40 protein-coding genes, 2 tRNA genes and 4 pseudogenes are annotated in these 42,217 nt (G+C 68.6%); 20 read left to right on the forward strand and 26 right to left on the reverse strand.

The features are described from left to right. Nucleotides 1–12: 12 nt before the first annotated feature. The 7 genes from P3L51_RS15140 to P3L51_RS15170 all read right to left on the reverse strand — a co-directional run bounded on the left by P3L51_RS15140 (nucleotide 13) and on the right by P3L51_RS15170 (nucleotide 7,537). Nucleotides 13–1,248, reverse strand: coding sequence for an ATP-grasp domain-containing protein (locus tag P3L51_RS15140; protein WP_354605726.1), 1,236 nt, complete (start codon nucleotides 1,246–1,248; stop codon nucleotides 13–15). Then, entirely contained in the window at nucleotides 1,229–2,617 is a 1,389-nt protein-coding gene (locus P3L51_RS15145) for an FAD-binding oxidoreductase (RefSeq protein ID WP_354605727.1), read from the reverse strand. The genes P3L51_RS15140 and P3L51_RS15145 overlap by 20 nt, the downstream gene beginning before the upstream one ends. Nucleotides 2,618–2,681: 64 nt before the next feature. Beyond that, nucleotides 2,682–3,680 carry an AurF N-oxygenase family protein gene (locus P3L51_RS15150; protein ID WP_354605728.1) on the reverse strand — a complete coding sequence of 333 codons (999 nt, stop codon included), beginning with the start codon at nucleotides 3,678–3,680 and terminating at the stop codon, nucleotides 2,682–2,684. A gap of 13 nt (nucleotides 3,681–3,693) precedes the next feature. Next, on the reverse strand, nucleotides 3,694–4,452 hold the full coding sequence (locus tag P3L51_RS15155) for a 2OG-Fe dioxygenase family protein (protein WP_354605729.1): 759 nt from the start codon (nucleotides 4,450–4,452) through the stop codon (nucleotides 3,694–3,696). 104 nt (nucleotides 4,453–4,556) lie between these two features. Further along, entirely contained in the window at nucleotides 4,557–5,546 is a 990-nt protein-coding gene (locus P3L51_RS15160; RefSeq protein WP_354605730.1) for a helix-turn-helix transcriptional regulator, read from the reverse strand. Between the two features lie 390 nt (nucleotides 5,547–5,936). Next, nucleotides 5,937–6,830, reverse strand: a complete 894-nt coding sequence (locus tag P3L51_RS15165) for a DcsG N-terminal domain-containing protein (protein WP_354605731.1) — start codon at nucleotides 6,828–6,830, stop codon at nucleotides 5,937–5,939. 266 nt (nucleotides 6,831–7,096) lie between these two features. Continuing rightward, the gene (locus P3L51_RS15170) at nucleotides 7,097–7,537 is read right to left on the reverse strand and encodes a hypothetical protein (RefSeq protein WP_354605732.1); all 441 of its coding nucleotides are present in this window, start codon (nucleotides 7,535–7,537) and stop codon (nucleotides 7,097–7,099) included. Between the two features lie 162 nt (nucleotides 7,538–7,699). Between P3L51_RS15170 and P3L51_RS15175 the strand changes: the two genes are divergently transcribed. From P3L51_RS15175 to P3L51_RS15185, 3 genes are all read left to right on the forward strand, one after another. Then, nucleotides 7,700–8,305 (forward strand): hypothetical protein, encoded by a 606-nt coding sequence (locus tag P3L51_RS15175; RefSeq protein ID WP_354605733.1) that lies wholly within the window; start codon nucleotides 7,700–7,702, stop codon nucleotides 8,303–8,305. A 29-nt stretch (nucleotides 8,306–8,334) separates the two neighbouring features. Next, complete coding sequence (locus P3L51_RS15180) at nucleotides 8,335–9,075, forward strand: DUF1775 domain-containing protein (protein WP_354605734.1); 741 nt, start codon at nucleotides 8,335–8,337, stop codon at nucleotides 9,073–9,075. Nucleotides 9,076–9,336: 261 nt separating this feature from the next. Next, nucleotides 9,337–10,374 (forward strand): C40 family peptidase, encoded by a 1,038-nt coding sequence (locus P3L51_RS15185; RefSeq protein ID WP_354605735.1) that lies wholly within the window; start codon nucleotides 9,337–9,339, stop codon nucleotides 10,372–10,374. A gap of 9 nt (nucleotides 10,375–10,383) precedes the next feature. Here P3L51_RS15185 and P3L51_RS15190 read toward each other — a convergent pair whose 3' ends face one another. Continuing rightward, on the reverse strand, nucleotides 10,384–11,286 hold the full coding sequence (locus tag P3L51_RS15190; RefSeq protein ID WP_354605736.1) for a M56 family metallopeptidase: 903 nt from the start codon (nucleotides 11,284–11,286) through the stop codon (nucleotides 10,384–10,386). Then, nucleotides 11,283–11,711 (reverse strand): BlaI/MecI/CopY family transcriptional regulator, encoded by a 429-nt coding sequence (locus P3L51_RS15195; RefSeq protein ID WP_354605763.1) that lies wholly within the window; start codon nucleotides 11,709–11,711, stop codon nucleotides 11,283–11,285. The genes P3L51_RS15190 and P3L51_RS15195 overlap by 4 nt, the downstream gene beginning before the upstream one ends. Before the next feature lie 268 nt (nucleotides 11,712–11,979). On the opposite strand from P3L51_RS15195, the gene P3L51_RS15200 reads away from it, so the two are divergent. Then, nucleotides 11,980–12,435 (forward strand): lamin tail domain-containing protein, encoded by a 456-nt coding sequence (locus tag P3L51_RS15200; protein WP_354605737.1) that lies wholly within the window; start codon nucleotides 11,980–11,982, stop codon nucleotides 12,433–12,435. Nucleotides 12,436–12,714: 279 nt separating this feature from the next. After that, a complete protein-coding gene (locus tag P3L51_RS15205) occupies nucleotides 12,715–13,641 on the forward strand; it encodes a COG1361 family protein (RefSeq protein ID WP_354605738.1) in 927 nt (308 codons plus the stop codon). Between the two features lie 150 nt (nucleotides 13,642–13,791). On the opposite strand, the gene P3L51_RS15210 is transcribed toward P3L51_RS15205, so the two are convergent. Continuing rightward, complete coding sequence (locus P3L51_RS15210) at nucleotides 13,792–14,787, reverse strand: bifunctional DNA primase/polymerase (RefSeq protein ID WP_354605739.1); 996 nt, start codon at nucleotides 14,785–14,787, stop codon at nucleotides 13,792–13,794. Between the two features lie 329 nt (nucleotides 14,788–15,116). Here P3L51_RS15210 and P3L51_RS15215 point away from each other — a divergent pair, with 329 nt between their 5' ends. The 3 genes from P3L51_RS15215 (at nucleotide 15,117) to P3L51_RS15225 (ending at nucleotide 18,465) form a co-directional block, all read left to right on the forward strand. Further along, the gene (locus tag P3L51_RS15215; protein ID WP_354605740.1) at nucleotides 15,117–15,422 is read left to right on the forward strand and encodes a hypothetical protein; all 306 of its coding nucleotides are present in this window, start codon (nucleotides 15,117–15,119) and stop codon (nucleotides 15,420–15,422) included. A gap of 544 nt (nucleotides 15,423–15,966) precedes the next feature. Further along, nucleotides 15,967–16,578, forward strand: a complete 612-nt coding sequence (locus P3L51_RS15220) for a SigE family RNA polymerase sigma factor (RefSeq protein WP_354605741.1) — start codon at nucleotides 15,967–15,969, stop codon at nucleotides 16,576–16,578. Between the two features lie 222 nt (nucleotides 16,579–16,800). Then, complete coding sequence (locus tag P3L51_RS15225) at nucleotides 16,801–18,465, forward strand: long-chain fatty acid--CoA ligase (RefSeq protein ID WP_354605742.1); 1,665 nt, start codon at nucleotides 16,801–16,803, stop codon at nucleotides 18,463–18,465. Nucleotides 18,466–18,525: 60 nt separating this feature from the next. On the opposite strand, the gene P3L51_RS15230 is transcribed toward P3L51_RS15225, so the two are convergent. Together P3L51_RS15230 and P3L51_RS15235 are read right to left on the reverse strand one after the other, a co-directional pair. Continuing rightward, nucleotides 18,526–22,566: a PAS domain-containing protein gene (locus P3L51_RS15230; protein ID WP_354605743.1), complete on the reverse strand. Its 4,041-nt coding sequence runs from the start codon at nucleotides 22,564–22,566 to the stop codon at nucleotides 18,526–18,528. A gap of 190 nt (nucleotides 22,567–22,756) precedes the next feature. Next, nucleotides 22,757–23,236, reverse strand: a complete 480-nt coding sequence (locus P3L51_RS15235) for an SSI family serine proteinase inhibitor (RefSeq protein ID WP_354605744.1) — start codon at nucleotides 23,234–23,236, stop codon at nucleotides 22,757–22,759. A 217-nt stretch (nucleotides 23,237–23,453) separates the two neighbouring features. On the opposite strand from P3L51_RS15235, the gene P3L51_RS15240 reads away from it, so the two are divergent. Beyond that, a tRNA-Ser gene (locus tag P3L51_RS15240) sits at nucleotides 23,454–23,545 on the forward strand. Nucleotides 23,546–23,720: 175 nt separating this feature from the next. Beyond that, nucleotides 23,721–23,793: transfer RNA gene (locus tag P3L51_RS15245), tRNA-Arg, on the forward strand. A gap of 80 nt (nucleotides 23,794–23,873) precedes the next feature. On the opposite strand, the gene P3L51_RS15250 is transcribed toward P3L51_RS15245, so the two are convergent. The 4 genes and pseudogenes from P3L51_RS15250 to P3L51_RS15265 form a co-directional block, all read right to left on the reverse strand. Next, complete coding sequence (locus P3L51_RS15250) at nucleotides 23,874–24,092, reverse strand: tyrosine-type recombinase/integrase (protein ID WP_354605745.1); 219 nt, start codon at nucleotides 24,090–24,092, stop codon at nucleotides 23,874–23,876. Between the two features lie 235 nt (nucleotides 24,093–24,327). Then, nucleotides 24,328–24,948, reverse strand: a pseudogene (locus P3L51_RS15255) (tyrosine-type recombinase/integrase); the annotation flags it as partial. After that, nucleotides 24,909–25,400, reverse strand: a pseudogene (locus P3L51_RS15260) (bifunctional DNA primase/polymerase); the annotation flags it as partial. The pseudogenes P3L51_RS15260 and P3L51_RS15255, both read right to left, overlap by 40 nt. Next, a pseudogene (locus P3L51_RS15265) lies at nucleotides 25,397–25,539 on the reverse strand (DNA methylase); the annotation flags it as partial. The pseudogenes P3L51_RS15265 and P3L51_RS15260, both read right to left, overlap by 4 nt. 280 nt (nucleotides 25,540–25,819) lie before the next feature. Here P3L51_RS15265 and P3L51_RS15270 point away from each other — a divergent pair. Continuing rightward, nucleotides 25,820–26,026, forward strand: coding sequence for a hypothetical protein (locus P3L51_RS15270; RefSeq protein WP_354605746.1), 207 nt, complete (start codon nucleotides 25,820–25,822; stop codon nucleotides 26,024–26,026). Nucleotides 26,027–26,072: 46 nt separating this feature from the next. Here P3L51_RS15270 and P3L51_RS15275 read toward each other — a convergent pair whose 3' ends face one another. Then, on the reverse strand, nucleotides 26,073–26,465 hold the full coding sequence (locus P3L51_RS15275; RefSeq protein WP_354605764.1) for a hypothetical protein: 393 nt from the start codon (nucleotides 26,463–26,465) through the stop codon (nucleotides 26,073–26,075). 77 nt (nucleotides 26,466–26,542) lie between these two features. Between P3L51_RS15275 and P3L51_RS15280 the strand changes: the two genes are divergently transcribed. Continuing rightward, nucleotides 26,543–27,001 carry a hypothetical protein gene (locus tag P3L51_RS15280; RefSeq protein WP_354605765.1) on the forward strand — a complete coding sequence of 153 codons (459 nt, stop codon included), beginning with the start codon at nucleotides 26,543–26,545 and terminating at the stop codon, nucleotides 26,999–27,001. 9 nt (nucleotides 27,002–27,010) lie between these two features. On the opposite strand, the gene P3L51_RS15285 is transcribed toward P3L51_RS15280, so the two are convergent. The 5 genes from P3L51_RS15285 to P3L51_RS15305 form a co-directional block, all read right to left on the reverse strand. Next, the gene (locus P3L51_RS15285) at nucleotides 27,011–27,199 is read right to left on the reverse strand and encodes a hypothetical protein (RefSeq protein WP_354605747.1); all 189 of its coding nucleotides are present in this window, start codon (nucleotides 27,197–27,199) and stop codon (nucleotides 27,011–27,013) included. Then, on the reverse strand, nucleotides 27,196–27,384 hold the full coding sequence (locus P3L51_RS15290) for a hypothetical protein (RefSeq protein WP_354605748.1): 189 nt from the start codon (nucleotides 27,382–27,384) through the stop codon (nucleotides 27,196–27,198). The genes P3L51_RS15285 and P3L51_RS15290 overlap by 4 nt, the downstream gene beginning before the upstream one ends. Next, the gene (locus tag P3L51_RS15295) at nucleotides 27,381–27,692 is read right to left on the reverse strand and encodes a hypothetical protein (protein ID WP_354605749.1); all 312 of its coding nucleotides are present in this window, start codon (nucleotides 27,690–27,692) and stop codon (nucleotides 27,381–27,383) included. The genes P3L51_RS15290 and P3L51_RS15295 overlap by 4 nt, the downstream gene beginning before the upstream one ends. Nucleotides 27,693–27,821: 129 nt before the next feature. Next, nucleotides 27,822–29,042: a helix-turn-helix domain-containing protein gene (locus P3L51_RS15300; RefSeq protein ID WP_354605750.1), complete on the reverse strand. Its 1,221-nt coding sequence runs from the start codon at nucleotides 29,040–29,042 to the stop codon at nucleotides 27,822–27,824. A gap of 107 nt (nucleotides 29,043–29,149) precedes the next feature. Then, the gene (locus P3L51_RS15305; RefSeq protein WP_354605751.1) at nucleotides 29,150–30,088 is read right to left on the reverse strand and encodes a DUF3800 domain-containing protein; all 939 of its coding nucleotides are present in this window, start codon (nucleotides 30,086–30,088) and stop codon (nucleotides 29,150–29,152) included. A 338-nt stretch (nucleotides 30,089–30,426) separates the two neighbouring features. On the opposite strand from P3L51_RS15305, the gene P3L51_RS15310 reads away from it, so the two are divergent. The 4 genes from P3L51_RS15310 (at nucleotide 30,427) to P3L51_RS15325 (ending at nucleotide 38,354) form a co-directional block, all read left to right on the forward strand. Next, the gene (locus P3L51_RS15310) at nucleotides 30,427–31,947 is read left to right on the forward strand and encodes a type I restriction-modification system subunit M (RefSeq protein WP_354605752.1); all 1,521 of its coding nucleotides are present in this window, start codon (nucleotides 30,427–30,429) and stop codon (nucleotides 31,945–31,947) included. Beyond that, the gene (locus tag P3L51_RS15315) at nucleotides 31,944–33,164 is read left to right on the forward strand and encodes a restriction endonuclease subunit S (RefSeq protein WP_354605753.1); all 1,221 of its coding nucleotides are present in this window, start codon (nucleotides 31,944–31,946) and stop codon (nucleotides 33,162–33,164) included. The genes P3L51_RS15310 and P3L51_RS15315 overlap by 4 nt, the downstream gene beginning before the upstream one ends. A gap of 172 nt (nucleotides 33,165–33,336) precedes the next feature. Beyond that, nucleotides 33,337–36,921, forward strand: coding sequence for a DEAD/DEAH box helicase family protein (locus tag P3L51_RS15320; protein ID WP_354605754.1), 3,585 nt, complete (start codon nucleotides 33,337–33,339; stop codon nucleotides 36,919–36,921). A 491-nt stretch (nucleotides 36,922–37,412) separates the two neighbouring features. Beyond that, the gene (locus P3L51_RS15325; protein WP_354605755.1) at nucleotides 37,413–38,354 is read left to right on the forward strand and encodes a DPP IV N-terminal domain-containing protein; all 942 of its coding nucleotides are present in this window, start codon (nucleotides 37,413–37,415) and stop codon (nucleotides 38,352–38,354) included. A 531-nt stretch (nucleotides 38,355–38,885) separates the two neighbouring features. On the opposite strand, the pseudogene P3L51_RS15330 reads toward P3L51_RS15325, so the two are convergent. Then, nucleotides 38,886–39,221 (reverse strand): annotated as a pseudogene (locus P3L51_RS15330) (NUDIX domain-containing protein); the annotation flags it as partial. 160 nt (nucleotides 39,222–39,381) lie between these two features. Here P3L51_RS15330 and P3L51_RS15335 point away from each other — a divergent pair. From P3L51_RS15335 to P3L51_RS15345, 3 genes are all read left to right on the forward strand, one after another. After that, nucleotides 39,382–39,840, forward strand: coding sequence for a hypothetical protein (locus P3L51_RS15335; protein ID WP_354605756.1), 459 nt, complete (start codon nucleotides 39,382–39,384; stop codon nucleotides 39,838–39,840). A gap of 56 nt (nucleotides 39,841–39,896) precedes the next feature. Beyond that, a complete protein-coding gene (locus tag P3L51_RS15340; RefSeq protein ID WP_354605757.1) occupies nucleotides 39,897–40,034 on the forward strand; it encodes a hypothetical protein in 138 nt (45 codons plus the stop codon). 94 nt (nucleotides 40,035–40,128) lie between these two features. Beyond that, nucleotides 40,129–40,725, forward strand: coding sequence for a DUF6461 domain-containing protein (locus P3L51_RS15345; protein ID WP_354605758.1), 597 nt, complete (start codon nucleotides 40,129–40,131; stop codon nucleotides 40,723–40,725). A 5-nt stretch (nucleotides 40,726–40,730) separates the two neighbouring features. Here P3L51_RS15345 and P3L51_RS15350 read toward each other — a convergent pair whose 3' ends face one another. Continuing rightward, nucleotides 40,731–40,925: a hypothetical protein gene (locus P3L51_RS15350; protein ID WP_354605759.1), complete on the reverse strand. Its 195-nt coding sequence runs from the start codon at nucleotides 40,923–40,925 to the stop codon at nucleotides 40,731–40,733. Between the two features lie 110 nt (nucleotides 40,926–41,035). Then, nucleotides 41,036–41,218 (reverse strand): hypothetical protein, encoded by a 183-nt coding sequence (locus P3L51_RS15355; protein ID WP_354605760.1) that lies wholly within the window; start codon nucleotides 41,216–41,218, stop codon nucleotides 41,036–41,038. 63 nt (nucleotides 41,219–41,281) lie between these two features. On the opposite strand from P3L51_RS15355, the gene P3L51_RS15360 reads away from it, so the two are divergent. Then, nucleotides 41,282–41,869, forward strand: coding sequence for an isochorismatase family protein (locus tag P3L51_RS15360; protein WP_354605761.1), 588 nt, complete (start codon nucleotides 41,282–41,284; stop codon nucleotides 41,867–41,869). 3 nt (nucleotides 41,870–41,872) lie between these two features. Here the strand turns inward: P3L51_RS15360 and P3L51_RS15365 are convergent. Beyond that, nucleotides 41,873–42,217 (reverse strand): hypothetical protein (locus P3L51_RS15365; protein WP_354605762.1); only part of this gene is annotated, 345 nt, incomplete at its 5' end.

Consider the following 42,217-nt stretch of genomic DNA (forward strand, 5'->3'; position numbering starts at 1 on the left):
TGAAGACACGACCTAGGACAGATAGAGCTCCGTCTCCTCCCAGGCGCGAATGGCGTCGTAGTCGCGTGTGATCGGCCCCCGGCCCTCGGCGGCCAGATAGACGTATCCGGGTACGGTCGCCAGGTCCACGGTCCGCGGCACCAGAGCGCCCGGCACGATCGCGGCGTCGACCGCGACACAGGTCTCCAGAGAGGTCAGCGCCTCCCGCCAGCGTTCACCGGCGCAGCGCCCGCGCCGTTTGTTGATCAGATAGACCTGCCGGATCTCCCGGGACCAGTGGACGTCCTCGTCGGGGAAGCGGGCGAAGGCGTCGGGGTCGGTCAGCGCCAGTGCGAGCAGGTGGACGTGGGACGTCCCGGAGTACCGGGCGTGCAGCCACGGCTGGGTGGAACCCATCAGCCGCGCCCCCGTCTCGATCAGGACGGGTCCCGCCGCGGTGAGCATGACCTCGGTATGTGCCGCGCCGTTGGCTATCCCCAGAGCCGTGATCGCGCGCTTGGCGAAGGCGACGACCGTCTCGCCCCGCGCGTCGCCCCGCCGGACCGGCTCGTGGTAGTCGTACACCGGCTCACCACCGGGTCCGCCGATCTTGACGCAGCGCCAGACGTCCACCACCTTGTGCAGGCCGTCGACCGTCACCGTGTTGATGATGAACTCCTGGCCGGCCAGGTACTCCTGCACCAGGACGGCGTGGTTGGGGTCCCCGAAGCAGTCGTTCCTGCCCAGGACCTCCTCGGTGAACCGCCGGACCTCGTCGGCGCTCCGGCATATGTGCACCCCGTCGGTGGCGGCGCTCGCCAGCGGTTTGACGACCGCCGGGCGGCCCCCCTCGTCCTCGAACCTGGCCACGGCCTCGTCCGCGGAGGTGACCCGTGCCCCAAGGGGGGCGGCCAGACCCGCGTCCCGTACGCATCGCGCCATCTCGGACTTGTCGCGGCGGGCGCGCACCGTCTCGATCCGGTTGTGGGGCAGACCCATGTGGTGGGCGAGCGTGTCGGCGAAGACGACCCCGGACTCGGCTCCGGCGACGACCTTGTCGACGCCCAGCTCACCGAGGGCGGCGGCAGCCTTGTCGAGGTCGCTCACATGCCCCAGGTCCTGGATGTAGGCGGCCGGGTCGAAGCCACGGGTGTAGGAGTCGCGGAAGTCGGGTTTGGTCCTCAGGTGGACGCATTCGGCTTGGAGCCGGTTCAGTTCCTGCACCAGGAGGCAGCCCGCCGAGAAGCCGTCAACCACTGCGATGCGCATGTGCCTGCCTTCGGTCGCCGGCCGGGGCCGGAAGGATGTTCTGGTTGAAGTGGAAGACGTTGTCCGGGTCGTACGCCGCTTTGACGGCGGCGAGCCTCGCGAGCCTGGCCTCTCCGTAGACTTCCGCGACCTTGGTCCGCAACTCGTCCTGGAGGTAGTTCACGTACGCGCCGCCATGGCCGTACGGGGCCAGCCGCTCCGTGGCGCGCCGGGTCCACTCGACATGGACCCGGTCGGTGCCCGGGTCCGTCCACTGGGACGACACGGTGTAGATGTACGGGGCGCTCCTGCCGGGAAAAGCGGAGTCCTCCTCGGGGACCTCGGCCACGGCCCCGCGCAGATACTCCAGTTGGACGGAGGACAGCGGCGAGGGCATGTCGCGGGCGGTCGCCGTGAACTCCTCGACGGCAGGCGGGGAGAGATCGTCCACATAGATGGATCTGGTGTAGTACCGGTTGCCGTGCGGCCGTTCGTGGTCGCCCATCGTCTGGAGCTCCGCATGGGTCGTCGTCCGCCCGGTCGACGCGGCGGGGGGCGCGGCCGTGCGGAGCGGCTCGATCGCGGCCTCCGCTTCGCCGGGCGGTCCGAACCAGACGGCGGTCAGGGAGAGGACGGGCCTTCCTCTCAGCCGGGCGGGCAGCCAGCCGTCCCGTCCCGGATAGGCACCGGCGACCTTGAACCCACCGGAGACATGCAGATCCGCCGAGAGATGAGAGGTGAACTCCCGGTACGCCTGAAGGGCGCCGGGTGCCTCGTCCAGTCCGTACACAGCGGTGCGGTAGTGGACCGGCGTCGCCTGCCGCAGCCGCAGAGTGAAGCGGGTGACGACGCCGAAGTTGCCGCCGCCGCCACGCAGCGCCCACAGCAGATCCGGGTGGCTGTCCTGCGACGCCTCGACCACGGAGCCGTCCGCGAGCACCACCTCGGCGGACAGTACGTGATCACAGGTCAGGCCCCAGCGCCGGCTGAGCCATCCGTAGCCACCGCCGAGCGCGAGTCCGCCGAGGCCCGTCCGCGAGATGATGCCCGTCGGGCAGACCAGTCCGTGCGCGGCGGTCGCGGGGTCGAGATCCGCCAGCAGACAGCCGCCGTCCGCGTACGCGACCCGTCTCCGCGGATCCACCGTCACCCGCCGCATCCCGGACAGGTCGATCATGACCGCGCCCTCGGCGAGCGCGGTCCCCGCGACGTTGTGGCCACCGCCGCGTACGGAGACCTCCAGCCCGGCGGAGTCCGCGAACCGCAGCGCGGCGACGACGTCCGCGGTCTCGTGGCACCGGGCGATACGTGCGGGACGCCTGTCGTGCGTCCCGTTCCAGACCTGGCGCGCGGCGTCGAAGTCCGGATCTTCCGGATCCAGCCATTTCATCGGGGTCGGCCTCCCGCCGCGGCCCGGCCGACCGGACCGTGGCCCGCGGTCGTGCTGCCGGCCGTCATCGGACGGTCACGGACTGCCAGTCGAAGGAGACGTCGTCCAGCACGCCGATCTCCGCGCACAGTTGGTGGAGTCCGCTGTAGTCCTGGACCAGGAGTGCGCGGCCCGGCTCGTTCTCGACGTCGCGCATCATGGCCTCGCCGCCCTCGATGCCCAGCAGTTCGACGATCCGGCGCCAGGTGGTGAAGTCGTTGGCGCCGAACGCGGCGAGTCCGTCACCGAGCGCCTCGACGAAGAACTCCTGGTGCTCCGGGCCGAGACTCCGGTACACCGTCGCGGCGATGTCCTTGGAGATGGACGAATGGCAGTACTCGTCGCGGTTGTGCAGCTCGGCGGTGACCCGGTTGATCGGCTGGACGTCGTCGTCCTGGGCCATGAGGTCGAGGTAGGCGTTGATGGACATCTCCGAGACGGTGGTGAACGCGAGTGTGACCAGGTCCCGTTGCCAGCGGTGGTCCGCCCGCGCCAGGCGTTCCTCGTGCCGTCGTGCCTTCTTGGCCAGCGGCAGCGCGCTCTCGGGCATGCGCCAGCCCCGGCGGCGACGGGTGACCGCGATCGCGTTGAGATGCATCAGGGTGTGGTACTGCTCGTCGACCATGGCCTGGGTGACGGCCTGGGCCACGGACTCGTCGAAGCCCGCGCGGAACGTTCCGGAGGCGATGAGCGCGAAGCCGGGATTGACCACCCGTTGCTCGTTGTCCATGACGTTCTTGTTGAACGCCACCCAGGCCCAGGCGAGCAGCCTGCGCAGGACGGTGTCGTCCAGCGCGAGGTAGGTGGGATGGTCGCGGAACGGCAGGAGATGCTCGGGGTAGTCCGGACGCCCCTCCTCGAAGAGGTCGTCCAGGTCGGGCTCCGCCTTCTTCACCGACGCCCGGCGCGTCCAGTTCGCGGCGAGCCGGCCGATGACCGCGCTCTCCACCGGGTCGTCGGGGTTGTGGGCGGGGAGAGCCTGGGGGAACAGACCCCCCGGAGGGGGCTGTGAAAGGTCGGTCACTGTCCCCGTCCCCTCACCAGGTGCCCTTCAGCACAGCGTTCTCGTACGCCTCTCCGTACCTGCGCTGGGGCCAGGGGTTGAAGGCGAGCAGGAAGAGGTCGCGGTGCCCCTCCTGGCCCGCGGGAGGGCTGATGTCGGTGGCGTAGTGCCGCATGGCCCGGTCGTCCAGCACGATCGCGTCGCCCGCGCCGAGGGTCAGGCTCAGGAACGGTTCGTCACTGTCGAGCGTCATGAGCTGGGTCTCGCCGCCACCGATGTTCCGGCGGTCGACCACCGCGATCATGCTGTAGGTGTGCCCGTCCTGATGAGGCCCCTCCGGCACGGAGACACCGCGTGTGTTGTCGTCCGCGATGACCCGCCACTGGTGGACGTCGACCTGCCAGACGACGGTCTCGTCGAGCGGAATCGCCTCGGCACCCGTGCGTACCAGCAGGGACGGGTCGATCCGCAGCGCTTCGTACTCCCTGAGCAAGCCGCCCGTCACGCCATTGAATTGTGTCGCCTGGCAGAAAGGCCGGTGGGGGAGCAATTCCAGTCGCCATCCGGACTCGTGCCGGATGCGGTACTGCGAGAAACGGCGATGCCGGAACTTCCCCTCGCAGTACTGGTCCAGAGGAAGCGTCCGGAACTCCTCGCGAATGGCTTCGGGCACATTCCCTAGAGTGATAAGTTGATAGTCCTGGTCATTTAGCGCCACGTGCATCACCCCCGGCTCCACACACGAGCCTTCTTCGGATTTGCGGACACGTTTTACCCAGGAGAGATCAAACATTGCGGGAGTGTTGCACGACAAGGGAACGGACGTGTCAGGATCCTGCCTGGCTGATGTAGGACAGATTCGTTCGGGCCCGATGATCAGGGGCCTCCGGGCCGGCCTCAGGGGCCGAGCCAGCCCCGGCGGCGGGCGAGTACCCCGGCCTGGAACCTGCTGCTCGCCCCCAGTTGTGTCATGAGGTCGGCGACGATCCTGCCCACGGTGCGGGTGGAAACCGCGAGTCTGCGCGCGGCCTGCGCGTCCGTGTATCCCTCCTGGAGGAGTTGGAGAAGGGCCCCTTCCATATTGGTGAGTTCACTTCCATGCCCTTGGCCACGAAGGCTGAAAGGCACCGCCGAAAGCCAGACCTGTTCAAATACGGGGGCGATCGACGCCACGACCGATGAGCCGGACAGTACGACTCCGACATCCTTGCCGCTGTCTTCCATCTCCTGTGAGAGGAGAGCTTTCTCACCGTCTACGATGACACCTCTGAGCGACAGGACGGGGACGGTTCTTATCTCCATCCCCTTGTCCAGCAGCCGCTGCATCTGCGACATCCTGGCCCTGTTGTTGCATACGCTGTCGAGTTGGACCGATTGGACGCGGATTCCGCGTGAAAGAATTTCCTCACCGATCCCCCGGTCGGCGACGGCCGTTTCGGGGATCAGCGGACCGCCCGGCGCGAAAGCCATGATCCAGCTCTGTGCCTCACGGACGAGCCTGACCAGTCGGTCGTGAATCTTTCCCGTGCCGTCGACCTGTTCGACATCCAGCGGCGCCGCTCGCGGGCGGCTGGAATATTCCGCGGCCAGTACCCGGGCCGCCACCTTGCATTCCTGGAGTACTTGCGTACGGGTCGCCAGCGCGGCGTGCTCACGCGCGATCAGCATATCGAGCCCGATCTCCGGTTCAACCGGGTGCAGGCCGCCCGAGTCTCCACGCGAAGGCCAGAGCAGTGAGAGCTCAGCCAGCTCGTCGACCTGCTTCATCGTTTCGGCCTCGTGCCAGTCGAGCCGCGCCGCCGCCTCCTCAATACTCATTCCCGGGTGCTTCACCAGCATGAAGTAGAGCTGCTCTGTCTCAGGACTTATCCCAAATGGCTCCAGCAACGAAGACTCCTCCGCGGGATCTCTCCACCGTGCCGCCGACCTGCCAGGGTTGCGACGAAGCCCTCCCTCGCTCGACAGAATCCTTGAGGATCAGCCCGCGCATGCCTGCGTAGCGCTGCGGAACCCGGGGCACGGCCGACGCCGGGGTCAGCATCGCGAATCGCTGATCTTATGTCTGTGATAGCACCACGGAGTCGGACGAGCGGGTGATGCGGGTGATGCTGTCCGTAACTCGCCGTTCACACAGAGGCCTTGGGACGCCCGTAGATAGCCTGGTAGCACGTCATTGTCTTCGGCGGGCGCGAAGTGCGAGGTTGGCTTGTTCTCCGGTCGCCACGTCCCGGACCCGGTGAAGGGGAAAACAAGGTCACGGCCGTTTACGGCACCGCCTCACCGGGCGGTGCGCACCGCCGTCTTGACGATCGCCTCCGCGAAGACGGGAAGCGACGCCGGGTGCAGATAGAGGAACAAGTGCGGCTCGACGAGCTCCAGTTCCATCACACGCGGCTCGCCGTCGTCACCGTCGACGAGGTCGACACGGCCGTAGAGGAGTTCCTCTGAGCCGGGCACAGCGGCCAACGCCCGCACGGCGACCGCCAATTCACCGGCGGTCGGCTCCCAGGGATGCAGCTCCGGGTGCGGGACCTTTTTCTCGTCGTACGGAAACCCCGGCGCGAGAACGGCATTCTTGCGGTCCGCGTGGAGGAAACGCCCGCCGGTGAAATGCAGTGCCCGCTCGCCCTTCGTATCGATGCTCCGCATGTACGGCTGCACCATCGCGGTCATTCCCTCCGCGTGCATCCGGACCAGCTGCCGCACCGCCGTCCCGCGGCCTTCCGGCCGGTACCGGGCGGCGTACCGCGCGCCGGCACCGACCGTCGGCTTGACGACGTATTCGCCCTCCCCGGGCAGGTCGACCGTGCTACCCGGAGCGAGATAGCGGGTCTCGACGACAGGAACTCCCGCGGTGAAGAGATCCGCGAGATAGCGCTTGTCCACATTCCAGCGCAGCACGTCGACGGGATTCGCCAGCGCCGTGACAGCCGCGACTTCCTCCGCCCATCGCAGGAACTCCTCGACCCGCCAGAAGTAGTCCCACGCGGATCGAATCGCCACAAGGTCGAACCCGGCCCAGTTCACCTCCGGGTCGTCCCAGCACACCACCACGGGTTTCGCACCCGCGCATTCCACCGCTTCCAGCAGAATGGGCAGATCCTGATCCCATTCGGGATCCTTCAGCACACCCCGGCAGGTGACGAGCGCGATACGGGGACCGAATGCCACGGCGGACTCCTCTTGTTCGGGCAGTCGACCGGGGGTCGGTCGCCCGCGAAGAACTCATCGTCCGTGCCCAACAGCCGGGAGAACAGGGGCTGTTGTGAGCCAGGATTGGCAGGGAGTGCTTCGTGACCCATGCCAGGGCGTGAGCAGCCTCGGGGGTGGCATCTCCGGTTCCGTACGCGGGACGAGCGTGCCGTCGTCCCGCGGGTCATCCGGAATGACCACGCGTCACCGGCCGGTCCGGAGCCGGTCAAGGGGGAGTGGCAGGGCTACCGCATGCCGCGCAGTTCTTGGAGGTCGCCGCCCACCTTTGTGCGGAGCTGCTTGAGCAGTTGGGGCTTGGCGCCGATGGCCCATCTCGGGCCGACGAGGTAGGTGCCGCCGTACATGCTCGCGGTGTCCAGCCATGTCAGTTTGAGTTTCTCCGTCGGGAAAGTCGTCACGATCCAGTTGCCCTCCGGGGTGACGCACACGGCTTCACGGAGTTCGTCGGCCTCGGTACGCATCTCCGCCGTGCAGCCGGTCATGGACGCGATCTTCTCGATGCTCGCGGGCGCGGCCGAAGGGAGCGGTGTGGCACTTGCCTTGGGGGGTGGCGTGCTCGCCCTGCCGGCCGGATCGGCCGAGCATCCCATCACCAGGGATGCCAGGAAGAGGGGCATGGCGAGCGCCCCCATCGTGCGTGCGGGATGGGCGCGGGGTGCCGTCACCGGTGTTGCCTTCCTGCGGGCGGGGTGTGGGGGGAGGTACGTGCCGATGGGGTCCGCCGTTCAGCGTCGAGGACGAGGCGGGACGTGGATGATGTGCGCAGCATGGCCGACGCCGAAAGATCCACGCCTCGTCGTCCCCCACGGGTAGCACGGGCAGCACGGGTGGGACGTTGGCTTCGCGCTGCCGTCTTCGCGGGGACAAGTGCCGTCCTGGCGGCGGTCGGTCACCATCTGGCGTCGGAAGGCCCGGTGCCCTGGCTCCGGTTGCTGGTCGTGTCGGCGGCCGTGATGGCTGTCGTCTCCATCGGGGCGGGCAAGGCCCGTTCGTGGTGGGCCGTGGCCGGGGCGACGGCGGTCACGCAGGTCGTACTGCATACCGTGCTGTCTTCGTCCGACGGTCCAGGCTCTGCTCCGCACGGCGCGGGAGGCGCGGCGCACCACAGCGCTTCGGTGATGTCGGCCGCGCATCTCCTGGCGGCCGTCTCCGTCGCCGTCCTCATGCATCGGGCCGATCGGCGGCTGTCCGACCTGCCGAACGATGTGGGCAGGTGGGCCGGTTCGCTCATGATGGCGGTCGCCACCGCGGCCGGGTGGCGCGGGCTCGTGCCCCGGTCGTTGCCACTGCCCGCGAGCAGGCCGCCACTGGTCGCGTTCCGGCAGCCCGCGGCGCGAACCGTTCTCTGTCATGTGCTGAGCCGCCGAGGTCCACCGGAAGGCCGCGTACGCGACGTTCCCCTGAACCCGGCGGATCGCGCCTGTCGCGCGTGACTCCGCCCGTACGGAGAGAGCCCTACCTCATGAACGCTTCACGCACATCCGCCGCCGGCCGGCGCCTCGGTGTCCTGGCTGCCGCGACGATTTCGGCGATCGTGGCAGCGGCGGGTCCAGCCGCCGCACACGCCGAAGTGACCGCTTCGGACAGCAGGGCGCTGGCCGAGAACGTCACCCTTTCGTTCGTCTCCGAGGCGGAATCCGACGCTTCCGGCATCAAGGAACTGAGGATCGTGCTGCCGAAGGGCATCGCGCCCGGCACCGTCGAGCTGACGGAGGCCCCGAAGGGGTGGAAGCTGACGGCCACGGCCGACGGCTACACCGTGGGCGGTACGGCGCTGGCCGTGGGCACGGACGCCGAACACAGCGTCAGCGTGCGTCAGTTGCCGGACGCGAAGTCGCTGGCCTTCAAGACCGTCGAGACCTACGGCGACGGCGAGATCTCCCGCTGGATCGAAATACCCGGCGACGGACAGCAGGTGGAGAACCCGGCCCCGGTGCTGGAGCTGAAGCCCGCCGCGCCCGGCGCCGAGCCGGTCGCACCGAGCCCGTCACCGGAACCGAGCACCGGCGCGCCGTCATCAGCCGCGCCCGACCCGGGCGGCGACGCCACGGCGTCGGCCTCCTCCGAGGCCGCCGTGCGGGAGGACGAGGGCTCCGGCAGCGACGGGGTGCTTCTCACCGTGGTCGCCGTGGTCGCGGTCGTCGCCGTGATGGCGGCGGGTGCCGCGATCTGGTGGGTGCGCCGCTCCCGTAACCGCGCCTGACCGTGAGCGTGCCGGTGCGCGACGCATGCCGCCCACCGGCACGCTCCCCGTCGGGCGAACGTCTCCACGCGGGGCCCGAGGGCGCCCGGGCTTGGAACCAGGTAACTAAGATGCTTAGTATGTGTGATCGAGCCTTTGTACGGTCGTTTCCCCATCCGGGTCGGCAGTCAAGGCGCCGCCAAATCCGCTGCGCCCGCGCGGAGTCGGAGGACAGCTGAGCTGTTCCGCCGGCAGCGGCCGAGGAAGAAGGAGCTCGCCTCAGTGGCGTCCCACCGTCGTCCGAAGCAGCCGACCCCCGCGTACACGGGCGTGCTCACCGCGACCGCCGCCGCGGCCGTGGCGCTGTCGACCCAGTCGGCGTCCGCCGACCCGCTTCCCGATCCCAACAAGAAGGGCGTCCAGGCTCAGATCGACCGCCTGTACGAGGAAGCGACCCAGGCCACGGAGAAGTACACCGGGGCGCAGGAGAAGGCCGGCAAGCTCGAAAAGCAGGTCGAGAACCTCCAGGAGGCGGCGGCCCGCCGTCAGGGCGGTCTCAACGAACTCCGCAATCAGCTCGGCTCGGTGGCCACCGCCCAGTACCGCAGCGGCGGTCTCGACCCCTCGCTCCAGTTGATGCTCTCCACCGATCCGGACAGCTATCTGGACAAGGCGTCGGACATGGACCGGCTGAGCGACCGACAGGCCGAGACGCTCAAGCAGTACCTGTCCCAGCAGCGCACCTTGGACGAGCAGCGGGCACGGGCCGGCGAACAGCTCAAGGCGCTCCAGGACACCCGTAAGGAACTGGGGAGCAAGAAGAAGGAGATCCAGGGCAAGCTGGCGAAGGCGCAGACGCTCCTCAACTCGCTGACGGCCGAGGAGCGCGCGGAGCGAACGGCCAAGGAAGAGCGGATCAACCGTGACAGCGACCGTGTCGACCTCGGCAACGAGGCCAGCGGGTCACAGCGCGGCGCGTCGGCGTTCGAGGCGGCCAAGAGCCGGGTCGGCATGCCGTACGTATGGGGAGCGTCCGGCCCGAACTCCTTCGACTGCTCGGGACTGACATCCTGGGCGTTCCAGCAGGCCGGCGTCTCCATACCCCGTACGTCCCAGGCCCAGGCCAATGTCGGCACCCGGATCAACTCCCTGAGCGCGCTCAAGCCGGGCGACCTCATCATCATGCGCACCGACCTGAGCCATGTCGGCTTCTACGCCGGGAACGGGCAGATCCTCCACTCGCCGAAGCCGGGCGCCCAGGTGCGCTTCGAGTCGATCGCCCGCAGCGGCATGCCGTTCATGTGGGGCGTACGCCTCTAGCGCCGGCCTCTAAGCCAGTCCGGGAGGGCAGGCGAGGAGCAGGGGCAGCACCGGCATCAGTACGGCCGACCCGGCCACAACCGCCCGGAACGCGGGGTGCGTTCGCCGTACCGGCGCCAGGATCCGGCGCAGCCGTACGTGCACCGTGCGCCCCCCTGCCGACAGCGCGCCCTTCGGGACCGCGCCCGCCGAGGCCATCTCGAACATGGCGGTGACCAGCGTCCGGTGCGGGTGGACGTGCAGGGCGCCGTCGTCGGCGGCCATCTCCAGCAGAAGGGGAATCTGCTCCCCCGCCTGCCGGGCCAGCGGCACTCCTCCGAACACGATGGCGAACGAGCGCGCCGCCGCGAGAAGGAGATGGTGGCGGCCGGTGACGTGGGCCCGTTCGTGCTCCACGACGGCGGCGATCTCCGCCTCGGACAGCAGCTCCACCGCGCCGCTGCTCACGACGATCCTGGAGCGGTGGCCCGGCAGGCAGTAAGCGGTCGGGGTCGCGTGCTCAAGGACCGTGGCACCCAGCCTCGGCGACGGACGGCCCACCTTGTCGAGGATCTTGCGATGCCGGGTACGAGCCGCGCGGGCGCGCAGCACGTGATAGGTGAAGGCGGCCAACTGGGCCGTCGGTACGGCCACCGAGACGCCGACGCCCAGGCTCCGCACCACGCCGGCGCCGGGCGGGCCGACCCCCAGGGCCACGCCGCACGAGTAGAGGATGCCGTGCAGATGGGCGCCCGGCGTCGCGAGATGCAGCGCGGCGAGGGCGACACACACGGAGAACGAGGCGGCCAGCGCGAACCACACGGTGACGGCCAGCACCGGTGCCCGGTGCGGCCACGCGGCGCGCAGCATCACGCGCGGCGCGAGCACGCCCACGGCAGCGGCGTATCCGAGGAGCGCGGGAGCCGCGTTCACTGCTCGACGTCCCGCTCGACGTCCCGCTCGACGTCCCGCCCGGCATCCCTCTCGACGACCCGGCTGACGTCCCTCTCGACCACCTGCAACGCCTCGCGCAGCGCGGCCACTTCCTCGTCCGACATGCGCTCCACGAAGTACGCCAGAGCGGCCGGGCGGTCCTCGCTGGCTCCCAGCGCGTCCTCCATCAGGGCGGCCGAGTACGCCTCCCGGCTGCGCACCGGCGTGTAGAGCCACGCCTGGCCCTGCTTCTGCCTGATCAGCCACCCCTTGGTGTGGAGAATCGAGGCCACCGTCATGACGGTCGTGTAGGCGGCGGGGCGGCGCGTGTTGATGTCGTCGACCACCTCACGAACGGTGGCGGGCCTTCCCCACTTCCACAGACAGTCCATGATCTCGGCCTCCAGATTCCCCAGCCACCGCACTTCCGGAGTTCCTTCCGCCATCTTCCGCGCCTTCGCCCACGCGGCCATCGTAGGCGCGCTCCGGAAGCCGCTGAACAGCGCGACGCGGGCGCCCTCGCGGTGCCGGACCGTATGGGGCCAAATGAAACTCAGCGTACGGGAGTTGGTGGCTCTACCGGCCGGTATGTCCTTGTTCGCGAAATGGGAACCAGTTGTGGGCGCGTGGTCATACTCTGGGCGCCTGCCGGGCCCTTTGGGGGGTGCCCGGCCTCGAACGCAGAGGACGTACATGCGCTATTCCCGCACGCTCTCCACCGTCGCCGCCATGGCCGCGGCGGTCGCCGGAACGGTTCTCTTGCCGACGCAGGCTCAGGCTGTCGGCTCGGTTCATCTGTACAAGATCTACTACGACAGCCCCGGCACGGACCGCCGCACCAACGCCAGTCTCAACGCCGAGTACGTGCAGATCCGGAACACCACCACCAGGGCCGTCAGCCTGACGGGCTGGTCGGTCGTCGACGCGTCGAGTCACAAGTACACGTTCGGCAGTTACTCCCTCGCCCGGGGCAAGACCGTCACCGTGCGCACCGGTTCGGGTACGAACACCGCGGCCAACCGCTATCAGGGGCGTGCCGCGTACGTCTGGAACAACGACCGGGACAAGGCCACCCTCAAGAAGTCGACGGGGGCCCTGGTGGACACCTGCTCGTACAACTCGACCCGCGTCGACTACAAGGTCTGCTGAACGGCCTGATGTGATGCGCGTCGGCGCCCGCCCCCGGGAGGAGGCGGGCGCCGACGCCGTTACGTCGCGGGCGCGCGAGGCCCCCACGCGGAGCCGCCACCCGAAGCCGCCACGCGAGGCCCCCACCCGAGGCCGCGCGAGCCACCGTGAACCGTCGGCCGGTCATCGTTCCTCCACATCTCCGCGCACAACCAGGCATGGAATTCCGGTGTCTAGCAGGTGACCAGCGGGACGCTCCGTCCCGTTCTGTGCCTTCGAGTACGTTCGAGGAGACCCACCGTGCGCCATCACAAGCGCCTCTCGCGCCTCACCTCAACAACCGTGGCCGCAGCCGCGGTCGCCGCCGCCCTGCCGCTCGCCTTCGCGCCCGGCGCGTACGCGGACGAGCCCATCACGCCGGATCTGACCGTGTCTGAGCTGTCGGGGAATCAGCTCAGGCCCGGTGAGGTCCGCAACGACTCCGTCACCCTCACCAACAACGGCACCGCCGCCACCGACGGTGTCACCTTCCGGCTGCGGCTCACCCGCGGGCTGGCCTTCACCGCGCCCGTCGACGGCTGCACGTACTCGACGGTCGGGGACAGGGTCAAGCAGGCCGTGTGCGAGCTGGATGTCGGCATCGCGCCCGGCGAGAGCTACACGGTGCCGGTGAGGTTCAAGGTGCTGAAGAAGGCGCTGATGGAGGTCGTCGAGTACGGCACCAGCCGCACCGGCGAAGACCCGGGGGAGGGCTACGACCAGGCCAACCGCCGGCTCGCGCTGGACACGGACAGCTCGGCCGATCTCGTCGCGACGGGGGACGAGGCAAAGGGGAAGCCCGGCGGCAGGGTCATCGTCACGCCCTCGATCCGCAACGACGGACCGGGCTGGATCCAGAACAACGAGAGCGACGACCACCCGGCGCTCCTCGTGAACATCCCCAAGGGCACGACGGCCGTCGAAGTCCCCGAGAACTGCAAGCCGTTCGGGATCGACGGGCCGACCGGTCCTTCCGAGCCGGGGCACCGGAAGTACGTCTGCCAGGAGGACGACTACACCCTGGAGGTCGGGGAGATCGAGGCGTTCGCCATCGTCCTGAAGATCGACAAGAGCCGGCGGGCCGACACGTCCGGCGTGGTCAAGGCCACGTCGAACTACGACATCGACCCCGTGTACGACACCAACAAGGCGAACAACAAGGCCACGTTGAGCATCGACGTGCGGTGAGCGGTCAGTAGGGGGAGGGGAGGGGCGTGCGCCGGTGGGGGCCGGTGGACGCGCCTCCCCTCCCGCTGTGCGACCCGCAAGACCTCTGTACGACCCGCACGCGACCCGCGCACGACCCACGGACGACCCATGTACGCCCGGCGTACGACGCTAGGCGGGGCCCGCCGTCAGGCGTGACGCCGAGGCGATCGTCGCGCGCGCCTCGCGTTCGGTCAGGCCCGTCCGTACGGCTGCGTCGACCAGTTTCTCCGCCAGCGACTCGCCGAAGCCGTGCTCGTACGCCCGGCAGGCCGCCCAGAACAGCCGGGTGTTGCGCTGGCCCGCGTGCGCGGCGAGTACGAACTGCACCAGACCGTGGCCCTGCGCCGGGCGAACGCCCCGGTGGCCTCCCGGTCCCGCGTGGCGACCGCGCTCGGGGGGCGTGAGCAGGCGCAGCAGGGCGCGTGGGCAGGGCGCAGGGGTGAGGCCGGCCGAGCCGGGGGCGAGCCGGTACGCGCCCCGGGCGGTGACGGATCCCGGTCCGACGAGATAGCCGCCCGCGCCCCGTACGTCGATGCCTGGCGCCAGGCGGCCGGCCGAGTTGGGGACCGTGATGCCGGCCGGGCCCGACAGCCAGATGTGCCGGCCGCCGCTCGGGGTGAGGACGACCACGGTCTCCGGCAGCGTGAACAGGTGCTGGAAGGCGAGTTGCTGGAGCGCGGCCACCGAGTCCGGCGTGGGTTCCGTCGAAGTCGAGGTCCCGTTCCCGTTCCCGGTCCCGGTGCCGGTCGCGGTCCCGGTCGCGGCCTCCGCCCGCGCCGTCGTTGGCGTGACGTCCAGGTCGACGCCGATCAGGTGGTGCGGCGCCCGTCCGCAGGCGATGCCGTACCCCGTCGCCCAGGGCGCGGCGGCGAACAGTGCTCGTACGGCCGCCGGGTCGGTCGTGGCGTCGTGCACGCCGTGACCGAGGCGGCCGCACTCACCTCGGCAGGGATGGGCGCCTCCACCGGGACTTCCGCCCGGACCTCCGCCGGGTTCGTCCCGATGGGGTGAGCGCAGGGCGGGGAGCTTGCTGGGGGACAGCGGGATGACGGGAAACCCGTTCTCGGCTGCGGAGAGGGCGTATGCGAGGGCCAGGGTGGTCGTGTGCCGGGCGGTGATGGCCATGGGTCTATGTTCGCACTGTTGTTCGAAGAACGGGAGTGGGAAAGATTGGCCGAAAGGGTGCCGAAACGCTTCGCCCCTTGCGGGAGCAGGGGCGTGGTGCGGTCCGTACGCGTACATACCTACCGAACTGACCTGTTGATGTCGTGAAGGGGGTTTATCGACAAGTCCTCACGCTTGCGAGGGAATAACCCGCTCAGGGCTGGTTCGCAGGGGATTCGGTGGGCAATTCTGATTGCACGACGTCGAGCACAACGTCGAGGCGGTCGGCCAACTGCCCCGGCAAATGCCGTACTTCTCGTTCAGAAGATCTCGTTCCTGGAGGAACTGACATGGCAAGCTTCCGTACCGCCCGCGTCTTCGCCGCTGTCGCCGCTCTTCCCCTCGCCGCGGCTCTCTTCACCGGCTCGGCATCGGCCGATGACTTCGCGGACGACGGATCGAACGCCAGCGTGGCCACGATCGTGGGCAGCGGTGTGGGCGACGACAACTCCGGCAACTCCACGACGACACAGCAGGTGGCGACCGGCGCGGGTGCGTCGAATCAGAACAACACCGCGAACGTGAACGGCTCCGGATTCACGGTGATCGACCAGTCCAACGAGAATGTCGCGGTGAATTTCGTCAACCTCTGGTGATACGCGGCCCGACGGGGGGACCGGCTGAGGGGTGAGCGACGGTCTGCGCGACGGCACTTCGGTGCCGTCGCGCAGACCGTCCTCGTTTCGCGGCCGCCGGATGCGCCGGCCGCCGGTAGGCACCTGCCGCCGTCCCCGCGCCCCCGGCTGCGGCGGGTCCCCGCGCCCCCGACCCGTCCGCTCGCCCCGGCCCTCTCTATCCCCGGGTGGACGCCGGGCGCCCGGTAGTACCTGCCGGTGGCCCGCCTTTCCCTCCTCATCAAGGTGTACGGCTCCGACACCCCCGCCCTCGCGTGCGCGGCCCGCACCGCTCCCACCTGCGGAGACGTCCACAGAGCCGCTCCCTCCAGGGTGCACGGCCGCCACACGACGAGAGGTCGAAGATCGACAGCGGCCCTCCGTGTCCGGGGCCGACCCTGACGAGCGTCCTCACCTTCTCCATCTTCAGGAGGTGGACCAGGCACCACTCCTACTCCCTGAGGCGGACGCAGCTTCGGGACCTGGGGGCGATCCCCTGAGATGGGCCCGCTCCTAGCGTGGAGCCATGACCACGCCCCTCTGCGCGAGCACCTCCAAGGCCGTCTCGTACTCGCCGTACCACCCGAACTCGCATCCGCCCGCGCACGTCCACCCGCATCAGCAGTCCCATGCGCACGCGCCGCCGTACAAGTCCTTCTCGTCGTACGTACGGGCGCGGGGGCCCGTGCTGCTGCGGACCGCTCGCTCGCTCACCGCGAATCCGAGCGACGCCGAGGACCTTCTCCAGACCGCGCTCACCAAGACGTATGTCGCCTGGGACCGGATCGAGGACCACCGAGCCCTCGACGGGTACGTCCGCCGGGCTCTCGTCAACACCCGTACCTCGCAGTGGCGCAAGCGCAAGGTCGACGAGTTCGCCTGCGAGGAACTGCCCGAGCCGGCCGGTCTTCCCGCGCCCGACCCTGCCGAGGAGCAGGTGCTCCACGACGCCATGTGGCGCGCGGTGATGAAGCTGCCGGACAGACAGCGCGCGATGGTGGTGCTGCGTTACTACGAGGATCTGAGCGAGGTCCAGACCGCCGAGGTGCTCGGGGTCTCCGTGGGCACGGTGAAGAGCGCGGTGTCGCGCGCGCTCGGGAAGCTCCGCCAGGATCCGGAGCTGGTGCCCGTCCGCTGACGCGTCCGGGGACCCGTAGGCGAACGGCCCGTGAGCGAACAGGCCGTAACCGAACAGGCCGTAACCGAACAGGTGCACCGTCCTGCTCCGCACCCAGTGTTTTCTACTCCCGGGTAGTGACATACCGCGTGGTATGTGCGCAGAATCTCCGCAAACCTTTCTGCCACGCCACGCCATGCTGCGCCGCCTTCGCGTAGCGCCAGCGCCCACCGGGAGGACGCCGTGCTGAGCACCATGCAGGACGTACCGCTGACTGTGACCCGCATCCTGCGCCACGGGATGACCATCCACGCGAAGTCGCAGGTCACCACCTGGACCGGGGAGAGTGAGCCGCAGCGCCGCAGCTTCGCCGAGATCGGCGCGCGCGCGGCACAGCTCGCCGGCGCCCTGCGCGACGAACTCGGCGTCACGCGTGACGAACGGGTCGCCACCCTCATGTGGAACAATTCCGAACATGTAGAGGCATACTTCGCGATCCCCTCCATGGGGGCCGTCCTCCACACGCTCAACCTCCGTCTCCCGCCGCAGCAGTTGATCTGGATCGTCAACCACGCCGCCGACCGCGTTGTCCTCGTGAACGGTTCCCTGCTGCCGCTCATCGCGCCGCTCCTCCCCCATCTGCCGACCGTCGAGCACGTCGTCGTCTCCGGCCCCGGTGACCGGGGGCCGCTCGCCGAAGCCGTCGCCGGGACCGACGGCCGCGTCCAGGTGCACGAGTACGAGGACCTGATCGTCGGCCGCCCCACCACGTACGACTGGCCCGAGCTGGACGAACGCACCGCCGCCGCCATGTGCTACACCTCCGGCACCACCGGCGAGCCCAAGGGCGTCGTCTACTCGCACCGTTCGATCTATCTGCACTCCATGCAGATCAACATGGCCGAGTCGATGGGCCTGACCGACAAGGACACGACCCTCATCGTCGTACCGCAGTTCCATGTGAACGCCTGGGGCCTGCCGCACGCCACCTTCATGACCGGCGTCGGCATGCTGATGCCCGACCGGTTCCTCCAGCCCGCCCCGCTGGCCGACATGATCGAGCGCGAGAAGCCCTCGCACGCCGCCGCCGTGCCGACGATCTGGCAGGGGCTGCTCGCCGAGGTCACCGCCAAGCCGCGCGATCTGACCTCCATGGTCCGTGTCACGATCGGCGGCTCGGCCTGTCCGCCCGCGCTGATGGAGGCGTACGACAAGCTCGGCGTACGGCTCTGTCACGCCTGGGGCATGACGGAGACCTCGCCGCTCGGCACGATGTCCAACCCGCCCGCCGGTCTGACCGCCGAGGAGGAGTGGCCGTACCGCGTCACGCAGGGACGTTTCCCCGCCGGCGTCGAGGCGCGGCTGACCGGGCCCGGCGGCGACACGCTGCCGTGGGACAACGAGTCGGCCGGCGAGCTCGAAGTGCGCGGTCCGTGGATCGCCGCCGCCTACTACGGCGGGGCCGGCGCCGAACCGCTCAAGCCCGAGGACAAGTTCAGCGAGGACGGCTGGCTGAAGACGGGCGACGTCGGTGTCATCAGCCCCGACGGCTATCTCACCCTCACCGACCGCGCGAAGGACGTCATCAAGTCCGGCGGCGAGTGGATCTCCAGCGTGGAGCTGGAGAACGCGCTCATGGCGCACCCGGACGTCGCCGAGGCCGCGGTGGTCGCCGTGCCCGACGACAGGTGGGGCGAACGGCCGCTGGCGACAGTCGTGTTGAAGGACGGCGCGAGCGCCGACTTCCCGTCGCTGAAGACCTTCCTCGCCGGGAAGATCGCCAAGTGGCAGCTGCCGGAACGGTGGTCGCTGGTGGAGTCGGTACCGAAGACGAGCGTCGGCAAGTTCGACAAGAAGGTGATCCGGAAGCAGTACGCGGACGGGGAGCTGGACGTCACCCAGCTGTAGCTGTAGCTGTAGCTGTAGCCCTGCCCGCGTCGCCCCGGCACCAACTGCCCCCTCAGAGGGTCAGTTGGTGCCGATCTTCGCGAGCAGGTCCACGATCCGCGCCTGTACGTCCTCACTCGTGGACCGCTCGGCGAGGAAGAGCACGGTCTCCCCGGAGGAGAGCTGCGGCAGCTCCGCGCGGTCGATACCGGTGGAGGTGTAGACGACCAGCGGCGTACGGTTCAACTGGCCGTTCGCGCGCAGCCAGTCGATGATGCCCGCGCGCCGGCGCCGTACCTGCATCAGGTCCATGACCACCAGGTTCGGCCGCATCTGGCCCGCGAGCGTGACCGCTTCGCTGTCCGTCCCCGCGCGCGCCACCTGCATGCCGCGACGCTCCAGCGTGGCCGTGAGCGCGAGCGCGATCTCCTCGCTCTCCTCGATCAACAGCACGCGCGACGGGTGCTGTTCGCTGTCGCGCGGCGCCAGGGCCTTGAGCAGTACGGCAGGGTCGGCGCCGTATGCCGCCTCGCGCGTCGCCTGCCCGAGCCCGGCCGTCACCAGCACCGGGACCTCGGCGGCGACGGCGGCCTGGCGCAGCGACTGGAGCGCGGTACGGGTGATGGGGCCGGTCAGCGGGTCCACGAACAGCGCCGCGGGGAAGGCGGCGATCTGCGCGTCGACCTCCTCACGGGAGTGCACGATCACCGGGCGGTAGCCGCGGTCGCTCAGGGCCTGCTGGGTGGAGACGTCGGGGGCGGGCCAGACCAGCAGCCGGCGCGGGTTGTCCAGCGGCTCGGGGGGCAGCTCGTCGTCGACGGGCCGGGGCTGGGGGCGGTTGGCGACCTCGACCGCGCCGCCGGGGCCGTCCAGCGGCTGGGGGCCTTCGGCGCCCTCGTCCGGGGCGCCTATGGCGTAGGCGCGGCCTTCGGAGTGGGGGCCGTGGGCGAGCGGGCCGCCCTGGCCGCCGTGGGTGGGGCCGGAGGGGGACCCGGTGCCGTTGCCGGTGCGGGGGCCGGTGTCGTCGGGGTCGTGCGGGGCGGAAAGCCTGCGGCGGCGGCCTGCGCCGAGGGTCTGGTTCTGCTGCTTGGTGATCTGCTGCGAGAAGGGCACGCCCTGGCCGAGGGTACGGACGCTGAACGCCCGCCCCTGCGTGGAGTCCGCCGACATCGGCTCCTCCTCGGGGAGCGGCTGGGCGGGGGGCAGCGGCTGGGCGGCGCGGGGGTCCTGGGCGGTTCTGCCGTCAGCCGTGCCGCGGCCGTCGCTGTCGTCGGTGTCGTCGTCCGTGTGCGCGTGCGCGTGCTCGGTCGCCGGTACGGCGCCGGGGACGGGCCACGAGGGTTGCCGGCCGGGCGTCTCCTGGCCTTCCGCGCCGGGCATCACGCCGACGCCGGAGGCGGTGGGCATCGCCGGTGCCCAGCTGTTGGGATCCACGTCCGGGTCCACGCCGGGGTCCATGGCCGGGGCGGCGTCGTCGCGGGTCTCCGGCCCGGGCGCGTTCGTACGAACGCGCCGTTGGTCCGTCGGAGCCGTCACCGGGTGCGGCTTCAGGGGCGTGTGGTCCGCGCGCGGGTCCGACCTGGCGGTGTCGTGGCGCCCCGGCAGTGACGCGTCGGGCGCCGGCGCGCGGTCGGCCTCGGCCGGCGGGAGCGCGAACTGCGCGCGGGGCGGCGCGGCATCACCGGCGGGCGCGGGCCGCTGCTGCGCGGGCGCCAGCGCGCGCCGGGCACGGCGGACGGCCGGTTGCTGCTCTGCCGTGGCCGGCGCCGTGGCCTGCGCCGTCGCCTGTTGCGGGGCTTGCTGCGGGGTCTGCTGTGGCGCCTGTTGCGAGGCGGGCGACGGGCCGGAGGGCAGGGCCGGGAGGGCGTTCTGGCCGCCGTGCCGGGCACGCCGCCCCGTACCGGCCGCCACGGCTTCCTGCTGTGCGCCGTGCGGTACGCCCTGCGGCGGTACGGCCTGGCCGAGAGCCGCGCGCCCGGTCCGATGGGAGCCCTCGGCGGCCGTCACGACCGATCCCTCGGAAGCGGCGGATGCCACGGCCTGGGGAGCGGAGGGGGCGGAGGGAGCGGGAGGAGCAGGGGGAGCGGGAGGACCGGACACCGCGAGTTCGGCGCCGGGTACGACCCCGGCCGCGTTCTCCGCCTGGCTCGGCCGACCGCGCCTGCGGCCCGTACCTCCACCGGGGACGCCACCGCCGTTGCTCTCGCCCGAGCCCTGCGCCGGGATGAGTTCCTGCTGAGAAGCCGCCTGCGAGTCCGGTCCGGGGGCCGCCTCCGTACGAGCCCTGCGCCGCCCCGTGGGCTCCCCGGGCTCCTCGCTCGGAGCGCCGAGGAACGCGTCCGTGGACGCCCGCCGCGCACGCCGCCGCCCACCGCCGCCCGGCCGGCCGGAGCCACCGGTCGACCCCGGCGTCTCCTCCGGCTGAACCTCCGCCCGGCTCTCCTCGGCCGTGGGCGGATGGAACGTCCCCGACCCGTCCCCGAGCGGCACTTCGAGCACATACGCGCTGCCGCCCATGCCCGGCATCTCGTGCGTCTGCAACACCCCGCCGTGCGCCCGTACGATCCCCCGCACGATCGGCTCGTGCACCGGGTCGCCGCCCGCGAACGGTCCGCGCACCTCGATCCGTACGACATCCCCGCGCTGCGCCGCGGCGACCACGATCGTCGAGTCGACGTAACCGCCGCCGGGCACCACCCGCGTCCGGCCGGTCGAGTCCACGCCCGCCACGTCAGCCGTGAGATGCGCGAGCGCCGTCGCCAGCCGTACGGGGTCGACCTCCGCCTCGATCGGCGGCGCGTGCACCGCGAACTGCGCCCGGCCGGGGCCGATCAGCTCGACCGCGCCCTCGACACCGGCCGCCACGACTCCGTCGAGCAGCACTTTGACCTTGGTCAGCTGCTCCAGACCCTCGTCGAGCCGCTGGTAGCCGAGGACGTTGTCCACCAGCGTCGTCATCCGGGCGTAGCCGGCCGACAGGTGGTGCAGCATCTGGTTGGCCTCGGGCCACAGTTGGCCGGCCGGGTCGGCGGCGAGCGTCGTCAGCTCACCGCGCAGCTCCTCCAGCGGGCCGCGCAGCGCGCCGCCCAGCACGGCCGTCAGCTGGTGATGGCGGCGGGCCGTGTTGTCGTACCGCTCCGCCAGCTCCTCGATCTCGGCCGCGTACCGGTCGCTGCGGTCGGCGAGTTCGGCGGTGTGCCGCTCGACGGCCGCGGCCAGTTCCGTCTCGTGGCGCTCGATCGTCTCCGCGAGCTCCGCCGCGTGCCGCTCGGCGGTCTCCTGGGCCTCGGTCGTGTGCGCCTCGACCAGTTCCTCGTACGGACGCCGGTCGGTGAACGTCATCACCGCGCCGACCAGCTGCTCCCCGTCCCGTACGGGAGCGGTGGTCAGGTCGACCGGCACCTGCTTGCCGTTCTTCGCCCACAGCACCTGCCCGCGCACGCGGTGCTTGCGGCCCGACTTGAGGGTGTCGGCGAGGGGCGAGTCCTCGTACGGGAACGGCTCGCCGTCACCGCGCGAGTGCAGGATCAGCGGGTGCAGCTCCTGGCCGCCCAGATCGCTGGCCCGGAAGCCGAGGATCTGCGCGGCGGCGGGATTGACGAGTACGACGCGGCCGTCGGTGTCCGTACCGACCACGCCCTCGGCGGCGGCCCGCAGGATCATCTCGGTCTGCCGCTGCGAACGCGCCAGCTCCGCCTCGGTGTCGACGGTCCCGGAGAGGTCGCGGACGACGAGCATCAGCAGCTCGTCACCGGTGTAGTTGTGCAGGTCGTTGTAGGCCTGGGCCTGCTGGCCGTCCTCCAGGTTGGCGCTGGTGACCTCGACGGGGAACTCGCTGCCGTCCGTACGCCGCGCCACCATCCGGGTCGGCTTCGTACGGCCCCGCTCGTCGGAGGCCTCCGGCCGGCGCATCGAACCGGGGATCAGGCGCGGGTCGAACTCCGGCAGGAGATCGAGCAGACCACGCCCGACCAGGGCCGTACCCGGGGTTTCGAAGGTTTCGAGGGCGATGGTGTTGGCGTTGACGACGGTGCCGTTGCTGTTGACCAGCACCAACCCGTCGGGAAGTGCGTCAAGTATCGCCGCGAGGCGAGCAGCGCCTCGGGATGGCCTGCTGCTCACGACGACGCTTCCTCCCTGAACCACTGCACCTTGCGGACGGCCGGTCCCATCTTGCCCCTCTGAGTCTCAGCCTGTCACTGGAGGGAGTCTAAGGGCTGGGAGCACGGCAGCGCGGCGGATGAGGGGGAGCTCTCACCAAGGTTGTGTGCACACCCGGTACGCACCCCCCGTGCGCCCCTCTTCCCGCGGCTCAGCCCCTGGCGGCGGGGAGCACGGGGACCATGTTCTGCCAGCGGGAGATCTCGCACCCGTTCTTACGGCTGAACGTCGCGTCCACGCTCCGCCCCTGCCACGTCCCGGTGACCCGGGCGGTGGCGGGCCCGCCCATCTGCATGGTGCACATCTGGCCATCGGGCACCGGCGCGAAGGGGTCCCTCCCCTCCCCGGCGAGCTCGTCCAGCCGCGCACACGCGGACATGCTCTCGGGGTGCGTACCGCCGGCGGGCCCGCAGCGCAGCTCGTATGTGCCGTCGGCGCGCGTGATGTTGGTGTCGGCGACGGTCACGGTGAGCCGGTCCCGCTCCTGCTCCTGGAGCGGTGACGCCAGCGGCAGCGGCGCGTGATCGAGCGGCCCGGCGACGGCGGTGGGCGCGAAGGCGGCCACGGCGGCGAGCGAGGCGGTGAAGGCGGCGGTGGCGGCGGTGGCGGTGAGGGAGAAACGACGCGACACGGGAGCTCCTGACGGCAGACGATTCCGAGGGGCCCGCCGGCGCGGCGCCCGCCATCACTAACGCGCGCGGGCCCCAGTCGTTGCGCACCGGCGAGGGGCGCGAAGAAGCGCTTTGCCCTGCGGGCTTCCCGCCTAGTACCGTGGGCGGCGATTGGTGACACCGCGCTCGGCTGTGTCATCATCTGACACGCACCACCCGCGCCCGCGCGGGTGTGCTGGAGGCGTCGCCTAGTCCGGTCTATGGCGCCGCACTGCTAATGCGGTTTCGGGGTAACCCCCTGATCGAGGGTTCAAATCCCTCCGCCTCCGCGCACCACTCACCGAAGCCCCGTCCACCCGGTCGGGGCTTCGGCCGTTACCGGACACTGTTTCGGGGAGTTTCCGCAGCTCAGACAGGGTCCGGCTAATGGATTTCACGTGACGCCGCAGGTCATGTAATGTTGTTCTCGCAACGCGGACGGGCCCGAAAAGCCCAGCACGCCAAGCACTCGTAGCTTAACGGATAGAGCATCTGACTACGGATCAGAAGGTTGCAGGTTCGAATCCTGCCGAGTGCACAGCAGGTCAAAGGCCCCCCGGACATCGTCCGGGGGGCCTCTGACATCAGCGCCTGACATCACCGCACCCGGTAGACCGATCAGCCGGTGCTCTCGCCCTCCTGGTCCTCATCGGGAACATCCGGTCCGAGCGCGTCGTCCATCCGGTCCGCAGCGGCACGCAGCGTGGTCCCCATCACGTGCGCGTAGGTGTCCAGGGTCATGGTGATGGTGCTGTGGCCCAACGTCTCCATGATGGTTCGGGCGTCGCCTCCCTGCGCGAGCAGCAGCGATGCGCACGTGTGCCGCAGATCGTGCACGCGCACGCACCTTCGCATCACGGCACAGGACCGTCAGCATCCGATTCAGGCTGCGCGGGTCCGTTACCCGTCCGGTCGCCGTGGTGAAGACGACCCCGGCGGGGTGACTCGCCAGGGGCTGCCACTTGGCGCCGGCCACCTTGCACTCTTGCTCCTGCTGATCCCGGTGCGCGGTGAGCGCCAGTACGCAGCGCTTGGGCAACGAGATCGTACGGACGGAGCGCATCGTCTTCGGAGTCCCGAAGAGGAGTTCTCGGCGGATGCGCTGGACGTTCCGCCGCACCCGCAGCGTTCCGGCCGCGAGGTCGATGCCCGACCACGTGAGTCCGAGGACTTCACCGCGTCGCAGACCGGTGGACACCAGCAGCAGCCACAGTGCGTAGAGCCGGTGCGGTTGGGCGGTCTTGAGCAGTAGCCGGACTTCCCCTGCTTCCAAGGGGCGCACCTCCGTGCGGTCGACGGTGGGGGTCTCCACGATCCGCGCGATCATCTCTTCGCGGATTTCCTGTTGGAGTGCGGAGCGCAGGACCGCGTGGACGTACTGGACGGTGCGGGCCGACGGGAGGCGCTTGCAGCAGCGCCCTACGGCGCAGCACGCGCGCTTCTCTTCCGGCCGTGCCGTGTCCGCGCCCCTCAGGCAGCAGAGGCATGCCGCTTTGAACTCGGCGAGGAACTTCCGGACGTCCGCCGGTGAAAGCCGGTTGAGCCGCTTCTTTCCGAGCGCCGGGCGGATGTAGAGGCGGGACAGTCCCTCGTAGCTGTTCAGCGTTGCGGGCTTGAGCCGTGCCGGCGCGATCGTGGCCAGCCAGTAACAGTCGGGAGAGTGGCCGTGGCGCCCGTGCCGGGTCCGAGCCAACGGGCGTACGACATCAGGGACCTGATGTCGTACGCCGGCCTGACCGCGTTCACGGACTGCATGGCACCTTGGTAGATCCAGTGCTCCCCCTCGTCGTCGCCACGGTCCGCGTCGCGGGCAGTGTGGCGCGGGCCCATGCAATGGCCGCCGCGTCGTCCAGGTCGACCACGGTCACCCCTGCCCCGCCGGGGTAGTAGGCGCCCGCAGCGGCCGTACGCCACGCGTTCGCCCACTGCGGGGAGGTGAGGGTGTGCGGGTCGGTGGCGGCGGCGGCCCACGCGTGGCACGGCGCAGGGCCCGGGGGTTTTCATGTTTGGCCGGCCGCCGCACACGTTCCGGGCGCAGGTGCGGCAGTTGCCGAAGGGGCCCTTGCCTGCCCGGAGAGGCAGCGGCGTGACACCCGCCGTCGCAAGGCTCAGAGCGGTCCGCAGGTGATCGGGCAGCGTGGTCATGCCGTCACGTACAGCGCCGTACGGGCGAGGAACGCGCGGCCGATGAACTCGCCGTAGGCGGGCGGGATGGCCTCGGTCAGTTCCTCGCGCGTCCCGTCCACGTGATGCCCATCGCATCCTGTAGCTCCGGCACTTCTGGAAGCATCAACAGGCCCTACTCTGCGCATTTTTGACACTTCATCACCGATATCTAACTGTGACATGAGGTGCCTGTGTGTCGCGGAGAGTCGGGGGTGGGGGCTGGTTAGGGTCGCCCCTCAACGCGCGCGTTGAGGGGCGACCCTAACCAGCCCCCACCCCCGAAAAGCTCTCCGCGGTCTGCGATTTGCCGTTTGCGATTTTGTTTTCTCGGCCGCGATGCTTGAGGAGTGCCGAGGCGCCCGGCGCATCACTGATCACGACGCTCAAGGGGAGATACCGTGCTTGACCAGATTGCTCATTCCGTGCCCATCACGCTGGGATGCCTCTCGCTCATCGCTCTTGCGTCCGACCCGGTCGCACCCTGCGGTCCGGAGGCCAAGCAGCTGGCGGAAACCGTCACGGGCCACCTTCGTGCGATGGCCAACCATGCCCGTGCCATCTCGGTGCTGATCGTCCGGAAGTCCGGCGTGGCCGGAGACGAATGAGTTGGGCCCCGGCGGCTGGCGCCTGCCGCCGGGGCGCCATTTGGTGTCATCCGTGGAAGTTGTTGCGCTTGATCACGGCCTTACGGATGTGGAAGGTGTTGCCGCCGCTGTGGTCGCTCGTGCCGAGGGTCTGCACGGCGATCCAGCCGCCGAAGATCACGGCGGCGAGGGAGATTAGTTGCGTGATGAACGCGGTCAACGCGGCGACGAACGACGTGAGCAGCAGCAGACCGCCGCACACGGCGAGGAACCCGACACCTCCGAGGGCGACGTTCACCGTCGTACGCGAGACGGCCGGCTTGGCCGCGAGAGGTTCGGGCTGCATGGGGCTGATCGCGTAGCCGCTGACGACGCGCCCGTCGGGCAGGACGATGGTTGCCACGGCCGGGACCGTGCCCGGCTGCATAGGCACCATCGGCGCTGCCTGTACGGGGGTGATAGAGGCGGAAGCGGAACCGTCTGTTCGCGTTCGGCGAGGGTGCGGGAGACGTCTTCGTTGCGCACGACCATGCGTCCGTGGGACTTCTTCGCCTCGACGCCGGCGCCGCCCAGGACGCGGGTGAGGTCGCCGAACGACCAGCGGCCGTACGCGTCCGTGTTCAGGACCGGGAGCCGCTTGATGACGTCCCGGGTGAACGCCCGCTTCTCGGCTCCCAGGACGGTGAGGATGTCGGTGAGCGCGTCGCGCTCTTTGCCGCGCTCGATGGCGCGCAGGGTGGTGACGCCGTCGCGCAGGGCCTTGGCCCGGTGGGCGACTTCGACGGCCGGCTCGTCGTCTGGCGACTGATGCAGTGCATGCAGAGCGAACTGTGGGTAGGGACACCCGTACCGGAGGCGAAGGTACCCGCCTACGGATCAGAAGGTTGCAGGTTCGAATCCTGCCGAGTGCTCAGCAGGCCAGAGGCCCCGGATGATGAGTCCGGGGTCTCTGGTGTTGGGCCGTACAGCAGCGAAGCACGGCGACATTGCCCGTGAAACCAGGCATTACGTCCCGGAGCGGGCATCGGGACCCCATCCGATCGCGTCGCGGAAGTCGCGGACGGTCTTGAGAAGCCCGGCGGCGACGGGGCAGTACGCGTAGAAAGTCACGCAGGCGCTGCACGTCCGGGAGTGATCGAGGTAGGCGTTCCACGCCTTCTCTTCCTGGATTTCAAGTTTCTGGACGACGGTCATTCGAGCCCCAGGGCGCGCTTGGCGTCCTTGTGGGTCCACGCGATGTTGGCCCCCGTGCCGCAGGTCACGCCTGGCGTCCGGCACGGAACGCACTTCATCCGGTGGGTTTCCAGATCCCGGGCCGACCGTTCCATGATGTCCTCAAGCGCTGCCCGCTCCGCGGGCCCGATCTCGGGGGCGTTCACGCGTCCACCCCTGCCAACTCCCGAGCACCGCGCCACTCGTTGGCCAGCTCTGCACCGCGCTTGCAGGAGATCCCCACCGCCCGGCACCCGCAGACCTCCAGGTGCGCCGCGTAACGGCCGTGGGCCTCGTTCGCGGCGTACTCCAGGAAGCCAGCCACGCTCATCTCCACGACGACCGTGATCCGGGTGTCCAACGCGCCTTGCGCCATCACCGGCAGGCCCTGCTTCTGGAACCTCTCACGGCGCTCCAGCGCTCTGCCGATCCCTGCTTTCGATTGCGCGCGTGTGGTGCGGTTTGAGTTCCCCATGTCGATTGCTCCCTGGTTGGGCGGTCGGCAGTCCCCGGACTGTGTGGCGCGGTTCGGGGACGCTTACTTGACCAGGCTTTCGACATGCCGGCGGCGGAGACAGGGACGCAACGTCCCACTTTCACGACGCTATTCGGTTACCCCCAGGAACTCCGCCAACGGCCGCAGTCCCGGGGGGTGGTTGGGCAGCGACCAGAGGTCGCGCACGATGGCGACCGCAAGGGTGTGGTGGCGTATCCACTCAGGTGCCACGCGCTTCAGGGACTCCAGGGTCTTCACCGCGCCGGCGGCGTCCCCCATGTCCGTGTGCGCCCGTGCTACGTCGAGCAGGAGCCACGTCCGCCATGACGGTGGTGTGTCCTTGCTCAGACGCATGCCCTTGGCCAGCGCGAGGGCGTCCTCGGGGTGCCCGTACTGAACGGCCAGGCGGACACGCTCGATACGGACCGACGACGGACTGAAAACGCTGACCATGCGGTTGTCATCACCCGCGGGGAGCTTGGAGACGCGAGCGGCTTCCCTCTCCGCCGTCTCCATCATCGATGCCGCGCGGTCGTAGTCCCGGCTCCGAGCGGCCGAGGTGGCGGCGCTCATGATGAGGGCGCCCCACACCTTCAGCCCGTCGGCGGCGTCCGTGTGCCCCGCCGCCTTCATGTCGTCAGCGGCACGGTCGGCGACGTACAGCGCGTCCTCCAGGCGCCCTTGGCGCTGGTACGCCCACGCCGTGGAGTTGACGATCATCGGTAGGAGCAGCGGGTCGGAGGACTGCCCCGCCGCGTCTATTGCCCGTTCCAGGCTCGTCAGGGCGAGGTCAGTCGTGCCCATACGGATAGCGACGTGGCCACCGAGCTGGAGCGCCTTCCCGAGGGCCCCGAACCCGGCCCTGCGGTCGTCGTCGGTGCCGGAGACCGACGCGGAACGTGCCTCCTGGATCAGGTCCGGGAGCGCCTTCATGACGACGTCGAACTCAGCCGCGTGGTACTGCGACCATCCGCCGGCGATCTGCTCTCGCAGGCGCTCCAGCGAGAAGTCCGCTCCGACCGGTGGCGGTGGCGGCCCCCACAGCGGCGGCATGATCGCACGGCGTACCGCGACAAGACGCGGGCCGTTGGCCTCACCGGTCTTGGCGACAGCAGGCGGGTCCCCCAGAAGCGTGGTCAGCTCAACACCAAGCCCGTTTGCGAGGGCATGCAGGGTCGGGAGGCGGGCCGAGTGCTTCCGCCCTTGTTCGAGCTGACGGATCACGTCAACGGAGACGCCGGAGCGCTCCGCAAGGTCCTCTTGCGTGAGGTCTGCCAGGCGTCGCAGTCGCCGGAGTGTCTTTCCGAGGTTCTGTTCGCTCGCTACCACGCTGCCACGCTACGCCGCGAAGGTGCGAGAGAGCCCTTCCTGGGAGAGGTCGGCGGAGGCCGTACTGGAGGTACTGAGCCTCTTAAGGGAAGGCTGACGTCGTCCCGTTACGGGAGAAACGGCAAACCACCGTCTGGCTCGGCCTCGCGCCGCTCGGGGGCCGGAGCCCCCGCCTGTCCCGGGATGGAAGTAGTCGGCACGGGGACCGACTTCTTAGGTCCGAACATCAGGCTGGACGGTTGCTGTGTTCGCCGGTCGGACACGACGATCCCGCCGCGCCACTTTCCCATGGGGTCCTGGTACCTGAACTGCAGCTTCTTCAGTCGCCGCCCGAACTGCTCCCGCAATGGCTGGTAAGCGTCGTCACAGTGCACGTTCCACGTCACGTCGCTCAGGTAAGCGTGGCACGCGATGGGGAACAACAGAGAGGACACCACGAGATCGGCGACCTGGAGAAGCGTGTGGGTGTCGCTGTGGCCGAAGACCGGCGACTCGATGACCCCGCGGAGGCTGTCACCGCCCGCGCGGTACTTGCGGGTGGTCACGCAGTGCACATTGGGAGCGTTCTTCACTTTTGTGCGGCTATCGAGGACCATCATGCCGCGCGAGTGCTCATGGGCGAGCTGTGCCTGGAAGGTCTCGTTCAGCGCGGCGACAGAGGCCGGGTACACCCCGGACTCGTCGAACGCCAGCTCTTCTTCTTTGACCCACACGCGAGCGAGGATGCGGGCTTCGTGGGATTCCAACATGTCAAGCAGCGAAGCCACCAACTCCATGGCCGCACGTTGCCAGCCGTGGTTGCCTGTACGGAGGTTCTTGCGGACGTCCGAGCCCTTGATCTCGTGCTGGATTACCTCGGAGAGCTGGTCCGCGTTCCGCAACTGCGGCCGGTAGTGCTTCTTGACGTCGAGGAAGGCCCAAGTGAGGGACTTGACCTGGGCCCGGGGCACGGTGAATCCGCCGACGACAAGGACCGGAGGGGCGTCAGGCCTCATGGGGTCGAGTGTCTGACCGTTGCCCGCCTCGTCGATGTAGCACAGATGCACAGAGTCTCCCGAAACACATCTGTGGCCGCCCCCGAAAGGACGGCCACAGGGTCTGCGCAGCCATATGCGCGATATTTTGCTTGCTGAGTCCGATCCTGCCGAGAACGGCTACGTTCGGTCAAGTCGAGTGCACATTAGGTGGTACGGGTTTCAGCCAAACTCTACGGGCGAAGCCCAGGAACGCCGCTCTGGCGGCCGACGCGATGGCGGCGCAATCGCAGGATGGTAGGCGGGGCAAGACGGTGCGCGGAGGTCGATCTCTGAGACGGGAGTGTGGTGGAGTCTCGGGCTTGTCAAGTCTGAGTGGCGTGGGGTTCGGGGGCCGTAGGATCCTCTGTGTGATCACGGGCGAATTGAAGAGCAAGGTGGGGCGCGTCTGGGACGCGTTCTGGTCCGGCGGTATCTCCAACCCGCTGGAGGTGATGGAGCAGATCACCTATCTGCTCTTCATCAAGCGGCTGGACGAGATCCAGACCCGCAAGGACCGCAAGGCGACGGCGACGGGCAGGCCCGACCCGGACCCCTTCTTCGCGGACGACCAGCAGGATCTGCGCTGGCAGAACTTCAAGCTCAAGGACCCCGAGATGATGTACGGGCTCGTCGCCGACGGCGTCTTCCCGTATCTGCGTCGCATGGGTGGGGATGAATCGACGTATTCCCACCACATGAAGGACGCCCGGTTCACCATTCCTGGGCCCAACCTGCTGGCGAAGGTCGTCGACCTGCTCGATGGCATGTCCATGGACAGCAGTGATACCAAGGGCGACGTCTACGAGTACCTGCTCGCGAAGATCGCCACGGCCGGCCAGAACGGCCAGTTCCGCACGCCGCGCCACATCATCGACCTGATGGTCGAGATGACCCAGCCGGGGCCCCGCGACGAAATCTGCGACCCGGCGTGCGGCACAGCTGGCTTCCTGGTGCAGGCGGCGTCATACGTGCAGCGGGTGCACCGCGACGCGCTGCTCGGGGTGGAGCAGCGTAAACACTTCAATCAGTCGATGTTCCATGGCTTCGATTTCGACTCCACGATGCTCCGCATCGGCTCGATGAACATATTGCTGCACGGCATCGAGAACCCAGACATCCGTTACCGCGACTCGCTCGCGGAGAACGCAGCCAGCGAGGCCGAGCGCTACTCCCTGATCCTTGCGAACCCGCCCTTCGCGGGGAGCTTGGACTACGAGTCCACGGCGGTGGATCTCCAGCGCATAGTCAAGACGAAGAAGACGGAACTGCTGTTCCTGGCCCTGTTCTTGCGACTTCTGAAGCCTGGTGGCCGGGCGGCCGTCATCGTCCCGGATGGAGTGCTGTTCGGTTCGACCAACGCGCACAAGGAGCTGCGCCGCATCCTCGTGGAGGAGCAGCAGCTCCAGGCGGTGGTCAAGCTCCCCAGCGGAGTGTTCAAGCCGTATGCCGGTGTCTCGACGGCGATTCTGTTCTTCACGAAGACGGACTCGGGCGGCACGGATCACGTCTGGTTCTACGACGTGCAGGCGGACGGCTTGAGCCTGGACGACAAGCGCAACCCGCTGCTTCCGGAGGAGCGCCTGGGCGTCCGCCCGCAGGGCGCCCCGCTCACGCCGCACGAACTTTTGAAAAACAACCTTCCGGACGTCCTGGCCCGCTGGCAGGAACGGGATGGCGTGGAGAGAGATCGGGCGAGGACCGAGCAGAGCTTCTGCGTACCCAAGGCAGACATTGCGGCCCAGGGCTACGATCTCTCTTTGAACCGTTATAAAGAGGCGGTCCACGAGGAGATCGAGACGCGGACACCGCCCGAGATTCTGGCCAACCTGGAGGAGCTCAACGAGGAGATCGCTAAAGGTACGGCAGAGCTGAAGGGCATGCTGGCGTGACGGCTAGGAGTGCACTTCTGGGAGAAGTCGTCGACTTTTACGCGGGCTCCTCTTTGCCAGAAGGAGAGGACTGGCAGGGACAAGAAGGGGGGTACCTGCTGACGCGCGTTTCGGATATGAATCGCAGCGGCAATGAGAAGTACATTCTGTCGACCCGACAGTGGAGTGCGGCGCCGTGGCAGAAATCTGCCACCTGCCCGGGTGGTGCGGTGGTTATTCCTAAGCGAGGTGGTGCCATTGGCACCAATAAGAAGCGCATCGTTCTGCGTGCGGCTGTACTCGACCCCAACCTGATGGCCATGAAGCCGCACCAGGACGTCCTGGATCTCAACTATTTGTATCAGTGGTTCCTTGCGGTAGACCTGGGGAAACTTGCAAGTGGTAGCTCAGTTCCGCAGTTGAACAAGAAGGATCTTGCGCCACTTTCCATCTCACTCCCGTCTCTCGCGCAGCAGGAACGCATCGCCGCCGTCCTCGACCAGGTGGACACCCTCCGCGCTAAGCGCCGCGAGGCCATCACCCTCCTCCACGACCTCGCCCAGTCCATCTTTCTCGGAATGTTCGGCGATCCTGCAGCCAATTCGCGTAATTGGCCGCAGGGGACAGTGTCCGATCTTGTTGCTGGCTTCGAAAGCGGCAAAAGTGTAGCCCCTGGAAGTGACGAGATGTCGCAATCTCGTGTACTTAAAGTAAGTGCGGTAACGTCCGGGGAATTTCGAGGGCAGGAGAGTAAGCCGCTCCCCGGGCACTATGAAGTCCCGCCGAATCACTTTGCTCGAAAAGGGGATCTGCTGTTCAGTCGAGCCAACACCGAAGAGCTGATCGGTGCTGTGGCGCTAGTGGAAGTGGAACCCGGAAGGCTTGCTCTTCCGGACAAGTTGTGGCGCTTCGTGTGGCCTCGCGAAGGGAATGGATTCCCCCTGTATGTGAGGCACTTGTTCCGTCAAGAAGGATTCCGTCGGCAGATTCGTGAACGTTCATCCGGGACTAGCGGGTCGATGAAGAACATCTCGCAGTCAAGCGTTCTGGGAATCCCTTGTGGAATCCCTCCCGAGGAATTGCAACGAAGTTTTTCCGAGTACGTTCAGCGTATCGACAAGATGCGCTCTGTGCATCGCGCCCACCTCGCTGCCCTTGATGAACTCTTCACCTCCCTGCAGCATCGTGCATTCTCCGGCACGCTCTGGGATCATGGAGTGACCACCGATACGGCGTAAGCCGCTTTCGCTGCACTTAGCGTGCAGCACCGACCGCACCACAGGTCAACCATAGGGTCGGGCAGGGGAGCCCGACCCAGGGGCGGGTTTGCCGTAGGAGACGAGCGTCTCGTACGGGTCGGTATACGCCGGGCCGTAGACGGGGTCGTGTAACAGGGGAGGGGAACCCGGAGTGGGTAAAACGCAGCACAGCGACGACCAAGGGCAGAGAAAGCAGGCCCGGGGCCGTGCAGCCGCCGACAACATCAGCCGCGCAGCGACCGGCAACTTCGCTTTCCTTCGCGCTGAGTGGCCCGCCCTCTACGACGAGGCGATCCGCGCCGAGCGGTTGATCCACCATGACCCCCGTGCTGCCTGCTTCTATGCCCGCCGTGCCGTCGAAATCACGGCCCGCTGGATGTACGACAAGGACAGCAGCCTTAGTGAGCCCTACAAGAAGGACCTCGCGGCAATGCTCCACGAGCCGAGCTTCCGGCAGCTCGTCGGGCCGACGGTCAACGCCAAGATGGACCTCATCCGCCGACATGGCAACAACGCCGTGCACAAGGCCGCCCCGGTCCCGAGGACCGTCGCCGAAGCCAGCGTGAAGGAGCTGTTCCACTCCCTTTACTGGTTCGCCCGGACCTACACCCGCCAGGCCGCCGTGCTGCCGCCCGCCGGGCTCGAGTTCGACACCAGCGCCGTACCGCGTCCCCTCTCTCCGCAGGCCCGCTCCTTGAAGCAGGCCGAACTCAAGGCCAAGGAGACGGAGGACGAGGCACGCTTCAAGGAGCAGGCAGACCAGCTGGCTGCCGAGCGGGCCCAGAACGAGGATCTCGCCCGCCAGCTCGAAGAACTCAAGGCACAGGTCGCTGCCGCGAAGGCCGCCAACCAAGCCGTACGGGACACCCACGACTACGACGAGCAGGCGACCCGGGACGCCTTCGTCGACCTGCTCCTCAAGGAAGCGGGCTGGGACCTCCTCACGCCAGGCAAGGACACCGAGTATCCGATCGCCTCTGGGATGCCCACTAAAACGGGCAAGGGGTACGTCGACTACGTGCTCTGGGGTGACGACGGCAAGCCTCTCGCCGTCGTCGAGGCCAAGCGGACCCGGCGCGACGCCCGTGACGGGCAGCAGCAGGCGAAGTTGTACGCGGACGCGCTAGAGAAGCAGTTCAACCGCCGTCCGGTGATCTTCTACACCAACGGATACGAGACCTACCTCTGGGACGACGCCGCGTTGGGCATGGACCGCGGTTACCCACCCCGCCGCGTGCAGGGCTTCTTCACCAAGGGCGAGCTGCACTGGCACATTCGCCAGCGCGCCGGACGCCTCTCCCTCACGGCCACGTCGGTTAACGAGAAGATCGCCGGCCGCCCCTACCAGCTCCGCGCGATCAAGCGGGTGGGTGAGACCTTCGAGCGCGACCGGGGCCGTCAGGCGCTGCTCGTCATGGCCACCGGCACCGGTAAGACTCGTACCACCGTGGCCCTCGTGGACCAGCTGATGAAGGCGGGCTGGGCGCAGCGGGTGCTGTTCCTCGCCGACCGGCAGGCGCTGGTCACCCAGGCGATGAAGGCGTTCAAGGAGAACTTGCCGAACACCCCTGCGGCCAGCCTGCTCGACGACAAGGCCGCCCCGGCCCGCGTCTACCTCTCCACGTACCAGACGATGATGAAGCAGATTGACGTCATCGACGGAGCGGGCCGCCGCCGCTTCGGGCCCGGCCACTTCGACCTGATCGTCATCGACGAGGCGCACCGCTCCGTGTACGCGAAGTACGGCGAGCTGTTTCGCTACTTCGACTCCTTGCTGCTCGGCCTGACCGCCACGCCCAAGGACGAGGTCGACCACAACACGTACAAGCTGTTCGCCATGGAGGACGGGGTCCCGACCGACTCCTACGACCTCCATGAAGCCGCCGCCGAGGGCTACCTCGTCCTCCCCAAGGCGGTGAAGGTGCCGCTGAAGTTCATGGAGCAGGGCATCCGCTACACCGACCTCTCGGAGGAGGAGAAGGCCGACTGGGACGCCAAGGAGTGGACCGAGGACGGTGACATCCCGGACGCTGTGGGCCGCCATGAAATGAACAAGTTCCTTTTCAACGAGGACACCGTGGACAAGATGCTGGAGACGCTGATGACGCGCGGCCACCGCGTTGAGGGCGGCGACCGGCTCGGCAAGACGATCATCTTCGCGAAGAACAACGACCACGCCCGGTACATAGAGGAGCGCTACAACGCGAACTATCCGCAGGGTGCCGGCCACACCGCGCGCGTGATCACGTACAAGGAGACGTACGCCCAGTCCCTCATCGACGACTTCTCCAACCCGAAGAACCCGCCGAACGCCCCCGACATTGCCATCTCCGTCGACATGCTCGACACCGGCATCGACGTGCCCGAGGTGGTGAACCTGGTCTTCGCCAAGCCGGTCTTCTCCAAGACCAAGTTCTGGCAGATGATCGGCCGCGGCACCCGCCTGCGCCCCGCCCTCTACGGCCCCGACCCCGACAACCTCGACCACGGCAAGCAGAACTTCTACGTCTTCGACTTCTGCGGCAACATCGACTTCTTCAACAGCCAGCTCGACCGGTCGGAGGGGCGCAGGGCCGTCACCCTCACCGAAAAGCTCCTCCAGCGCCAGCTCGACCTGGTCCGGGTCCTGGACAAGCGGCAGCAGCCCGACCCGGCACGGGACGCCGGCCCCGACGTGATCGGCACCGAGGCGGAGATCCGCTGGTCGCTGGCCCACCGGCTACACCACATCGTCACCGGTATGAACCCGGACAACTTCCTGGTCCGCCCGCACCGCCGGGAGGTCGAGGTCTTCAGTGACTTCGGCAGCTGGCACCGGGTGGACGACGACGCGGACACCGCGATCCGTGACCACCTGCTCGGACTGCCCAGCGAGTTTCGCCCGGACGACGAGGAGACGGGCGAGGAGGCCAAGCGATTCGACCTGCTGGCGTACGGTATCCAGCTCGCCGCGCTGGAAGGCGGCAAGGAGTTCGCCAAGCTGCGCGCGAAGATCCAGGACATCGCTTCCAACCTGCTTACCAAGACCAACATCCCGGCGGTCGGCGAGCAGGCCGACCTGCTGGAAGCGGTGGCGGGCGACGAGTGGTGGGGCGGCGTCACGCTCCCGCTGCTGGAGGACATGCGGCGCCGTATGCGCCGACTGGCGCGTCTCACCGACCCCAAGGTCAAGCGGAACGTCGTCTACACCGACTTCGCTGACACGTTCGGCGACATCACCGAGGCCGAGATCCAAGGGATGCCCCAGGGCACGGACGAGCAGCGCTTCAAGCAGAAGGCCCGCGCCTATCTCCTGCGCCACGAGGACCAGCCGGTGGTGCGCAAACTGCGTCTCAACGAGCAGATCAACGAACTCGATCTCGCGGACTTGGAGGAGATCTTCCTGTCAGAGGCCATTGCCTCCCCGGAGGACCTCGATGAGGTGCGGTCCTCTGGCGGCCTCGGCCTGTTCGTGCGCGGGCTGTGCGGACTGGATCGGCAGGCCGCACAGAAGGCGTTCGAGGTCTTCTGTATGGGTAAGCAGCTTAGCTCCCGCCAGATCGACTTCTTGACGTTGATCATCGATACGGTGGCAAAGCGCGGAATCTTGGGCTTGGGCGACCTTTACGATGATTCGTTTGTCGATCTTGCCCCGGGCGGCCCCGACGACCTGTTCACCGGTGAGGAACTCGAAGTCCTCAACGTCATCTTCAAGGAACTGGAGCGGACAGCCAGGCCCACCACCTTGGCGGCCTAGGCTCGGCGTCGCGGCGATCGCATACCGGCCAGCCGGTGCCACTGTTCCGAGCTGACGGCAACGACGGCACACAGAGGCCGTCGATCACGGCTGTCAACGATCAGCCCCTCAAGAGCCTGCCCGATCCTACGGATCAGAAGGTTGCAGGTTCGAATCCTGCCGAGTGCACAGCAAGCCAGAGGCCCCGGACATCAAGTCCGGGGCCTTTCGCGTTGAGCCGTACAGCAGCGAAGTACAGCAACCGCGTCAACCGCTGTCAGCCGGTACCGCCCATCGCGTCCGACAGCTTGCCGATCGCGGCGCGTACTTGTTCCTCGCTCGCCTCGGCGTAGACCTTCAGCCGTAGCACCGGCCCTTGATCACCGCAGCTTCCCAAGCGGAGGTGGTAGTCCAGGGGCTGAACGTGCCTGCCGCCGCCCTGTGATGTTTCTTGATCCGGTCGCGCTCTTGTACAGGGGGCCGGAAACTCCGGTTGCCCCAGGAGGGCTCAAGTGCTTTTCAAACGCGTCGTGCTGGCCGTAGGGATCGTCGTCGCTGCTGGTCTGCCGACAGCGGGGACGGCTGCGGCGGAGCAGGGGACGGCGGCCGGTCGGATCACCGCCACTGGCTATTCCTCCGGCTCTCCCGCTCTGGTCTCGCTCGACCCCGTGAGCGGCGACGTCATCCGGACCTTCGCGCAGAACGCCGAGGACGGCGTCCTCTCTCCGAAGGGCTCCGCCGTGGCATACATCCAGCGCGACGAGACCTGCATTCCCCAGACCGAAGGCTGTATGTACGCCCGGAACCTGGTGGTCGCCAACGGCGATGGCAGTGACCAGCACGTTCTGGTCCGGGGTATAGCGCCCGAAACCAATGAGGCCCCGTACGTCGGACACCCCGACTGGTCCCCGGACGGCAAGCGGATCGTCTACGACAGCCCGCGCGGTATGGAGTGGATCAAGAGCGACGGCACGGGACAGGAGGTGCTCACGACAACCGGCGGCGCGGGCACCTTCTCGCCCGACGGCCAGAGCATCGCCTTCGTGAGGACCACCACGTACGAGACTGCCGACGGCTGGGAGTACGGCAGGGACGTCTGGGTCATGGACATCGCCACCCGGCAGGCGCACCAGATCAGCACCGCTCGCAACGCGCGGTCCACGCCCGTCGACTGGTCCCCCGACGGGCAGCGCATCGTCCACGTCACCGAGAACGGCCTGAACGCCGTCCACGTGGCGACAGGCGCCGTCACCGAGCTTCAGAGCAGCTGGACAACCCCCCTCAGCAGCGTCCAAGGCCCCGTCTTCTCGCCCGACGGCACCAAAATCGCCTTCTCCGCCATGGACGACTTCGACTACACCCGCAGCACCTACCTCGTCGACGCCGCCGACGGAAAGAACCCGCAGGTCCTGACGGACCAGGCTGTGACCCCCACCGACTGGCTGAGCAGGTAGCGGGAACGCCGGCCGCGGGCACGGGTGGTGCCCGGGCCGGTCATTCCGTCTGGTCCACCGACGTCGGCGCGCCGATCAACGAACCCGACGAGCACAACGTGTTCGAGCCGCTGACCGGTCTCGGTGCGGGCGGCGGGCTGGTGGTGGTTCCGGCCACCGATCTGCTGGTCGCGTACGGGAAGTGAGGGGGGGCGGTCGGTCCGGCCGCCACCCTCTGGCCCCGCCCACGGTTGGCCACTCCGGGCGAGCCCTGAGCCACTGGAGCGGCGCGCTAGGCATCACCGGGTTCGATCACGTCGAGATCGGCGCGCGCAGAGTTACCGCGCTGGGAGAGATGCGCCGGTTCATCGAGTCCTACCCCCAGCTGGCAGCCACGTGGCGAGCCGAGCCCACGCGCAGCGGCTTGGCCCTTGAGCGAGAGGGGTAGCCGCCGTACGTCATAGAGCAGGTTCGAATCCTGCCGAGTGCACGGCAGGCCGGAGGTGTTGAGGCGTACGGCCCGGCCGGGGATTCGTTGGATCGTGCTGCCAGTCAGGCACACCACGACGTGACGTGGTCACGTAGGTAGTCGGCGAGTTCGATCGGCTGGAGGTCGAGCGCCGCCAGGGCCGCGACGGTCGGTGGGACGCGGATCGGGGAGAAGTCCCCGATGTCGGGGTCGTCCAGCTCAGGGCCGTTGCGGCGGTGCGGATCCAGGCACAGTACGTCGGCGCGGAAGTAGTGGCGTACGACCGTGATCTTCTCGCCGGGTTCTGTCACGGTCAGGAACTCGGTCGCGGGGCCGATCGTGGCGCCGATTTCCTCCATCACTTCGCGGCGCAGGGCCGTTTCGAGATCCGCGTCGTCGGGTTCGACACCTCCGCCGACGGTTTCGTAGTAGGAGGTTCCACCCGGTCAGCCCCGGCGCAGGAACAGCAGGTGGTCGTCATCGAGCAGGACCGCGCGGACGTTGCGCCGTATCTTCACGGGCGTGACCATAGTGCGTCCGGCTTCGGGCCGGGCCTGAACGCGGTGAGGGAGTGATGTCGTGGGCTCGCAACTGCGGCTGGTGGATCTGCCGGTGAGCTTCGCGCGGCCGGTCGAGTTGTTCGCGTACATCATCGGGCACAGTCAGCTGCTGCTCAGAGGGCGGCAGGACAGCGGGCAGGGGTACGCGACAACGCTGGAAGTCGTCTTCAAGGACGTCCGTGCCCTGTCGGTGCTGGACGGCTACCCGGAGTTGACCATCCGTCTGGCGTCCGGTGAGGAGGAGCGGGAACTGTGCGAGGCCGTCCCGGGGCCCTGGCGCGGCGATCGGGCCTTTGTGCTGGGGGAGCGGCTGTTGGGTGGGTTCGTCGTCGCCGGCGCCGTGTATTGGGGGGAGTCGTCCGCTCCGGAGAGTTACCGCAGTTTTCTTGTTCCGGAGTATCAACTGCCGCAGCTCGACATGGACTCGCCCCGTCCCGACAGGCCCCGGACGATCTACAGCCCCTATCCGCCGCACTGACAGCGCGCAGGACGATGCCGAGAGAGTCCGCGTAGCCTCGACGTCTCCCGCTGCTCGTGGGGCCTGCCGGCCGCGAACCGTTCTTCGCGGGCGTGGCCGCCGCCGAGCTGGAACCGGGCGACCAGCGGGCCCTGGACGGGCGGGTGCTGCCGATCGAGTACCGGCCGACCGGGCGGGACATTCCGCGGGCCTGAGCCGCGGGTACGGAGCTCGCGGTGCGAAGCCGTAGAGTGCGCCGCCATGCGCCGTCACTTCGGCGGGAGCGCAGGGACTCAGGGAGACGCCGCGGTGTGGGACGACCTCGTTGCTCGGTACGCGTGGACCGATGCGGACGCGCTGGAGGCGTACACCTTCTCCGTGGTCGCCGGGAGGTCCGAGGACGACGTGATCCGGGCCTTCGGGGGTGATCCGGGGGAGTCACGGCTCATGACGTTCGCCGAGGCCGCCGACGAGCAGGCGGATCACCTCTACGAGGATTACGAGCTGCTGCGCGTCGTCACCGGCAAGGAGCATGTCGTCGCGATCGAGTGGGGGTACCACGGCAGCCTTCCCGAGATCGCCCGGCGGGCTTCGGCGGACGGCGGCGACTTCTTCAGCGTCCATCGGGACGTGAACGGCCGACAGCAGGTCATGCGCGCTCTGGACGGCCGGGTCGACGGTGCGTTCGACCCCTACGAGTTGGAGGACCCCGAGGACTCCGTTCCCACCTGGGCGGACGGTGTCGTCTTCTCCGCGGGCAGCCTCTGCGCGGAATCCTTCGCGCTCATGGAGCGCACCATGGGCGTCGCCGTCGATCCGGCCTGGATCGACACTCCGCTCCGTACGGTGCTGCTTGCCGCGCCCGGCGAACTCTTCGGCGGGCCGGAGAGCACATGGCTCCAGTGAACTTGTCAGTCCTGGATCGGCAGGTCCGGGTGGGTGGCGAGGAAGATCAGGTAGCCGACGGCCGCCGCCGTGCCCACCGTGGCGAGTACCAGGCCCGTACGCGCCTGGGCTCGCAACTCCTTGTCCTGGGAGCGGTGGTGGGAGATTCCGCAGAAAAGGCCCGACACGCCTAGCGGAAGGGCGAGATAGCAGACCACCATCCAGAAAGGGCAGCAGAACCAGATCGCCACAGAAGCGCCGCCGAGCCAGATGGAGCGGGAGACGTGACGCTTGGGCGGCGGGGCTGAGGTTGGCTGTGGGGGTGAGGGCATCAGTAGTTCATGCTCAGCACCGTGAGGACGCCGAGTGCCACCACGAGCACCGGCGCCAGCACCGCGAGGGCGAGCAACGCCGTCATGGTTGTCCAGCAGAAGCGGGTCAGCCGTTCCGCGCGGGCCAGCGCCACCCGGTACTCCGTGTCGTCGTCCCAGTCGCGCTCAGTCGTGTCCGTCATGTCTGCCCCCTGCCGGGAGCTTAAGCGTTTGTCGGGCGGGCGGCAGGCGGCGATCATCGCGGGATGAGTGACGTTGCTGACGTGCAGGCATTGGTTGTCGTCGATGTGCAGACCGCCTTCTTCACGGGGAAGGGCGCCGTGCCCGGAGCCGGGCCGGTGCGGGAAGCCGTCGAGGGGATGCTGCGGCGGGCGCGGGAGCGTGGGGTGCTCGTCGTGCATCTGCAGAACGACGGGTCCGAAGGGGCCGACGACGAGGTCGGGACCGCGGGGTGGGAACTCGCCCTGCCCGTCGTGGAGGGGGAACGCGAGGTGGTCGTGCGCAAGGACCACGACGACGGTTTCGCGGGGACGTCGCTCGGCCGGCTGTTGGTGGGCGCCGGGGTGAAGGGGATCGCCGTGTGCGGGGTGATGTCCGAGATGTGCGTGTCGGCCACCGCGCGGACCGCGCTGGCGCGCGGATACCGCGTCGTACTGCCGCACGACGCCCACGCGACGTACGACGCCCCCGCCGTCGAGGGCATCAGCGATGCCGTCCCGGCCGCGACGGTGTCGCGCGTCGCCGAGTGGGCGCTCGGCGACCGGGCCGAGGTTGTCGCGCGGGCCGTCGACGTGCCGTTCGACAGAGGCAACAGAGGCAACAGGGGCGATTGAGGCTCAGGCCGGGACCACCACGAGCTGGCTCCCGTCCTCGTAGACGACCCTCCCCGGCGCCACCGCCGACCGGAGCCGTACGCACGCGACGTCGTGGGCCGCCAGCAGGTCGAGATACCCGGGCACCCGCGCGAGCAGTTCGTCCGCCGTCGACTTGAACCAGGCCACCGCGCCCGGGTTGAGGTCCTGGTCGTAGACCGTCGGGTCGACCTTTGTGGGGTCGAGGTACGCCGCGTCGTACCAGTCGTTGTTCGTACGCCAGAAACTCCACTGCTCGGCGGTCAGCCTGCCCTCCCGCGCCAGGCCGTTGGCCAGGGCGAAGATGCCCGGGAAGTGGCCGCGCGGGCT

It is taken from the genome of Streptomyces panacea (genome assembly GCF_040560175.1).
Taxonomy (GTDB): Bacteria; Actinomycetota; Actinomycetes; order Streptomycetales; family Streptomycetaceae; genus Streptomyces; species Streptomyces panacea.

Excerpts from the sequence above, each read along its gene's own strand:
- P3L51_RS15140 (WP_354605726.1), bottom strand. The coding sequence starts at position 1,248 with ATGCGCATCGCAGTGGTTGACGGCTTCTCGGCGGGCTGCCTCCTGGTG.
- P3L51_RS15145 (WP_354605727.1), bottom strand. The coding sequence starts at position 2,617 with ATGAAATGGCTGGATCCGGAAGATCCGGACTTCGACGCCGCGCGCCAG.
- P3L51_RS15155 (WP_354605729.1), bottom strand. The coding sequence starts at position 4,452 with ATGTTTGATCTCTCCTGGGTAAAACGTGTCCGCAAATCCGAAGAAGGC.
- P3L51_RS15180 (WP_354605734.1), top strand. The coding sequence starts at position 8,335 with ATGAACGCTTCACGCACATCCGCCGCCGGCCGGCGCCTCGGTGTCCTG.
- P3L51_RS15200 (WP_354605737.1), top strand. The coding sequence starts at position 11,980 with ATGCGCTATTCCCGCACGCTCTCCACCGTCGCCGCCATGGCCGCGGCG.
- P3L51_RS15210 (WP_354605739.1), bottom strand. The coding sequence starts at position 14,787 with ATGGCCATCACCGCCCGGCACACGACCACCCTGGCCCTCGCATACGCC.
- P3L51_RS15215 (WP_354605740.1), top strand. The coding sequence starts at position 15,117 with ATGGCAAGCTTCCGTACCGCCCGCGTCTTCGCCGCTGTCGCCGCTCTT.
- P3L51_RS15220 (WP_354605741.1), top strand. The coding sequence starts at position 15,967 with ATGACCACGCCCCTCTGCGCGAGCACCTCCAAGGCCGTCTCGTACTCG.
- P3L51_RS15285 (WP_354605747.1), bottom strand. The coding sequence starts at position 27,199 with ATGACCGTCGTCCAGAAACTTGAAATCCAGGAAGAGAAGGCGTGGAAC.
- P3L51_RS15295 (WP_354605749.1), bottom strand. The coding sequence starts at position 27,692 with ATGGGGAACTCAAACCGCACCACACGCGCGCAATCGAAAGCAGGGATC.
- P3L51_RS15350 (WP_354605759.1), bottom strand. The coding sequence starts at position 40,925 with ATGGTGGTCTGCTATCTCGCCCTTCCGCTAGGCGTGTCGGGCCTTTTC.
- P3L51_RS15355 (WP_354605760.1), bottom strand. The coding sequence starts at position 41,218 with ATGACGGACACGACTGAGCGCGACTGGGACGACGACACGGAGTACCGG.
- P3L51_RS15360 (WP_354605761.1), top strand. The coding sequence starts at position 41,282 with ATGAGTGACGTTGCTGACGTGCAGGCATTGGTTGTCGTCGATGTGCAG.